We start from the raw sequence: 47,837 nt of genomic DNA on the forward strand, positions 1-47,837 counted from the left end.
TCTTGATTGGCATCTGATGGCAGCGCATGACTGTAAAGTGGCAGTGCCAGCAGCATAACCGTTGGCAGCACATGTAATTGACGCAAGCGGCACGCTGTTAGATTGAAGCGTGCTAATGATGAGCGCAAAGTAGGCAAAAATTTAGATGTCATAAAAATCACTCGTTTTATAATGGGTAGTAGGATTTGCAAACTTTATGCTAGCTGCTATTTTTATTACATAGTCAATAAGAGTTACTGCGATCAAAACAATGCTTTATCTTGGCGTTCAGCTGGAGTAAAAGCGACGGCAACTTGACCAAACTCATATTCACCGGTCTCAAGGTTGGCGGTCATGCTAGAAGCTTCAAACCGATTCATGCCTTGTTCAATCTTAACAGGCGCGTCACTATATACTTGCCCTGATTTGGTATTGCCTTTAAGGATACTACCTGTCACCTTTATCGGTTCAATATCTGGTGCGTCTTTATTGCCTTCACTGACCAGTGAAAACCCCCCTGACAAGCTGAGTTCACCCGTCTGCTGACTGATAGCAGCACTGCCCGCTTCAATACGATAGCGCTGCTCTGCCGATGGCTCCCAATTCATAGTGATGCCTGACATCTCATCTAAATTGGTCTCTGGATTGTGCGTCAATGTTTTGGCAGTCAGCTCATACTCGGTTTCGCCTTTCTCATTAGTCTGTACCGCTTTGATGTCTGTTGCTTCATAATCAACATCAGTCGCTTCCATACTAACTGGTGGCGCTATCTCTCCTTGTTGTTGAAAAAACCAGCCTGCAATACCGGCGATAATCAAGGCAAGGACTATTAAAACACGAGTATTCACGACAAATTATCCTGATTTTTGACTTCATCAAGCGTATAGTGCGCGATGAAGTCTTGATAGTGTCCATGACCTTTCAAAATGAGGTCACATATTTCACGTACTGCGCCAGTGCCACCTGCTCGGGTAGTGACCATATCACTGCGATTGATGACTTCGGCGTGTGCATTGGGTACTGTTGCAGCAAATCCAACGGTTTGCATCGCTTTAATATCTGGCAAATCATCACCCATATAAGCGCAGTCGGCAGCCGTGATATTGAGCGCTGGATCAAGTATGCTTAGCAGCTCATTTAAAGCAACTAGCTTATCATCACGACCTTGCACCACATGATTAACACCCATTTCCGCGGCGCGCTTATCCACCATGGCACTGCTACGACCTGTGATAATAGCCGTCAAAATACCATAACGTGCTAACGACTTAACCCCTACGCCATCATGGACAGAAAAAGCCTTGGTCTCGATACCATTGGCATCATAGATAATTTGACCATTCGATAAAATACCATCGACGTCCATTATCAACAGTTTTACTTGTCCAGCTTTTTTGATTAAGTCTTGCATCATGTCCCTCTTTCTTAACGCTGTTTTTTAAATTTTATTGTTATAAATCAATATTTTTATTAATTCTCGTTATTTTACACCGGCTTGTAGTAAATCATGTACCGTAATAATCGCTTCTAAACGGTCTTCGTCGTCAATGATTAGCAACTGACTGATGCCATTTTCATTCATTACACTGAGCGCATCTGATGCGCGCATGGTCTTGCTAATGCACCGTGGATTGCTGACCATTACTTCACGCATCGGTGTTTGCAAATCGATGCCTTTTTCTAGACCACGGCGTAGGTCACCATCTGTAAATACCCCAACCACCTTATCATTATCATCGGTCACCACCGTCATACCTAACCGCCCAGCAGACATAGTGAAAAGCGCTTCTTGCAGGGGTGCTTGCTGATGAATGAGCGGTAAATCTTCTGATCTAGTATGCATTAAATCTTCAACTCGCGTTAGCAGCTGACGACCTAATGCGCCTGCTGGATGCGATAATGCGAAATCTTCTGAGGTAAAGTTGCGCGCATGTACTAAGGCAACGGCTAATGCATCGCCAAGTGCCAATGTCGCCGTGGTACTAGAGGTAGGAGCAAGATTAAGTGGACAAGCCTCTTGCGATTTACCTAGCGTCAATACAATGTTAGCAGCACGAGGCAACATACCGCGCTTATCACGGCTAATACTAATCAGTGGAATATTTAGATGTTTGACCACTGGCAGCAGCATCTTAATCTCATCGGACTCACCAGAGTTAGAGATGGCAAGCAGTACATCACCTTTTACCAACATGCCTAAGTCGCCATGCCCTGCTTCACCAGGATGCATAAAAAAGGCTGGCGTACCAGTAGAGGCAAACGTCGCCGCTATTTTACGCCCAATCAATCCTGACTTACCCATACCAGTGACCACGACTCGACCTCTACAAGCCAAAATAATATCGCAAGCTTGCGCAAATCTATCGTCTATCTGCTCTGTTAGTAAAGCCAACGCCGATATCTCAGTATTAATCGCTTCGATAGCCTTACTGATAAATTGCTCATGGGTTAGATTGATTGGGGTATTACTCATGGATTCGCTCTATTTTATAATGAATCAATCACGTATTTTACTATACTATGCCCAATATTAATAATAATCTGCGAAACCAATCGCTAACAGCTCTGCACGTAATCTCAGACCATTATTATACGTTTATTTATACAAAAAAAACCCACTATAAAAAGCAGGTTTTGATCGGACAAATCATATATTAGTAATACACCTTCGATAATGAATCTTGCTTTCTAACCATTGTTATCATTAGATTCATCGTTTGACTTATCCTCAAAACCCGTATTATCTGCTGGATTTTCGAAGCCACGGTCTTGACCAAAACCGCCGCGCTCAAAGCCGCGATCCTGACTCTGACCAAAGCTACCACGCTCAAAGCCACGATCTTGACCTTGGCTAAAGCCGCCACGATTAAAACCACTACGACTAGACGCAAAACCGCGCTCTTCAAAGCCACCTGTACTAGCAGGATTACTACCACGCTCAAATCCGCCGCCTTGATAACCTGCTGGAGCAGTGCTTTGCGGTTGAGTACTTGTACCTGTCGTTGTCGTACTGCTACGTGGATTACGTGCTGGCACGACGGTTGAGATAGCGTGTTTGTATACCATTTGACTGACAGTGTTTTTGAGCAATACCACGTACTGATCAAATGATTCAATCTGACCTTGCAGCTTGATACCATTGACCAAGAAAATAGAGACAGGAATACGATCTTTGCGCAGCGAGTTCAAAAACGGATCTTGTAAAGTTTGTCCTTTTGACATGAGAGCTCTCCTAAATATTATTAATTATGTTTTAGTGCCAATTATTTTAAGTGTTCATTTAATTATAATGGCTAACGGCAGATACAATAATAAATTTTCTTTATAAAACGTATCTAAATAAACGCTACTTGTTCTTAAGTGATTCCACTTTATCGCGAATACATTATTATTGTAAATAATTAAGTAACTAGTTGTTTCAGTAGTTATTTTTATCAACAAACGTCAATTAATATTGATTGAAAACACAGTTAGGCTAATATTACACCTACTATTTTGATGAATTTAAATTATAACAGCTATCTACGATATATTTTGATACTAATTGTCATTACTTTCTAATAGTTGCATAGAGCTTTTTGCAATACTATATTTTTAGTACACCATATTGTATTTATAAGGTATTAACTCATACCATATTTTGAGGCGATAGTGATTTTGCTATAACTGATAGCTTTAGTATCATTGATAGATTTAATATAAATAGTCTCTTGCCTGCGCCATGGTAGTGAATGCTTTTACCACCATATTGCGGTCTATAGAATAGCCTTCCTCACTAGAGGTATCGGCTGCTATCGCCCCATCCATGGACTTACTAGGCAATTGCATGACTTTGCGTAACCATGTGTACTGACGTTTTGCCAATTGTCTTGTCGCATATAATGCCTTATTTTGCATTTGCTGACAAGCAAGTGCCTGGGTCGCATCATCAGATAAGCTTGATTGAGCTGAAGACTGCAGCACTTCAAAAGCACTGTAAAATTGCGCTTTGTCTAGATGAGGCTGTTCAAATACTGGGTGATCGATATGTACTAGGTATTCTAGTACTTGGCGATAACCAACGCAGCGCATGGATGGTAGATTTGGCGTTAAAGGATAGCGCTCCAGCAGACCAATGACCTCAGTCACCAACCCGTCATTCCACATGATATCTAAACGTTGCTCGATACGTGTATGCAACCATGGACGATCAGGCATGACTGTCAATGCATGCCATTGCTGATTGGGATTATTTGCCAATGCCTGCTTGGGCTTGCGCTGCCAGTCACTTATAGGAATGTCAGTTTGCAGATAAACTTCAACTGCTCGGGTGATGCGCTGAGTATCAGTCGCATTAAGGCGCTCATGGCTGATCGGATCTATCTCACCCAAATAGTCGTAAAGCGCACTAATGCCTTTATCTTGCCGCCACTGCTCCACACGTGCGCGAACACTATCATCACTGTCAGGTACTGGAGATAGCCCGTCTAGCAGTGCCATGTAATACATCATAGTACCGCCAACCAGCAACGGTATTTTGCCATTCTCGTGACAGCTATCAATCAAACGGGCAACGTCATTCACAAATTCGGCGACGCTATAGCTCTGCATAGGATCGATAATATCAACCAAATGATGTGGATAACGCGCCAACTCAATAGCGGTTGGTTTTGCCGTACCGATATTCATATCACGATAAATCAGCGCTGAATCTACTGAAATTAGCTCATAACGCCCTGTATCATATAACTCATAAGCCAGTGCAGTCTTGCCACTTGCTGTCGGCGCCATCAAACACACCACGCTATTATCTGCTAAATTGGCGTTTAGGCGATAAGATGAGCTGTCAGATGAAAGTTGCATAGGCTTGCCTTTATTAATGATATTAGTAGCAATAAATAACTTTGAGCAGTGTCATTGCTAAAATTTGCTTATTATATTTTTTGTCGTTATAGCTATCTTGACTCAGGCGCAGATAATAGCATCAATGTTGCTAATTGATTACCATCTATCGCTTTAATCGCATGCTGAGTCAGTAACGCGTCGATATCCGCCAAGAACACCATCAAGTCTTGCTTTGACATTTGCATGCTCACGGCAGCAAGTTGCTGATTAATGTCATTTGCACTGTGCAGCCATTGATCTTTTTTATATGCCCTATTGCTAAGTAAACTTGACTCAAATAACGAACGCATTTTTGATTGCCAATTCTCTGCACCGAGCAATACACATTGGCTTTGATGATAAAACAATAGCCAAGGCAGTGCTTTATTCTCACTATATGTCGTGCCAACAGATTCGGTTAATGCCTCATTTAAATGAGTAACAACGTCTAGGCAATAAGGCAAAGATGTCGAATGTATTGCGACATCGTTAGCGATACCTCTGGTGTTTTGACTTGTTTTCTCAGAAACACTTGGTACGTTTAAGGTTTGAGGCGAATACCTATTTTCTGACAACTGATAGGGTTGTTTGGGCGCTTTTACCTGCTGGCTTTTGCTTGAATAAATGGTCGTTGATGTGTTTGGCATTGCAGTAGCGAATGCGTTATCGATAGACAAATTACTATCTACTATCTGACTATTACCTAGTATTTGAATAGCATTAGCAGAACTGATCGTCTCTGTAGTCACTACTGTCTTAAGTTTTGTCCGAATCGCATGGCTTACATGCGCCATAATATTATTGAGCGGACTTATTTTAATACGCTGTTTAGATGGATGCACATTGATATTGAGCCACTGAGTGGGCAAATCAAAATAAAGCGCATAGCCAGTTCCTACCAACTGAGCAGTTTGGGCAAGTTGGCGTAGCTGATTGCTTATCAATGCTTCTTTTACCAGTCTGCCATTCACATAGATTAATTTTGGTAAGGTATCCTGCGAATCAGTGATAGGCCATAACCAACCATTAACGCTTGCTTGATCGCCAAAGCCATTATTAACATATTCTCTGGATGGCTGCATTAAACTGGTGAGGTCTATCGCTATCTCTAACGCCTTTTTGGTTAACGACAACCCAGTCGCTTGCTCAAGACGTGCCAATGGCAAAGGATTGACATTATTATTGCCATTAGCATTTGTAGAAACGGTATTTAAAGACTTTGAATTTGAAAGCCTTGTAGTTGAAGACACCGTACTTAAAGACATCGTACTTAAAGACATCGTACTTAAAGACATCGTACTTAAAGACATCGCACTTGAAGAAAGTGACAATCGTTTTTTATTATCATGAAACAGCGTCAGTGCCACATCTGCTCGCGCCAAAGCCACTTCGCGCACAATCGTTTCGATATGACCGAACTCCGTCGCAATAGATTTCAAATTGCCACGGCGTGCTGGTACGTTAAAATATAAATCTTTAACCGTAATGGTGGTACCACGATGATGCACAACTGGCATGAGCTTTGGCGCATCATCTAACACACCTGCGACTTGCAACTGGCGACCGATGCCACTGTCATCATGGCTACTGGTTAAAGTCAGCCGAGATACTGCCGCCGTCGCTGCTAGTGCTTCCCCGCGAAAACCCAACGTCGTAATACCGTGTAAGTTAGCGACATCCGCGACTTTACTGGTTGCATGACGGGTAATTGCCATGACCATATCATCGGGATGAATACCCACGCCATTGTCGACCACTTCAATCATACCCATGCCGCCTTGAGTAATATGTATCTCAATATTGGTCGCACCAGCGTCAATGGCATTTTCTAGCAGCTCTTTGACTACAGCTGCTGGGCGTGTCACTACCTCACCCGCTGCCAATTGATTGATGAGCAGCGGCGATAGTTTTTTGATGCGAGTATAAGAATGATTGTCTGGCATTTTCGGCATTAAGAGGTATCGTTGTTTTACGTGATGATAAGTAGTACTGGCAGATATTGATGACTTATATTAAGGTCTGTTGAACATTCAAATGTATAATTAAATCTTAACAGAGGATAAATCCAAGCCTTGCGCTTGTCCAGCCTTCGATAGCCGCAGCTCGACTTGACGAGACTCATTATCCTTATCAGTGCTAGTAGCTTGCGTCATATCGATAAACAAGGTCGGCGGTGGTAAATAGCTGTCCGCACGGCTTGCCCATTCGATGATAACCAATGCATTTGGCTCATCCAGATATTCATCAAAACCGATAAAAGACAGCTCTTCTGGGTCTTGCAGACGATACAAATCCGCGTGGTAAACTGGCTTGACTGAGCCGTCTGTTTGCTCGATGCTATAAGGCTCGACCAAGGTATAAGTCGGGCTTTTGACGGCACCTGCATGCCCGAGCGCCTGCAACCAATAGCGAGTCAGAGTCGTTTTACCTGCCCCTAAATCACCTGCCAACCAGACACTACCTGTCAAAGGTAAAGCTGCCAATTGTGCAGCCAAACGCTGAGTATCGGCTTCTGTATACAGTGTCAGCGTCTTAGCATTTTTGTCCTCTGTTGTACTATTAGGCATCGGGCTTACCTACCTGCACTTTCGTCTGTACCTGCATAGTCACCGTTGGGTTGATAAAGCTTTCACCGCGGATCAATTTGGCATATAGCTCAGGGTCGTGCCACTCGGCACTGACTTGATCGCTAAACTCAAACGCTTCTAGATGAAGCTTACCCATTTGCTCATTCGCCACATCATCAGCAAAGCACTGCGCGTAACCGGTAGCGGTTTCATGTGCAATCACCGAGTAAACGCTGACATCAGATTCACCGTTTTGCATTTGGGTTTGTTTTAGAATTTCTTGCGCCCAAAAGAATATCACGCGTGAAAACTGCTCTGCCGATGGCGATACTGGCAAGCTTATCCAGCGCGCACTGAATTTTTTACAGGCAGCGACATACTCAGGGTCGTCTTTATTCCAAAAACAAATCGCGTGATCAAAGCTGTCGATAATGTCCTTGATAGACGATTTTAATAAGCCAAAATCATAGACCATTTGCCCATGATCCAAGCGCTTAGCCTCAAGAATCAGTTCAATCTGATAACTATGACCATGTATAGAGTGTTTGCAGCGCTCAGAGCTACAATTACGCACAATATGTGCATTTTCAAATTTAAAAAGTTTACGGATACGCATAACAATCAACCAAAACAGTAAGCATTTTTATGCTAAATATGAATATTATAAAAGTTTGCCGCGACGACTTATCGGCTTGTGGCTTATTATAGCAAATCGTGATGACTCCGTAAGTAAGCACTTATTAATAGCAGTATTGACTAAATAAATTCATGGCATTGAAAATCTACTTATAAAACTCATTTATCAAACAAATTTTTAGAAGGAGCATTATACAAGGGATGGATACAGGATTGACTCAAATCGTAGGTGAATTGTGCTAGCGCTATCTATTGCGACCCCTTAAGCATATACTCATTGCAGTACGCACTATTTGCGTCATCAGCATTAATCTAACCTTAAAGCTATTTACACTGGCTTAAAAGGTATTACGGCTTATCTCAAGAGGAAAAAACCATGAGTAAAGGTCAAGACAGTAAAAAGAACGTAAAAAAGAAACCGCTATTAACGGCAAAAGAGAAAAAAGCTGCCAAACAATCTAAGAAAGACGACAACGGCAGTATCTTAGGTAAACATTAATATTTAGTGCATCATTGTGTCACTTAAATCTATGCCAATCGAACCTCACGGTTTGATTGGCATTTTTTATGCTAGGTGCGGTCTTTATGCTAAGCACCGCGCGGCGCAAACATAATAATTGCCATGCCTAATAACGCAACCGCAGAACCTACTATATCCCACGTGGTCGGCCTGATACCATTCACCGTCCACAACCATAAAATAGCCATCGAAATATACACGCCGCCATAAGCCGCGTAGACTCTACCAGCTGCGGCAGGATGTAAAGACAACAGCCAAACGAAAGCGACCAAACTTAGTACGCCAGGGACAAGCAGCCAAATAGACTTACCTTCTCGCAACCATAGATAAGGCAAATAGCAGCCCGCTATCTCTGCTAATGCGGTCAGCGCAAACAGTCCAACGGTTTTTAATTCAGTCAAAACCATCTACTCCTAAACGGTGATAAATCCTGTCATATACTGTACGGCATTGCCAGAAATCATTACTCTGTCACCTGCGACGACACAGTCTAGAACCCCGCCGCGACGTGATGCTTGATAAGCGACCAAGTGATTTTTACCCAAACGCTCCGCCCATAATGGAGCTAAAGCAGTATGAGCTGAACCCGTCACTGGGTCTTCATCGCCACCATTGGCTGGCCAAAAATAACGTGAAATAAAATCATAGTTTTTGTAGCCAGCAGACTTAGCCTGACAAGTCACCACCACATCTAAAGGCGCAAGCTGTTTTAGCTGCTCGTTATCACGCGCTACTGTTAATACGTCGGACTCAGCATTATAAATCACAAAATAGGCTTGAGTATTTTTATAGACTTCAACGGGTGCAATAGATAGTCCTGCAAGCAAGCTATCAGGGATATTGTCAACTTTCTTAGGATTAGTATTAGGAAAATCCATTTGTATTTTGCCAGTTTCTGTCTGTACGATGGTCAATATACCAACCGCTTTGGCGGAAAATTTAATGGTTTCTATACTAGGATTTTTGTTAAATAACACAAAGGCTGACGCCAAGGTTGCATGACCGCAAAAAGCAATCTCAGTCAATGGTGAAAACCAGCGGATATGATAAATGCCTTTATCATCAAGAACCATAAAAGCTGTCTCGGATAAGTTGTTTTCAAAAGCAATAGACTGCATTAAATTATCAGAAAGCCAATCTTCTGTAATAACGACTGCCGCTGAATTGCCTTTAAAAACGGTATCCGTAAAAGCATCGATGACATTTATTTCTAGTTGCATTTTATGTTCTCGCTTTATTTTTATAGATCTATAGTTTTATAGCTTTATAGCTTTATGAATTTTATGGTGTTACTGGCAATATCAATCAACAATAAATAGCTTAGCGCCTATCTTCGTTGACGAACGATGTGCAATCGTATTGTCCGCCACTTGATAAGTCATGCCCGCTGTTAAGGTAAAAGTACGACCATCTTTTAGTTCGGTGTTCAGCTCGCCCTCAACACAGAATAAAATATGTCCTTTATCGCACCAGTGATCGGCAAGGTAGCCTGCGGAGTACTCAACCATATGCACATTGATATTGTTAAATTCGCAAGTCTTCCAATACCCCGTGCCCGTTTCACCTCTGTTTTCTACCGCTTCTACTGTCGTCCAATCGGTAATAGCAAAAGGTATATTTTTCATTTCCATAACGTCATCTCCCTGATTTTATTGTTCATTTATTTATCATCAAATCTTTACTTATTACACCTTAAATCCAGCGCCGCACTTTATTTAGATAATCCTGATAAGTTTTGCCAAATTTCTGTGCCATCATCCGCTCTTCTGGCTGGATTTGAAAGTGCGTCATATAAAGTATAAAAATAGGCAATAATACAAACGCCAGAAGGTGAGACAAATAGAACGCCCAGCCTAATAATATAAGCACCAAGCCCACATACATCGGATTGCGGCTATACTGATATATACCACTGGTCACTAAACTAGAGACCTGCTCTAACGCTTGCGGATTGGGTGTGGTCTGAGCTATTCTAAATTGAGTCACACCCATGATACCTAAGCTCAGACCCACCACACCCAAAGCCACTGCCAGTACAGTTGAGCCGTTGAGTGAGAACGTCAAAGCAGGAACCATTTTAGAGACGCCATACATAGCAGCGGCGGTAATAATCACTTGGGCGACTGGAGGGACTTTAAGTGCTAGAGCGTTCATGATTAGACCTCATAGAGCGTTAAATGAAAAACCTTAACAGTGAGTGCTCATTATACCTGCTCACTATTTTCGTTTTAATTTTTACTTTTAGCCCTTAACTATTTAAACCGTCAAAAAATAATTGTTTTCACCTTTTAGATGTCGCTATCCTTTATTTTTATTCTTTGCTCGCTAACCATATCACTGTATTTATACGGTTAACTGGGATTGTTATTTATCAAAATAACGCCATTTATGTAAAGTAAAAACATATATAAAAATATAATACCTCATAGAGTATTATGTCTTAAAGTTGTATTTAAATTTAAATGAGGAAACTGGCATCATGATGCGTATCGGATTGTTCTTATTAACCAACTTAGCGGTGATTGTGGTATTTAGCATCGTGTTTGGTATTTTATCCAGATTTTTTGGAATTGGTGGCGTACATGGTGCGGGCGGGTTAAATTACACCAGTCTTGCCATTATGTGCGGCGTATACGGCATGGTTGGTTCGATGGTATCACTATTTATCTCGAAGTGGATGGCCAAAAGATCAACGGGAACGGTGGTTATTGAAACGCCAAGCAATGCCACTGAAAAATGGCTTGTAGATACGGTCGCCAGACAAGCGCGAGCGGTAAATATTGGCATGCCAGAAGTGGGGATTTTTAATAATTCTCAGCCAAACGCGTTTGCCACAGGCTGGAATAAAAACAAAGCATTAGTCGCTGTTTCATCTGGCTTATTGCAAAGCATGACACCCGATGAAGTAGAAGCGGTATTGGCGCATGAAATTGGTCACGTAGCAAACGGTGATATGGTCACCCTTGCGCTCATCCAAGGAGTGGTAAACGCCTTTGTGATGTTCTTTGCGCGTATTATTGGTAGCTTCGTCGATCGGACGGTGTTTAAAAATACCAGTGATAGTCCAGGTATTGGTTACTTTATCACGAGTATTGTGATGGATATTTTGCTTGGATTTTTGGCGTCTGCTATCGTTATGTGGTTCTCGCGTCTACGCGAATTCCGTGCGGATCAGATGGGTGCAAAACTTGCCAGCAAAGACAAAATGATTAGTGCGCTTGATGCCTTGCGTCCTTCTGAGCAGCGTCCAGATCAAATGCCTGAGAGCATGAAAGCATTTGCTATTTCATCAGGACAATCTACGGGCTTTAGTATCGCAAACCTTTTCCGCTCACATCCAACGCTTGATGACCGTATTGCGGCGTTGAGAAATTATAACCCTAGTGAGGGGTAATGACAGGATCAGCTCCCCTACCTGCTCGTAAAATTAACGTAAAAACCCAGACATAAAAAAAGCCTATCTATAAAAGATAGGCTTTTCTAAATCAAACTCGTTATTTAAATATCAAACGCTAATGCTCTGTCGCCTTCGCTATCTTTGATACGCGTTGGCAAACCAATCTTATTCAATAGATTGATAAATGGCTTGGCATCCAGCTCTTCGACGTTAACCATCTTGCCAGCATCCCACTCACCAGTTGCGACCAGAATCGCCGCAGCGACGGGTGGTACGCCTGCGGTATAAGAAATACCTTGGCTACCAACCTCATTATAAGCGTCTTTATGATCTGAGATATTATAAATAAATACCTCGCTATCAACGCCGTTGATTTTGCCTTTGACCTTGTCACCGATGCAGGTCTTGCCTGTATAATTCGGCGCAAGAGAGCTTGGGTCTGGTAGAACCGCTTTCACTACTTTTAATGGGATAACTTCTTGCCCTTCAGCAGTCATCACTGGCTGCTCAGAGAGTAGACCCAAACTTTGTAGCACAGTGAATACATTAATATAATGCTCACCAAAGCCCATCCAAAAACGGATATTTGGTACGTCTAAATTGGCGGATAACGAATGCACTTCATCATGGCCACTTAAGTAACTGTTTTGCACGCCAACCACTGGTAAATCGTCAGTACGCTTCACTTCGAACATTTTATTAGACTGCCACTTGCTGTCCTGCCAAGAGTAAACCGTACCAGTAAATTCACGGAAGTTAATCTCAGGATCGAAGTTAGTAGCGAAGTATTTACCGTGGCTGCCAGCATTGATATCAATGATATCGATATCCGTCACCGAACCTGCATCCATCATGTCATAGCCAAGACGCGCATAGGCGTTGACCATACCGGGGTCAAATCCTGCCCCTAAAATCGCCGTGACATTATTGTCCGCACAGCGCTGTTTGCGCTGCCATTCGTAATTGTCATACCATGGCGGCGTCTCGCAAATCTTGCGTGGATCTTCGTGAATGGCGGTATCGATATAAGCAACACCTGTCTCGATACAAGCTTCCAATACCGTCATATTGATAAATGCCGAACCGACATTGATGACGATTTGGATACCCGACTCTTGAATCAGCTGTATCAGCGCCTGAGTATCCATAGCATCCACTTGGTGCGTATGCAATACCGCAGGCTGCTTGAAGCTATTCTTATCTTTCACGCTTTGGGCGATGGCATCACATTTATCTTGCGTGCGCGAGGCAATATGAATCTCGCCAAGGATATCGTTATGCATCGCACATTTATGCGCGACCACTTGAGCGACACCGCCGGCTCCGATGATGAGTACGTCTTTTTTGCTAGATTTGGCTTGTTGGTTTGTGTTCAATGAACAATCCTCCTTTGTGTCTCTGTCGATACCATCGATAGTGGCGAGTCAAAACAGAAACGAGTGAATGATATGCGTGAATTAAAAAGGAAGACCGAGGAAAACCCACGCACCCGTCGGGCAAAGCACCATTTGATTGTTGGCTTTTGCCCGTGGCGATTATAACAATTTTCATGAAGACATCGGTAAAAATAATGTATAAAAAACAGACGAGTTAAAGTCATCTAAAAACGAACTTAAGTCTTTGTTTTCTAAAATTTAAATCAATTAATCGACACAACTAAATTAAGACAAGCTGGCTTTGTAATCTTGATAATCAAATTCGCGCTGCACATCTATACTGCCATCTAGACGACGAATCACAATCGCCGGCATATTAACACCATTGAACCAGTTCTTTTTCACCATGGTATAACCTGCGGCATTACCAAAGGTTACGGTATCACCTATTGTTAGGTTATTTGGCAAGGCATACTCACCAAAGATATCGCCTGCCAAACAAGAACGACCATAAATAATCGTATTATCAGCTGACTTAGCGCTCTCGCTGATGGGTGCGATATTGGTAGGGTCGATATCAAGAGAGGCAATATTCATTAAATCACTATTCACAGCCGCTATCGGCGCTGACTCACGGTAAATTAACAAATCAAGCATGTGCGCTTCAATGGATGAATCTACTACAGCGAGATTTTTTTCATTATGCATAGTATCTAAGACGGTCGTGACCAATGACCCAGCACCATGAATACTGGCCTCACCCGGCTCCAAATAAACTTGTACATCATATTTTTCACTAAAGCCTTTTAACCTGTCAGCCAGTTTTTCTAGTGGATAATCAGGCGCGATAAAATGAATACCGCCGCCCAAACTCACCCACTCAAGCTGCGCTAAAACATCGCCAAATCTGTCTTCGATATCGGCCAAGCTGGCACTAAAGGCTTCAAAGCTGTCATTTTCACAGTTGTTATGAATCATTACCCCACTAATATCATCAAGTACTGCTGCAATCTTGTTTTTATCATGTTCGCCCAAACGACTAAAAGGACGCGCAGGATCAGCGATGATAAACGATGAATTACTGGTCTTTGGGTTTAAGCGCAGTCCCACTGGTATATTTTTTGCCGCCGCTTGACCTTTAAAAGCATTTAACTGTGAGATAGAGTTAAAGATAATTTTATCAGCATAGCTCAATACTTCATCGATCTCATCAGCACTATAGGCGACGCTGTAAGCATGAGTTTCTTTTTTATTATCACTGTCTTTACCTTTACCAAAGGTCTCGTAGCCAAGTCTAACTTCATTGAGTGACGATGAGGTTGTGCCGTGCAAATAAGGCTGCATCACATCAAACACGCCCCAAGTGGCAAAGCATTTGAGCGCCAATAATGCTTTAGCGCCTGATAGCTCGCACAGCCGTGAGATAATCTGCATATTGGCAACGATTGCCGCTTCATCGAGCAAATAATAAGGCGTGGGCAGTAGAGATGATTGGGTGGTGTTTAGCGAAGTTTTTGCATTCATAAGAGGTTACCTAATAGCTGCTGTTGGCATCATGACAGACATAAATATTTGCGCTATAGTAGACTAAATTCATCATAATTAGAATATCTTATGTCACTATCAACCGATTATTCCACTGCTACTAGCCAAGCTTATTCATCGCAGCTCGACCCAAAAAATATTCATTTAGAACATCTTGATGCTAATGCGCGTGCTGTACTGGAGTTTTGGTTCGACAAAGACAATGAGCCATATTGGTTTGCGCAAAATGATGACTTTGATACGCAGATAAAAGATAAATTCGGTGATATCTGGCAAGCTGCCAAGCAAGGTGAATGCGTGACATGGCGTAGCGCAAACGCGCCAACCGATAGCAATAGCTCCATCACGGCGTTGGCAGGCAGACTAGCAGAAATTATTGTCTTAGATCAGTTTTCGCGTAATTTATGTCGCGGGCAAGCAGGCGCTTTTGCACAAGATGGTATGGCTATCGCATTGGCACAAGAGGCTATTGGACAACCACACTTTGATACATTACCGACTGAATGGCGCAAGTTTATCATCATGCCATTTATGCATTCAGAGTCATTGGTGATCCATAAGCGCTACTTACCATTGTTTGAAAAATTACATGATGACAATACGCTGGATTTCGAAAATCGTCATAAAAATACCATCGAGCAATTCGGTCGCTATCCGCATCGCAATGACATTTTAGATCGTGAGTCAACGGATGAAGAAGAAGCCTTCTTGCAACAACCGAACTCATCGTTTTAGCGCTTATATATTTATATGATTGATTGCAATATGGTTTATTGCAATATAGTTACTTCAACTCAAAAGAAGTGTGAAGTACAAGGCAACCAAGTATAGGCATATATATATATTTCAAGCGAGATGAACGCCGAACTTTTTATAGTGCAATGGATTGACTATGATAATAAAGCAAGGGCTGAATCAGATAACTGGTTCAGCCCTTGCTTTATTTTACTTAATTTTTAGGTGCTTTCGTTCAGATTGGTGCTTTTATTCAGCTTGAGGACACGCCCTAGTTCACTTAATTATTAGTTCACTATCCCTGTCGTAAAGGTAAAGCTCTCACGCTCGATAGTTTTATTATCCACTAAAATATCAAAGCTGACACGGTAGTCACTGTTGCCATGTAAACCACAGTTTTTGCCTTTTTTACTGGCAATCTGGCAGCTTTTTAAATTATCAGTGATTGGTAATATAAAAGCTTCGTTTGCTGGTAGTGCATTTGCCGTATTTTTATAGGGATCTTGGCGATAGTCTAGCAGCTCAATCGGTACATCGATATTTCGCTGGATATCATGGAATATCACATTGCTGATATCAATCGTTTGAGCGGATGGCATATTGATATAAATGGGTTGCCCGATAGGATCCACTCGCAAGTCACGACCTGTATGCTTGACAGGATCTGGCGTCTCATTATATAGCGCGGTTACTGTATCCGTCACGCCTTCACATGGATAAGTGAATACGCCTTTAACCGTATTATCTTTAGTCGCTTGGGTCGCTGCTGCATGGTTGACCAATACATAACCTTGGTTATTCGCCGCCTCTTTATTGTATGGCTTATAGATAACCACGCCAGTACCCGTCACGCTTGCACTAGGCATCATTAATGAACGCAAATGGTAAGGCGCTGCCAGCAAGGACTTTGCCATCGAGCCTGCCACAACATCCGAGCGAATAAGATTGCCTACTGAACTATAGTGAATAGATTGGGCGATATTCTCAGTCACACCATATCGTACATTTGGGTAATTTGCGTTTGATAAACGATCGGTAAAACTTAAGCCACCAAAAAATGGATTATTGCTACTGGTAACGCCCGAAATATCTGCAATCTTATTTTCGTAATGCGCACTGAATGCGGTCGGTGAGCTATTGGCAAAGACGTATTTAATATAATTTGCATGTTTAATGGCAACATCATCAAGCGCGGTATCAACAGATAAGCCGCTCAGACCACAGCTGGTACGTGCCAAACTGAACTTATTGTTGGCAATTAATGCAGCCTTTACCTCATTAGTAGCAGTACTGCTATCAGGTTGGTCGCCAACATTATCGCTTGAATTGTCACTTGTATTACCACTGGGCTGCTCGTTTGGCTCGATAGCAGGTGGGTTCGGGCTTGGCGCATTGGTATTAGAGCTGCTATCAGAGCCACCACCGCCCCCACCACAAGCTGTTAGAAACACTGTCAAAAAAAGCACTGCAGCAAGATTTTTCTGTGGCGTACTTATTAATAGCGTACTGAGCGTCATTTTTTATCCTATAGAATAATAGCGCGTATATAAGTCAATAAATGCCAGCGTTAAATATGCGGACATAAGCTAAGTAGACTTAAGCTGCTAATATCACAGTATTGAATTTATTTGTAATGGCATTGTAATACAGTCCAAAAATTTTTACTTGGTGTTTCTTGAAGACTGATACGTTCATTATAGACTGTCTTATTTTTAGTCATGACTATTTCCACTTAGGCTATTTTAAAGAAGCACGCTCAGCTTAACGTTTATTTTTAAGTGCTTTCTTCTTAAGTGATTTGTTCTTAAATGGCTTTCTCTAATGACTTTCTGACTGGTGCAAAACTACGTCTATGCGCAGATAATACGCCGTATTTTTCGATTGCCTCTACGTGTGCGCGTGTTGGATAGCCTTTATGTTTGGCGATACCGTATTCTGGATGCTCGGCATCAAGCGCATACATGGCTTTGTCACGGCTGACTTTAGCTAATATACTGGCGGCAGCAATGCTGGTATGACGCGCATCGCCCTTTACCCATGCTTGGCAATCGATAATCGATTTTTCTATACCCAGTTCAGCGAGCATTGCCTCATTTAATTCAGGGCAGCGATTACCATCGAACAAAACTTCGACCTGCCTCATAGAGTTGACAAGAGGATGAGCAATGGCTTTTAACAATACTTCGGTACATAAGCGCATACCGAGCATCGTCGCTTGCAAGATATTGACTTGATCGATGACCGCTGCTGGGATCTCGGCGACAACATAACCAATAGCATGCTGCTGAACCAACGGATAAAGACGGTCACGCTTCTTTTCACTCAGCTGCTTGGAGTCGGTCAAGATAGATAATGGCGTGTCCTTTAATGGCTGCATCTCAATCAATCCTGACCAAGTTTTAGGCAATATCGCAGCAGCCACATTGACGCTACCGAGCAACGGCCCACGTCCTGCTTCATCAACGCCCATTTGTAGCGTTGACTGCTGCAAGCCTTGCTCCACCTCGATCCGATACTGAGCAAGTAGCGCATCAATATCTACCTGACCCGATAAACGAATAGGCTCAACCAGCTGCAGATATTGACCTTTGATATCAATTTGCTCAATACTTATTTCAATCGGGGTGACAAAATTGTCGGTTTGGTACTGGTTACTCATAGGGGCGTGGTATCTTTGTTATTAGGTATCATTGTGATTAATAGAAGAAGAAATGATCGCAATCAATAATGGCTTAAATCCAATGTTTCGCTTGGATAAACCATTGCTCAATCACACTATTAGCGGGATCATGATTACTCTGCTGTTGTAATAAGTGCTTGGTGGCGACGAGATCTTTTAATTGCTCAGCATAGGCACGCGGTTGCAGTAGCCGCATGACCGTACGACAGATATTATCACCACTCGCCTGCTCTTGAATCAGCTCAGGAACGATTGCAGTATCAGCCAAAATGTTGGGCAGCGCCACATAAGGCACTTTGACCAAGCGTTTGGCAATCTGATAGGTGAGCTTATTTAATTGATAAACCACCACCATCGGTCGCTCTAATAGCATCGCCTCTAGGGTTGCAGTGCCAGATGCCAGCATCACAATATCTGAGGCTGCCATCGCGTGCTGACTAAAGGCTGGCTGGCTATCATCATAGACCACCACGATGGCAGCACGTAGTTGCTCTGAGCGCTGATCAATAACATCTTGGACGATGTATTGGTGATTCTGGTCGACGGTCGGAATGATAAAGCACAGCTTGGGGTCAAGCAATATCAACTTTTGAATACCATCTAACATCAATGGCAAAATAGCCGTGATTTCACCGCGCCGAGAGCCTGGCATCACACAAATAAGCTGGCTGACATCGTCAAATCGTTCAATAAAAAACTGCTGCAAGCCATCGTTGTGCCAAACCAGCTCACTACGGCGCTGATTGATCGGTGTCTCTAATAATGTTTGATCGATCGTACGCAACAGCGGATGACCAACACATATTGCTGGATGATTATGACGTTCATAAACGGACAGCTCAAAGGGGAACAAACACAACACAAGGTCGGTCGCTGCTTTAATATTATGAATACGTGACTCACGCCATGCCCAAATAGAAGGGCTCACATACTGCACGCAGAATACGCCTTGCGGTTTTAACTTTTTAGCCACTCTAAGATTAAAATCAGGCGCATCAATGCCAATAAACCAATTAATATCAGCGGCTTTAAATGCGCTCAATAATTCACGGCGAGCTTTAAGTAGGTCAGGTAATTGCGCCATGACTTCTACCAAACCCATTACTGCCAAACGCTCCAACGGAAAAATGCTTTGCAGCCCTTGCGCTTGCATCTTTGTACCACCGACGCCGACCCATACAATATCACCACGTAGATTATTCATCTGCTGCATGAAGTCTGCGCCCAAGCTATCCCCTGACACCTCACCTGCGACGATACCGATGACCAATGGCACAGTCTGTAATTCAGCACTTCGAATTTCAGTCTCTGTTTGGTCTATAAAGTTATGATATTGATCAGGCGTAGCAGAATCTGTCATGACAAGCTCTCGATATTAAAAAATACAATAAATGCATATAAAATAAATGAATGATTATTATAAAATACGACGCATAAAATCTGCGCGAAAGCTCTGTGATACCTAAGCATTCGCCATACTCACTATTTTATCGTCATACCTTTTATATTGTCATCATACGTGACGATGATACAAATAGCTAAATTAGCTGATAAAAGCCAGAAATAACTACTTAACGGGTTAATTCGTTTTTCTATACGGACAGATAAATTGAGTAACAATCTTGCTTGTTGAAGCGCTCATATACGATTAACGCTGAACAAGTATAACTAAGTTTTGGTTTCCTCATTCCAGTTATCAGTCAATTAACTGCGCGACTGCCCTTGTCAACCAACACTTTTGTCCGCATAATGAAACTCCCTATAAATCAGCTAGACGATATATAACCATGACAACATCAGTTACCCATAATGCAGATATTGACGACGTGAATATTGAAAAGTTCATTCCTTTGATCACTCCCGCTGAGCTAAAAACTGAGCTACCTTTATCAGATGCAGCCTATAAAACCGTATTAAACGGTCGTAATACCATCCAAAACATCTTGGATGGTAAAGACAAGCGCCTCTTTGTGGTTATCGGCCCCTGCTCTATTCATGATATCAAAGCCGCTCACGAATATGCCGATCGTTTGGCCATATTAGCAAAAGAAATCGAAGATAGCGTGTTCGTTGTGATGCGCGTATATTTTGAAAAGCCGCGCACAACCGTTGGCTGGAAAGGCATGATTAATGACCCTGATATGAATGACAGCTTCGACATTGAAAAAGGTCTGCGTACTGCCCGTAAGCTACTGCTCGATTTGAATGAAAAAGGTCTGCCTTGCGCTACCGAAGCACTAGACCCGAATACCCCGCAGTACATGCAGGATTTGATCAGCTGGTCAGCGATTGGCGCACGTACCACTGAGAGCCAAACGCATCGTGAAATGAGTTCAGGCTTATCATGCCCAGTAGGCTTCAAGAATGGAACAGATGGCGGCATGACAGTCGCTGTTAACGCAATGCAAGCCGTAAAAGAAGGTCATAGCTTCTTGGGTTTATCAGCAGATGGCAAAGTCTCAATCATCAAGTCTAAAGGCAACCCTTACGCGCACGTGGTACTCCGCGGTGGTAACGGCAAGCCCAACTATGACGAAACTGCGGTTGCGCAAGTGGAAAACGAGCTAGCAAAAGGCAAAACCAATAGTAAGATTATGATTGACTCAAGCCATGCCAACTCAGGTAAAGACCCGTATCTACAACCAATGGTCATTCAAAACGTTGCTGAACAAATTCAAAACGGCAATAAATCTATCATCGGTATGATGATTGAGAGCCATCTAAAGGGCGGCAATCAGAAACTGACCGCTGACTTAAGTCAGCTCGAATATGGCAAGTCTATCACTGACGGTTGCTTAGATTGGGACAGTACGGTCACTGCCCTGTATAATCTACGTGATATGGTCAAAGACGTTTTGCCTAACCGTTAATATTGACAGTCCCTCATCACGATAAAGATCACTCTATCTTGATAAGTTGCTCAGCAAAAAGCCCGTCCGATATTATTATCGGACGGGCTTTTTCTTATAAAATAATTTAGTTTATTGTTATAGAGTCATTTAATTTACCCTACTCGCTCGCTGATCCTAAAACACTGTTTAGACTTTCAAGTACATGCTTAGAAGAAGCCTGCTTTTGCAACTCAATCAACCGCTCATGCGCCATTTGACGACGTGGCTCCGCCAAGGTATTCCAACGCGCTAGCACTTGCAATAAGCGCGACGCCAAAACAGGATTGGCATCATCCAACTTTTTAATCACACCAATATAAAGCTCCAACCCTTCTGCTGTCCATAAAGCCGTTGGCTGCGAGGTAAAGGCACTGACCACTGAGCGTACACGATTGGGCGTATTCCAATCAAAATCTGCGTGAGCAATCAAGGATTGGATAGTATCAGCGGTCACAGTATCAGCAGACGCTTGCACACTAAACCATAAATCGATGACCAAATCATTATTTTGGAAGCGATTATAAAAGTCTGCTAAATACTTATCAGCATTTAGCAGTTGATGATTGACCATCGCTTTCAACGCACCGAAACGCTCCGTCATACAGCTTGCATCATCATACTGCTGCTGCGCCCATTCATCTGCGCCATCGACATTTGCGGTCAGCGCCATATCGAGCACCACATTACGCAAGGCACGGGTGCCACGAGCCTCGGCACTATCTTCATAAGACTGCATAGGTAGCTGCTCATAAAGCTCAGCCCATTGATCTTTTAGCGCCTCTGCAAGCTGCTGATACAAGTCGTCGCGCTGCGCTTTCACCAATGCTGGATCGTAACCTTTATGAATAGCAGACGCCAGCTCTTGCGCTGATGGAATATCAAGCAAGCGGGCAGCCAACATCGCATCTTCAGCCGCGAGCACAGGCAATGTCTGCGCTAGTGCTTGCAGATAGATATCAGGACTGCTCTTCTCGCCTTGACCTTGCAGCAAGATACGATTGACCAGCATCTGCGTCACTTGCCAGCGGTTAAAACCATTGGTTTCATGTTTGAGCAAAAATGCCAAATCTGCATCTTGATAATCATAATTGAGCTGTACTGGCGCACTAAAATCACGTAGCAAGGATACTACAGGCTCACGCGCTATATGTTCGAAGGTAAAGGTTTGCGTGGCTTGATCGAGTAGCAGCATACGCTCAGCCACAATGTCACCAGTGTCTTTATCAAATAGCACAGTCGCGACCGGAATAGGCAATGGTTTTGGCGCAGCAAAGCCACTGACATGACGGGTTTGCTGACTTAACGTAATCGTCAGTGTCTGCGCTGCATGGTTATAATGTTGATGACCAGACACCATTGGTGTGCCCGGCTGACGATACCAGTCGATAAAGCTTTCAATCTTGCTATCAGTGATGCTAAGCGCAGATAAAAAGTCCTCAACCGTCACCGCTTGCCCATCATAACGACGGAAATACTCATCCGTGCCTTTACGAAAGTTCTCGGCTCCCAAAGTATTGGCAATCATGCGTACGATTTCAGCGCCTTTCTCATAAACAGTCGTCGTATAAAAATTATTAATCTCGACGAAACTCTCAGGGCGTACTGGGTGTGCCAGTGGTCCTGCATCCTCCGCAAACTGATGAGCACGCAAGGTCGCCACATCGTCGATACGCTGTACGGCACTCGACTGCTGATCCGCTGAGAATGATTGATCGCGGTAAACAGTAAAACCTTCCTTCAAACACAACTGGAACCAATCACGGCAAGTGATGCGATTGCCTGTCCAGTTATGAAAATACTCATGGGCAATGATGGCTTTCACACTAAAGCTACGCGCATCCGTTGTCGTCTCAGGACTGGATAACACACAAGCGGTATTAAAAATATTCAGACCTTTGTTTTCCATTGCGCCCATATTAAATTGACTCACGGCAACAATCATATAGCGATCTAAATCGTAGGCGCGACCATAATTGACCTCATCCCATTTCATCGAATCTTTCAACGCTTGCATACCGACATCACATTTATCAATGTCAGCAGACTTTGCGTATATTTCCAGCAACACCTCACGACCTTCGCTGGTGGTATAAGAATCCGTCAATACGTCTAAATCAGCGACAACGCAGGCAAATAGATAGCTTGGTTTATTGGTTGGATCATGCCATATCGCATAGTGACGGTCTGGGGCATCTGCCACTTCACCCTCTTCAACCAAGTTACCATTGGCCAATAGTGTTGGATAACGCTTATCCGCCTCAAGACGCGTGGTAAATATCGCCAATACATCGGGGCGGTCTGGATAAAAGGTAATTTTACGAAAGCCTTCGGGCTCACACTGAGTGACAAACATCGTCTCATCACCACTGCCCGCCATATAGAACCCTTCAAGTGCGGTATTGGTCTGCGGACAGATGCGTACTTGAATCTCTAAAACAACTGCATCAGGTGCATTATTAATAGTCAACGTACCTGCTTGTTGTTGATAATCCTCAGCCATCAATGGCTTACCATTCATCGTAATGGCGATCAGCTCCAACTCCTCACCGAATAATACGAGATCTCCTGCTGTTTGACGTACCATCTTCAGAGTGCTGTCTACCTGTGCATGATTTTCGAACAGTTTAATATCTAAATCAACCGTTTCCACATCAAAGCTAGGTTTCTGGTAATCTTTTAAATTAATTTTACTTGGGGCATGCGGTGGCACATCTGGCATATCAGGATTAATAATTTGAGCATCAGTTTCAGCAATAGACATGGGTATTCCTATTATTATTTGTGGCAAAAAATATATACGGTAAAAAGCGGGATAATTTAGGTTAAGGCAGGTCATCAATTAGCATAATCTTATGACCATTAACATGATAATGGTATCTTGCTACATTGACCTAAACTGCCAAATTTCAAGAGCAGGTCCCAATTTTATTATGTTCATCGTCCCTGATACTTATCAAAATGCGATAGCAATGAGAGAGTCGATATATCAAAAGAATAAGAGAGTCGACATATTAAAAGAGCAGCATAATCAGCATCAATCACCCATTGGATAATCGCGATTAAAATGATTTAATAGGGTCACTGATGACCAACACTCGATAAACGGCCTATTATATGATAAAGCAAACCGACAGTCGCTCAGACATTACGTTACCATTACTGATAGATTACGTTGAGGCTCTTTTGCCCTCACTAACCATACAAGCGAACGCATCCACAACGATTGAATCTACTAATAATGACACTGAGTTGCTGTGGGTCGTCCCAGATCAAAATGCGCGGTTAGCATTAAAGACACTGCTAAAAAATACCCGCTCACCACAAATATCGACATTATTAGAGCTCAATCAACGACAATTACCTGAACGTTATGAGCTCGCCTGTTTTTGGTTGCCCACACTCTCACCAGAGTTTCTGCAGCAGTATATTCCGCTGCTCATGCGCTATCGAGATCTTTATGCGGCACACCTGCTAATCGCCCTTGATGACACCCTAGATCTAAAAGCTTATGGCTTTACCCCATTTGATATCTTGAATGAACCATCTTTAGAGATGAATACTACTGACAAATCAGAGCAGCCTTCATCTGTAAAGTCATCAGCGTCCGCTAGACTTTGGCAGTTCAATTTATATGACTATAAACAGCTGCCAAATTGGTTAAATGCGGATTATTGGGCCAATCCTGAAAATTGGGGCAAGCACCGCTGGTAGTAGATCTCATATCTATCTGTAAATTCTAGCATTATTTACAGTAATACTACTTACATAAAGTAACATTTAGTATATGATAGATAGCAATTGCCTAAGTTTTATCGTAAGCAGTTCAAAAAAAACAATTTTAATTAATTAAAATTTTAGGAGCTCATTATGTCAACCAGTTTTTCTAAGATCGCAGTCCTCGCTGTATTATCAAGCGCTGTGGCACTAACCACAGGTTGTGCGACCAAACGTGCTACTTCTGAAGTCGTGGTTGCCCCACTAGGTATCCCAGGTGGTCAAGTTGGATACACTGGCGCAGTCATCGTAGATAACTCAAGCGCGGTTATTATGGGCGCAGAAAACCTACAGGCAGTTGTTTACTTTGCTTTTGATAGCAGCGAAATTACTTCACAAGCAGCGAGCATTCTTAATCAACATGCCAGCTTGCTCAACTCAAATCCAGCAGCCAGCGTTGTTATCGCAGGTAATACTGATGAACGCGGTAGCCGTGAATACAACATGGCACTAGGTGAGCGCCGTGCTGCTGCAGCACGTGATTACCTTGCTACTCAAGGCGTCGCAGTAAACAATATCCGCATCATCAGTTATGGTGAAGAGCGCCCTGCTGCCGCTGGTAATACTGAAGAAGCTTACGCACTAAATCGCCGTGCTGAATTGTCTTACTAACACCAGTAAAACCAATCACAGTCGATAAAGCTCAATATATTTTATAATTGAAAGCCCAGCAATAATATATCGCTGGGCTTTTTGCATGTTACTAAGTGAACGAATCCAATAGATGTAATCAATGATGCCAAGCTCTATCTTAAATCTGACCCATGTCCAATATACCCAGCTCGATCCTGCAACGTGGTGCGCCACTGCACAAGTGAGCGAGCGTTCATCCCTCAACTTCAAAAGAATGTGGGATGAATTACTGTGGTCATCCGCGAACAATATATCACAGGTAGGTTTTCAGAAACTTTACGAGCTTAATTGGTATTACTGCCTGTCATCAGTAAGTTTATCAACGCGTGAAATGGCGCAGCATCAACGTCACTTACAACGTAAAGGCGTTCGATTATTGCTACAAAAATTACTGATTGAGCTAAAGTTGCGCGATACTTTGGATGAGTCAAATTTCCCGTATCGGCTTAGCAGCAGTGAATATTACGTATGCTTTAGTCATACAGGCAGCAAGAATCATGATATTAATCAAAATACTGTTCAGACAATCAATAAATCATTGAACAGTAAAGTAACAGTGGTCATTAGTCGTCACCGTCCCATTGGTATTGATATTGAAACCAATCATGTAGCATGGCACGTAGCACATCGGTTTTACTCTAAGCATGAAATAGCTGCTTTACAAGCACTATCACCACTTCAGCGTGAGACTATCGCTAAATTACTATGGCAAATAAAAGAAAGTTTTATCAAAATTTATCAATACAAACTGGCACAAGGGTTAGGAGTAGATTACTCCTACCTGATTGCTGATTTGATTCATGCTATTAGAGAACCATCACCTTTAATGGTCATAGCAGACATTAAGTCCGATTACCGTATCGCGGTATTGTCAGCGCAACAAACCATCGTTATTTTCTAGATTATTTATACATATGATTCATTCTAACAACTACCCTTTCACAAACAAAAAAAACGACCCTAAAAAGGATCGTTTTTTCTTACTATTCTTCTAATAACAGTACTTAAACTGTGATTAGATTAGAAACGGTAAGTTGCACCAAGCTTAACAATTGGCATCCACTCAAGATAGTCTTTATCTTCAAGCTCACGCTCAGCAAGTTTAGCAACTTGACCAGCATTTAAGCCTGAATCTACACCACCTGGAGTAACACCATTATCAATATTCACATTTCTTTCTGGGTCAACTGCATTTACAGTCGCGTTAGTTTTACCCATATAGGCTGCACCGATTTCGCCGAATACACCCCAGTTGTTACCGATGTTAGGACGGAAACCGATAGTACCATAAGGTGCTAGTTTGTTACGATGTTCCATAGTACCTTGTAAAGAACCTACACCATTTTCGCCATCAGCAACAAACGTTCTATCGTTAATTTTGTATACGCCGCCATCTGGATTAGCAGTTACGTCGATGTCGTTGTCAGGTACAATGATACCAGCACCCATTGTAAACCAGTTACCAGTAGGACGTAATTGCACACCTAGGTACGGGTTGCTGAAGTCAGAATCAACGTCATAGTTTACGTCGTTTGCGTCAAAGTCACCGCCGAATAGGTCAGCAACATCGCCACCAGCCCAACCAGCTTGTAATTCAGTTTTCTCATTTAGTGACCAACCGATGTTAGCACCATAACCTAGTGTACCAACTTCAGCGCTAACAGAAGCTGGGTTGATAGCAGTTTGGAAGAAAGTCTTAGTACCACCAACAACAGCACCAGTAGTATTGCGAACGATACCAGCGTCAGCATTGTATGCATAAGCAACAGGCTCAGCTTCATATGCAACAGCAACAGGCTCAGCTTCATATACAACTGCATCGTTACCATCAACAACGATAACAGGTTCAGCAGCTAGTGCAGCAGTTGACGCTAAAACGGCAGCAGAAATTGCTGTTAATTTAATAAGTCTCATAAATACTCTCCTAAAGTGTGGAATAAGTCGCCCATAAAAAATGACAATTTAGCTTTTTTTAAATCGATCATTTTGTTGAGCAGATTAAAACAATTTTGGCCGGAAAAGTCACCCCTCTAGGAGCGCTTTTTATTTGCCGTTATGTAAAGATTGCATAGATATTGTAATAATTACTACACCAATCCGCAAAACTTCGACTTTCTGTTACACAATGCTCTTAAAGTAACTCAGCAGCGCAAACATGAATATTGGTTAGCTTAATCTTCATGTAAGGATATTACAAAATATGTCATTATAATGACCTACCTCTTTATTTAACTCAATAACAGTTATATAGCTTATTACTACAGTTTGTTGTATTTTGTGAGATGGTGTAGTAATTATTGCTTTTAGAAAACTTTTCAGAAAAAAGTATTGGTATCAGTTTTCAATATTGTATGACTGTGTGACGTTAGTATTGATACATTTAGTATTGGCATATAGAGTAACTAGATCTTGTCTAGGCTTGATATTATGCTAAATTAGAGGTTAGGGAAAATGTGTCGCAAGGCTGCGTATTTACTTTTATCTGTTAATGCCTTGTTGTATTTCCTACTGTATTCTTTTTATTCTTATTGAGCCACTCATATGCCTAAAGTATCGTCGATTACCCGTGTGTTAGAGATTATCGAGGCGGTGTCCTATGCCTCAAAACCGCTCTCGCCACTTGAGCTATCGCAAGAGCTTGATATTCCCAAGCCGACCATTCATCGATTGATTCAAAATCTGCTCGATGAAGGGTTTGTCACTGTGGATATTGGCGGCGGCATTATACCGGGCAAGCGAGTACGAAACTTGGGTGTTGAGCTTTGGCAGCAGCGATTGTTCTTTAATGAGCGACAAATGATTTTGCAAAAGCTGGTTGATGAGCTAAAAGAGACCTGCGGGATCGGTGTGCCTTATCAGATGAATATGATCTATACCAACCGTGCAAATACGACCTTGCCGATACAGATTTATTTGCCAGTGGGCGCAAAATCACCAATGTGGTGTACAGCGACTGGTAAGCTGTATTTAAGTCAGTTGCCGCGCACAAGCCGCGACAAAATACTGCAAAACCTTTCATTGGATAAGTTTACCAAAAATACGATCACCGATATCGATGCGCTAAACGCTGAGCTTGATCGCATCGCTGAAACAGGTATCGGTATCGATAATGAGGAGTTTATCTCTGAGATGGTCGCAATCGCCGTACCGATACGGGATAGAAAGTCGCGCTACCTTGCTTCGCTATATCTTCATGCACCGACCATACGAGTGTCTTTAGATGATCTCTTAACCCATGTCCCACGACTGCAAAAAGCAGCGCAAGATATTCAGTCTCTAGTCTATGACCTACCCAGCTAGATGATGCAATATAAGCAAAAAAAAAGGTCTGCATTAAGATAATAATGCAGACCTTTTTTAGTTATGCTTTTTTTTAAAATCTTAAGTCAATACTGAGCTGTCGTGACGCGCCATAATGCTCGAGAAATCTCTATCGCCGTTCTCGATTGCATGCGCTTCATATAGCTCTGTCGCTTTGGCTCCCATCGGCGTCTCTACATGAGTATCTTCAGCGGTCTGCATAGCAAGGTTAAGATCCTTTTGCATGAGCTTACTCATAAATCCCCCTTGATAGCCATTGCTAGATGGGACATTCTCCATCACTTGCGGATAAGGATTGTATACCTCTAGTGTCCAGTTACGACCTGAGCTTTGTAGCATGATATCCGATAGCACTTTTGGATCGAGACCGTTTTTGACGCCCAGATTAATCGCTTCTGCCGTTCCTGCCATCAAAATTCCAAGCAGCATATTATTACAGATTTTTGCCACTTGTCCTGCGCCATGCTCGCCTGCATGAAAGATATTTTTACCCATCACTGCCAGTATTGGCTCAGCTTTGGCAAAGGCTGTATCCTCTCCGCCAACGATAAAGGTTAACGTACCAGCGATAGCACCGCCCGTACCACCGGAGACTGGGGCATCTAAGAAGTCTATGCCAAGCTTGCTTGCCGCCTCCGCCACTGTTCTTGCATCAGCTGCCGCGATGGTACTACTGTCAATCACTAAAGTACCTTTTGCTAGCTCTGCAAGTAGACCGTCAGAGCCACCCTCTCCTAAATAGACAGAATGGACATGCTTGCCAGCGGGCAACATACTGATAACGATTTGCGCATGACGTGCAGCATCTTTAGGACTATCTGCTACACTGGCACCTGCTTGCTGCAAGCGCTCAGTTGCTTCTGCGGATAAATCATAAACCGAGAGCGGGTAACCTGCTTTTAACAAGTTCTCTGCCATTGGTGCGCCCATATTACCAAGCCCAATAAAGGCGATATGTGGCTTATCCGTCTTGGTAGTATTCATATCCTTTGTATTCATCTCATCATTCCTTGATGGTTAGTATTAATCATGCGCGCAGGCGTTGCTACACATATAGTTGTAAACTATTTAATTGAGTGTAATTTTAATTTGATGTCTATATTAAATTGATAAATTCAATTTTTAACGCACAGACTGACTGCCTAAAGCCTCATCACCCAACCAATCGCCTAACGGATGCTCACCTTTAGCATAAGGATCCACAAAGTGCTGCTGTATGTACGCCTGCCCTTCGCTACTTAGGCAGTCTGCTAGTGAACGCGACCATTGTGGATTACGATCTTTATCAATGAGCAGCGCACGTACCCCTTCTTTAAAGTCAGGATTGGCGGCACAATGTACGGCTACATTGGCTTCTAAATACAGAACTTGCTCTAGTGATAAGTCAGTGACTTTATAATAAAGCGCATAAGTTAAAGCAGCGGTAACTGGACAGCCATGGCGATAAGTGTCTACTGCTCGCTGCGTCCAGCTATCATTGGCAAACTCTGTATCTATTTTTTCGAGTACTGCATCACTTTGTAATAAAGCATCGATATCACCCAGTCCGCCGCTGTTCATCAACTGCTCAATAGGTTGCCAATGGATTGCCAATTTACTAGCAGGCAGTTCAGCTACTGGTTGCGCAGCCAGTGCACGGCTAACAATACTATGAGCGCTATCGTTGTGGCATTTATCGTTATTACCAGCTGCTGATTGCCAATTACTCTGTTTTAAACTTTGTATGACGGCATCATAGTCACTACTGGCGACGGCATACTCTGCAAGATTGGCTAATAAAGCGTCACTGCCATTACACATCGCGCCCGTTAACCCTAAGAACAAACCTGTTTTAGCAGGCATGCGCTGCAAGAACCAACTGCCAGAAGCATCAGGGAACAGCCCAATAGTTACTTCTGGCATGGCAAATCGCGTGCGCTCTGTGACCAAGCGGTGACTACAACCTGCCATCAAGCCCATGCCACCACCCATGATAATGCCGTCACCCCAGAGTATTAGTGGTTTGGAATAAAAGTGCATCTGCCGATAAAGACGATATTCATGACCAAAAAATTCTGTCGCGTAAGGATTCGGTAGCGGTGCATCACTAGACATACTGTCATAAAGCTTACGAATATCACCGCCAGCACAAAACGCCTTATCGCCTGCGCCTTTTAATAGCAATGCCACCACTTGCTCATCACCTTGCCACTGCTCTAGTTGCTGCGATAACAATTGACACATCTCAACGCTAAGGGCATTAAGAGACTTTGGCATATTTAACGTCATTATCCCAATCAGGTGACCACAATCTGTCGGTTCGGTGCTGAATAGTACCGGCGCTTCTGGTTTGCCTTCTATAGCTGTTGTCATAAAAGTGACCTACAAATATTAAAAGAAAAATAGTATCATTAAGTTTGACTTTATGGCGTTTATTTATTTTGCCAAGTGGGTTTACGTTTTTCTAAAAATGCTTGTACACCTTCGCGCTGATCTTCAGTATCGAACAATTTAACAAAGGCTTCACGCTCATGGATAAGGTTTTGTGCAGGCGGAGTATGTCTTGCCGCTTGGATAAGTGTTTTGGAATAACTGACCGCAACTGGTGATTGTTTAGCGACTTTTTGTGCCAAGGCTTGTGCTGTTTGTAATCCCTCACCTTTTATAGCAACTTCTTCGACTAAGCCAATGCGTAGTGCAGTCTCGGCATCGACGCGCTCGCCGCACAATATCATGCGCTTTGCCCAGCCTTCACCTACTAAAGCTGTTAGATTTTGGGTACCGCCAGCACAAGGTAACAAACCAACGCCAGTCTCAGGCAATGCCATTTGTGCATGGTCTTCTGCAATACGGATATCACAAGCCAGCGCACATTCAAGACCACCGCCCATCGCATAGCCATTGATGACAGCGATGCTCACGCCGCGATAGGCTGACAACGCTTCAAATGCTTCACCAAAGGCTATCGCCATACTAATCGCACGACCTTTATCGCCATCTGCAAAATTATTTAAATCGGCACCTGCTGAAAAGAACTTCTCGCCATCACCATGGACGATTAACGCATACACCTCATCATTGGTATTGAGATCAGAGACCAATTGCTTAAGCGCATTGAGACTGTCCATCGTCCACGTATGAGCAGGTGGGTTGTTCAATGTGAGCGTCGCAATATGACCATTAATTGATAGTTTTAAGTTGGTATAATCCGTCATGAAATATCCTTGTTATAATTTTTTATAAAATTGCTTTATCCATACATTCGAATAGGCAAATTATCTATTCATATAAAATGATTAGCGTAACTGGCTTAACGCATCGTCTTGTAGCAGCTGACGTGAGACAATCACGCGCATAATCTCATTGGTGCCTTCTAAGATTTGATGCACACGCAAATCTCGCACATGGCGCTCAAGCGGATACTCATTGAGATAACCATAACCGCCATGCAGCTGTAAGGCTTCATTGGCGACATCAAAACACAAGTCAGTAGACAAACGCTTTGCCATTGCGCAATAAGTAGAGGCCTGTGCATCATTATTGTCGACTTTATTCGCCGCTAAATAGAGCATTTGCCGTGCGGTAATGGTTTGGGTCAACATATCTGCAAGCTTAAACTGTACCGACTGTAAACTAGCAATCGGACTACCAAATTGGCTACGCTCTTGCACGTAATTGGTCGCTGTCTCAAGCGCCGCTTGCGCAGTACCGACTGCACAGATACCAATATTAATCCGACCGCCATCTAAACCCTTCATCGCAATACGAAAGCCTTGACCTTCTTCGCCGATGAGGTTTTCTACTGGCACTTTGACATCTTTAAAGCTAATCGTCCGTGTTGGTTGTGCTTTCCAACCCATTTTATGCTCGTTTTTGCCGTATTCGATACCAGCACTGTCTGCATCAACGACGAATGCTGAAATCCCCTTTGGACCTGCAGCGCCCGTACGTGCCATAACCACTAACACATCAGTGGAACCTGCCCCTGAGATAAAGGTTTTTTCGCCGTTAAGAATATAATGCTCGCCTTGCTTATCGGCTTTGGTACGTAGTGATGCCGCATCAGAACCGGCATTAGGCTCGGTCAAACAATAACTGCCCAGCCATTCACCACTAACCATATTTGGCAAATATTTTTTGCACAATGCATCACTGCCAAACTCACCAATCATCCAGCCAGCCATGTTATGAATGCTCATATAAGCAGCAACAGCCGTATCACCCCATGCTAACTCCTCAAACACCATCGCAGAATCTAAACGCGGCAGACCCAAGCCATCATAGTCAGGGTTGGTATATAACCCTAAAAAGCCGAGCTCGCCTGATTTTTTAATCACATCAATTGGGAAATGCGAGGTGCGATCCCATTCAGCGGCATTGGGCTTTAGCTCTTTTTGTGCAAACTGTCTAGCAGTTTGGCGAAAGGCAATTTGGTCATCGGTCAATGAAAAATCCATGGGGTCATCCTTGTGCTGAATAGAGTGTATTAAAGCGTCAATGCAAATATAGGTGATTCAGCGTTAAATTGAAATAGTGGTATTAACCCCGCGGCTCGCCTCATCATCAAACCAGCGCGCCGTGACGGTCTTAGTTTGAGTATAGAACTGTACCGCTTGCTTACCATAAGGACCGAGATCACCAAGTTTACTGGCACGCGAGCCTGAGAATGAGAACATTGGTAATGGTACAGGAATCGGCAAGTTAATACCGATTTGGCCCACTTGGATATCTTGTTGGAACTTATGCGCAGCTGCACCTGACTGAGTAAAGATAGCCGTACCATTACCATGTGGATTGGCGTTGAGTAATTCAATCGCTTCATCTAAGCTGGCAGCACGCATGATGCACAGTACAGGTCCAAAGATTTCTTCTTTGTAAATTTGCATATCCGCAGTGACGTTATCAAAGATAGTAGGTCCTACAAAGTTGCCTTTCTCATACCCTTCAACCGTAATACCGCGACCATCAAGAATCAAGCTTGCCCCTTCTTCTACTCCAGTACCAATCAAATGCTCAACACGCGCTTTTGCCGCGGGAGAAATTAGCGGACCTAAGTCTTTATCATGCTTACCAGCTGAGACGATTAAACCTTCTGCTTTGGCCTTGATATCATCAATCCATTCACCCGCAGCGCCCACTAGCACCACAACTGACAATGCCATACAACGTTGACCAGCAGCACCAAATGCAGCACCAGCTAGCTGATTTAGCGTTTGCTCTTTATTGGCATCTGGCAATATAACACCATGGTTTTTCGCGCCCATCATACACTGTGCACGTTTTCCTGATTGACTGGCACGCTCATAAACGTGTTTGCCGACGTTGGTCGAACCGACAAATGAAACTGCTTTGATATCAGGATGATCACAAATCGCATCAACGGTCGCCTTGCCACCATGTACGACGTTTAGCACACCTTCAGGTACGCCCGCTTCAACCGCTAGCTCAACCAAACGCATGGTCACCATCGGATCTTGTTCAGAAGGTTTTAGGATAAAAGTATTGCCCGTGGCAATCGCCATTGGGAACATCCACAGAGGAATCATCGCTGGGAAGTTGAACGGCGTGATACCAGCACAAACACCAAGCGGCTGCCAAATACTATAGGTATCAACGCCTGAGGCAACGTTTTCAACGAAATCGCCAATCTGTAGATTTGCAATCCCAGCAGCATGCTCAACCACTTCTAAACCACGGAATACATCACCGCGTGCATCAGCAATAGTCTTGCCCTGCTCTGCGGTCAAGATTTCTGCTAGCTCATCCATATGGTCACGAATCAATGCCTGATATTTTAGAAAGATACGCGCACGTGTGGTAATCGGTGTTTTGCGCCACGTTTGAAAAGCGGCTTTGGCTGCTGCAACCGCCTGATTGATTTCATCGTCTGTGGTTTGCGGAACTTTGGCTATGACTTCTTGCGTGGCAGGATCGGTGATATCAATCCATTCACTGGTATTAGAATCAACAAATTGACCATTGATGAGCTGCTTGACGTGGTGCATAAGATATCCTTATCTTGTTTGCGAGACTACCCTTTAGCGGTGTCTTAATATTCAAAAAGAGAGAAAAAATGATGAGCTTTTATCGATCAAACGTAATTTATAAAATGATTTATTTCGTATCGTTATTGACTATACCAATAAACCATTTTTAGGGTCAAGCGCTTTGTCAAAATTTTATCTGAGTTTATGTTAACGAAAAAAACTTTATGTAAGGTATATTTTCAGTTTGAGCGAAAGCGACTAAGTAGTGATAAAAATGAAGAGACGCCTTAAATTGAAAACAAAAAAGCCCATGATTGTGCATGAGCTTTTTTTCAATATTAACGTTAGATGGCTTTTTTCAATTAATACGCCATCGTATTAGTAGTCTTTCATAGACTGCTTAATCGCCTCAATCGCTGTTGGATTATCAAGCGTTGACATATCTCCTGTTTCGTTGCCTTCTGCTAGAGCACGAATGGCTCGACGTAAGATTTTGCCAGAGCGCGTTTTTGGTAGTGCTTGCGGGAAATAAATTGCCGCTGGCCTTGCGATACCACCAAGGGATTTGACCACAGCACCGATGACCTGCTGCTCAATACGGAAACGATTTTCGGTGGTCGTGACTTGTTCATGATCTCTCAGCACACAAAAGGCTATCGGCAATTCTCCTTTCAATTCATCATGAATACCCACAACCGCACATTCTGCCATCTCTGGATGCGTACTAATCGCTTCTTCAATTTCTTGCGTGCCAATACGATGACCGGCGACGTTAATCACATCGTCAGTTCGTCCTAAAATATAAAAATAACCCTCCTCATCAGTCACGGCATAGTCTGAGGTTGAATATTGCTTGCCATCAAACAGACCAAAATAGCTACTGACAAAGCGTTCGTCATTTCGCCATACCGTGGTCAGACAACCGGGCGGCAATGGTGCACGAATCGCGAGCAGTCCTTTTTCGCCAGCTTTACAAGGTTCGCCTGTTTCTTCATTAATGACATGCGCATCGTAACCATACATGGGATAACCAGGTGAGCCTTGCTTGTGCGGCTTATGATTGAATTTGGGCGTGTTACTCAGGATGGGCCAGCCAGACTCTGTTTGCCAATAATGGTCTAAAATTGGCACACCTAAATGCTTAGTCAGCCAGTTGGCTGTCGATTCATCCAGTGGTTCACCTGCCAAAAAGAACGATTTGACACTTGAGACATCGTAGCGTGTCATCCATGTCTCATCTTGCTTTTTGAGCATACGTACGCCGGTCGGCGCGGTGAACAAAATATTGACCTTGTTGGCTTCCACAATTCGCCACCAGATACCAGGGTTTGGTCGATGTGGTAAGCCTTCATACATCACACTCGTCATGCCAGCCAGCAATGGTGCATAAATGGTGTAAGAATGCCCGACCGCCCAGCCGATATCTGATATCGCCCAAAATGTCTCGCCCGCCTTGCCATCGTAGATATAGTCCATCGACGTCGTTAGCGCAACCGCGTGACCACCTGTATCACGTTGCACGCCTTTTGGCGTACCCGTAGTGCCTGAGGTATAAAGTAAATATGATGGCGTATTTGACTCAAGCCAAACTGGCTCGACAATCGCATTGGCTTCACAGCTGATACGGCGCTGAGTTGCATAATCAACATCAATATTTTTTGGCTCAAATGGTAAAATGCCACGATTGATGACCAATACATGCTTGGGCTTGACCGTTGCTTGCTCTACCCCTTGATTGACAAGGTTTTTATAATTAATAACTTTACCGCCACGCAAACCTGCATCCACCGTGATGACCATTTTTGCTTCGGCATCATCCATACGAATGGCTAAGTTATGGGCAGCAAAACCACCAAATACCACGGAATGTACCGCACCGATACGAGCGCAAGCCAACATGGCATAAGCGGCTTCTAGAATCATCGGCATGTAAATGACAACGCGATCGCCCTTGCCAATACCATGACGCTGTAGCACATCAGCAAAATAATTGACTTCTTTATATAGGTCATTATAGGTCAGACGACGTTTGGTATAGTCCGTGTAAAGCTCAACGTTATTACCCAAATCTTTAAACGCATCGACGACTGCAGGAAAGGTTTCGATTAACTCTTGGTTAATCTCAGAGGATAACCAGATAAAAGCATCTTGCTCTGCGCGTTCTGCAAGATGGCGATCCACACAGTTATAGCAAAGATTGGTCTCGCCGCCGACATACCACTGCGCAAAAGGCAGATTGCTGTCATCAAGGATTTGTTCAGGTTCTTTATGCCAATAGATACGCTTTGCTTGCTCTGCCCAAAACTGCTCTTTATTTTCAATAGAAGAGTGATAAATTTCAGCAAAAGTTTGAGTGGTATTAGATAACGCTTGAGAAGTCTGAGCTTGCTCTGACGATTGGTTGGTCACTGAAGTGGCGGTTTGCTCGCTCATAATAGCTGTCCTTAGCATAAATGATGGGTAATACGATGTAATATTGTCATAGTAAAGATTGGCTATCCCTGCCAGCTATCTCTAATAGAACAAAAAACCGATACACTACGTATCGATTTAGTAGGTATCGGTTTAAAATGTAGCAGAGCTAACAATAAAGGTCAACTATTAAGCCAGTTATCTGCTCAATAGTTAAGCCACTTTAAGCCTATACCTCAGTTTGATCAGCATACATCTCACGCATCACTTTTTTGTCATGTTTACCAACAGAAGTCTTTGGTAGCTCATTGACGAACTTAAACTGACTTGGCACACCATATTTCGGGATAATACCCCGCTCTACAGCTTTCTCAGCAATGGCTTTGATATCATCAACGCTCGTGTCTTGAGCATTAGGTTTTAACACAATCAAGGCCAATGGACGCTCGCCCCACTGTTTGTCACGTACCCCAATCACAGATACGTCAGCGACCGCTGGATGTAACGACAAAATCGTCTCAATCTCTAATGACGATATCCACTCGCCGCCTGACTTAATGACATCTTTTAAGCGATCAGTAATTCTAATATAACCATCAGGACGTATATAAGCAATGTCTTGGGTGTGCATATAGCCGTTTTCCCACAGCTCTTTGCCCGCATCGTCATTTTTTAGATAGCTTTGCGTTAGCCAAGGTGCGCGCAATACCAGCTCGCCAGTATTGTCTTGACCGGTACCAACCGACTCATTATTGCTACTCCATATTTGAGCATCCACCATCAGTACGGGCTTACCAGTCATACAACGGCGAGCGATATCTTCATCTTCACTCATTTCAGGCTCGTCGAGACTAAATTCTGTCAAGCTAATAAGGGGCGCTGTCTCTGACATACCATAACCAGTATATACTTCGATACCTTGTGCCATGGCGGTTTTTGCCAAGCCTTCAGTCAACCTTGAACCACCGATGATCATTTTTAAACCATTAAAGCTAGCACCGCGATCTTGCGCTTCTTTGAGCACCATTTGCAAAATCGTTGGGACACAATGGGTAATACTAACTTTTTCATTAATAATCAAATCCATTAACACATCTGGTGCATAGCGTCCCGGATACACTTGCTTCAGACCAGCCATGGTCGCAGTAAATGGAAAGCCCCACGCATGTACGTGGAACATTGGCGTCATCGGCATATAGACATCACCGTAGCTGACGCCTTGCTTGTCGGGCAGCATACCTAATGTCGCCGCTTCGGTAAGAGTATGCAATACTAGCTGGCGGTGGCTAAAGAATACGCCTTTTGGATCGCCCGTCGTGCCTGAGGTATAAAACGTCGTGGCAATGGTGTTTTCATCAAAATCTGGGAAGTCAAACTCACTATCGGCAGCTTGTAATAACGCTTCATACTCACCTACTACGCGGTTTTGATTACCACCGAAGACTCCTTCAGATGTCACGCCATCATCATCTAGCCAAATAATGTGCTCAATACTAGAGTTTTCAAACTGATAGCTTTTGACCAATGGCGCAAACTCAGAGTTGAGCAGCAGCACTTTTGGCTTAGCGTGATTGATGGTATAAAGAATTTTTTCTGGCGATAGGCGGATATTAACGGTTTGTAAAATATACTCTGACATCGGTACCGCGAAATACGACTCAAGATAACGATGGCTGTCCCAATCCATCACCGCCACTATATCACCTGCATCTAGATTTAAACCTACTAAGACATTGGCCAAGCGATTGATACGATTGAATAAATCTTTATAGGTAAGGCGTTTTTTGTCAGCATAAACGATTTCTTGCTCTAGCGACACCGTTTTGGCACGGTTCAATAGTTGCTTAACTAATAAGGGATAATCGTAAGCAGAAGGGGCGCTGTGGTAAATATTTGACATAGATGTGACGTCCTTGTTGGTCATGCGGATAAGTTATTATGCGGGTGAATCATGGATAATTGATGGCACGCAGTTCTAGTTATTTTAGCTTTTACTTATAAAAAATTGGCTGTTTAAAAAGTGATAGTGGCTAACATTATTAATAGAATTATTAAGGTGTATTGAACAGGCTATATCGATAGTAAGAAAAAATCGACGCTATGTAAAGCAACCTTACGTAAACATCCTAAGCTGCAATAGCTTGATGAAAATTGCTCAAAAACAGCCATCAAGCCGCGCGTGATTTTGTTTTAATCATGCCAAAACTGGCAACCAGTAATGCCAAAATCTGTACAAATAAGAGCAGCCATACTGTGAGCGACCACTGCCCGCGCGCATAAGCCATACCGCATAACCACGCACCCATCGTACCGCCAGCATAATACCCCATGTAATATAAACCAGACGCCAATGAGCGCCCTTTTTTAACATTGACGGCGATATAACTGATGGTAGCAGCTTGGGTGATAAAGACACCTGAGGACATAATAGCAAGACCAATAATAATGCCCCATAACGGCGTTACTAGCGTTAACAGCACCCCAATCATAGAAACGAAAACAGCCACGCGCACTGTGCGCGCTGAACCAAAGCGACGTAGCAAGGTCGTCGACAATGGCGTGATGACAACGCCTATCAAATAAACGGCAAAAATATTGGCAAGCGCACCCGTATTCAACTCATATGGCGTCTTAGCAAGATGTAGATTGATAAAGGTAAAACAACCCACGAGTGAGAATAAAACACACGCTCCTAGCAGACAAGCCGTCACCACATAACGATTGGTTAGATGCTCACCGAGCGTCTGCATCGCGGAACGAAAATTCGGATTGGCCACAAACTGCTGTGACGATGGCAGCATTTTGCCGACCCACAGCGCACCGATAAGGGTCATCGCTGCCATCACATAATAGCCTGCACGCCAGCCGATAAGCTCGTGCAAATGCCCAAGCAAAAATCGCCCCATGAAGCCGCCAAGTACCGAGCCTGAGACATAGAACGACATCAGTTCTGTGACAGCGCGTCCCTCAAACTCTTCACCGATATAAGCAATCGTCACCACGGTAATGCCCGGTACAGACAACCCTTGCATAAACCGCCACATACCCATCCAACCAATACTCGGACTTTGGGCAATTAAAGCAGTTGGTATCGCTAAAAATAATAATGCGCCAACGATAAAGGATTTACGCCCCACAGCGTCAGACAGCATGCCCAAGAATGGCGACATAATAGCAATCGCCATCACCGTTGCACCGACGATCATGCCAGCTTGCACCTCAGTTGCAGACAGGTCTACCATTAATACGGGCAAAATGGCCTGAATAGAATACACTTGCAAAAAAGCAAACATCCCAATCAAGCCAATGGTGAGTTTTAAGACCCACGATGTTGCATTATTGATTGGTGTAGATAGAGGTTCTGGCATATTATTTTGGGATTTACTGATGGTATTTTTCACAGGGATACAGGCTATGTTGGACGCGGATGATCTGGCGTGAGTAATAGAAATAGGACGATAATAGCTGAAATAATGACGAAAACAATGATGACAATAATGGCTGATGCTAGGGATAGCCGTCAGGTATGATTTTAGCACACCAAATACCAGACTCTGGTTTCGGTGTGTTATCGGTATTGCTTTATTGATGCTTAGGGTCTGTTGAACACTAAAAATTGCTGCTTTGTATACTGCGTAGGTGACGTATATTTTTGACAGCAAGCAGATTACTGTCTACTATTATTTTGATCTATTATATATAAATGCGATCTACAAAAACTTATACCCACAAAATATAACCTGCGGCAAAATCCAACTCACCTATAGCAGACTCTCTATCATGCCCAAATACCCTTTTTATTCGCAATGGATTGTCGCTATAGGTGCATTGGTTTTTTCTATAAGTGCGTCGGCAGTTACGTTAGACGAAGTAGCCGCAACTAACAAGCTCACAATTAAAGAGCAATCGACCAAAATAGTATCAACCCCGATAGCGTCAGCGGTTGTAATAACATCGTCTGTATCAGCACCAGCCGTGCCGTCAAACTGTATCGCCGACAGTATTATTACAGCGGCTAATCTTTCAGATACGCGTGATAAAGGGCCTTTTTCGGTGGCCAAAAAACCCGTTCCTCGTCAGTTAGCCAACGGCTTTGGTGGCGGAACTATTTATTATCCAACCAATGCAGGCGGCTGTGGTCTGTTAGGCGGAATCGCAGTAGTACCGGGTTATGTGTCCTACGAATCTTCTATTAAATGGTGGGGGCCGCGTTTGGCATCTTGGGGATTTGTGGTTATTACCATCGATACCAACTCCATTTATGATGACCCAGAGAGCCGTGCGGCGCAGTTAAGTGCCGCGCTTGATCATATGCTTCGTGACAATACGGTAGGCGCTCAGATAGATAGTACACGCTTGGGTGCTATTGGCTGGTCAATGGGCGGCGGCGGCGCGCTCCAGCTAGCGACAAAACGTCAGACGGTTCGAGCGATTATTCCGCAAACGCCCTATCACGATAAAGACTATGGCGAAATGAACACGCCTGCTTTATTCATTACTTGCCAAAATGACCGTATTGCCTCAAATAAAAAATACAGCAGTCGTTTTTATGATAAGGCTACAGGCGCAAAAATGAAGATTGAGATAAAGAACGGTAGCCATTTTTGTCCAAGTTATCGTTTTAATGAGATATTACTGAGCAAGCCCGGTATTGCTTGGATGCATCGCTATATTAATGGCGATACCCGCTTTGATCAGTTTTTATGTAGTAACGACAACTATGGCAACAATCCTCGTATATCCGCTTACGACTATAAAAACTGCTCATAAACGAGGCACTCATGAGAAAAGCACTGATAAACTAGACACTTATAAACGATCCGCTGGTCAACGTCTGACTTAGGAGCGCTTAGCATAGAAAAAGGCTACCGAAATGGCAGCCTTTTTTATAAAATCATTAACGCAATTATTCACAGCTCGCTTTGCCAGTGCGATGATTAACGGCACCATTGGCGGCTAATAGCTTTTGCATATCAACCAAATCTCGCGAACACGCATATGAATAGGCACCTTGATTATATGAGCCCATTTTTTTGTCTTTGGTCGTTGCCACTAGATTTGGATTAGCACCTTGCGCCAATAAATAGTTGACAGTTTCAAGGCGATTATTACTAGCTGCAACCATAATCAAGGTTTCACCATCACTTTCTACCGTCTGATCATTTAAGTCCACAGGCGCTTTTTCATTCAATAACGTATGTACTTTTTTGACAATATTGGTATTTTTTCCCAGTACAGCAGATTTCATGACGTTATAAACATCACCGTCATCTTTAGCATAGATATCAGCACCTTTGCTGACTAAGTAATCGACCACATCTTCATAGCCGATAAAAGCAGCCCAGCCTAACGCCGTTTGGTTAAGGCTACCTGTATCTTTAACTTCTAAGTCTTGACCATTGTTAACCATGTATTTGACCGTGGCTAGATCACCATGTTTTACGGCGTCAAACCAAGTAGCATCTGCACCTGTGGAGGGTTTGTCATAAAACACACGCCAAGAAAGTTTGTTTTGATTGGCAAGATCAAAATTCTCAGTAGTGCTGAAACGAAAACCCACTTGTGGGACTGGTGCGGTTTGAGCAGCTTGGATAGTGTCAATTTTAGTGACGCTGTTATCATTGTTTAGGCTTGAGCAACCTGCTAATAACATCGTTGCCATAACCGCTGATGCGCTCATTTTTCCAAAAAATCTCATGACTCAACCTTCAAATACAAATTAAATAGTGAGAGATATTATACAGATTCATTAAATAATAATCTATAAATTATAAGCTATGAATGACAATGACCCTCGAGTAATATAGGCTTATATCCGACTTTAACGTTATACACTGAACCTAACAATCAACATCTTTTTTATAACAGACTTTAGGTACATGACTCACCATAATAAGATATCAATTATAATAAGTTGTCATCTACTGATAAGAAATATTCATTATTAAAATTGCTGAGACATTAAAAAACTCGAATAAAAACACTAAGGAATAATTTCAATGACCGATAAAATTCATGATTTAGGGGCAGGATTTTGGAATATACGCGGATCTTTTCGCATTGGCGGTGTTCTAAACATTGGCACTCAGTGCTCACTTATACAGTTAAACTCAGGAAAGTTTATATTTTTGGATAGTTATTCATTGACTGGTGACGTACGCGATGAGGTGATGGCATTAACCAATAATGGTCAAGATGTCGAAGCAGTACTGAACGTCCACCCATTCCATACGGTGCACTGTGCACAAATGGCAAAAGACTTCCCGCAGGCGACCTTTTATGGCAGTCGCCGCCACCATAAAAAAGTACCTGAAGTACAATGGGCAGATGACTTGGTTGAAAGCGATGCGGTCGCCAAGCGTTACCCTGAGCTTAAGTTCTCAATGTCACAAGGCATCCACTATATCTCACCCAATGAGATGATTCATGCAGGCTCACTATTAGCCTATCATCCTGCCAGTCAAAGCTTGCACGTCGATGATACCTTTATGAGTCCACCGATGAAGTTATTAGAGGCGATATTACCTGAACTGATACTGCACCCAACGACCAAAAAAGCGCTAAAAAATGAGCCCGATGCAGGCAAGCAATACTGCGATTGGGCAAGCAATTTGGCACATGAATGGCGCGATGCGCGTAATTTCTGCGCCGCACATTCCTATTTAGTGACATTCAATGACGGTGAATTTGAAGTGGCGCTATTAAAAGCCATTGATAAAGCCCGTCCAAAATTAGAAAAAGCTTAATTGACCGTATAATCTCACATTAGAAGCATAACAAAGGGAGTGACCAAGATGGTCGCTCCCTTTTTTGCAATGACGCCATCAACATCAAAAGTTATTAACGAAACAATAAAGACGCTAGCTCATCTTCGTTATTGATGATATCTGCCAAGGTATAGCGCTCAAGGACGTTAATAAATGCCGTTAATGCTTCAAAGAATACACTTTTTAGTTGGCATGCTGGGCTAATGACACAGCCTCTAGCGTTATTTGTCGTTTCATCAATAAGCGTAATAGGCAAACCAGTCTGTCGACCATCACTACTCTTATCATTCGCGGGTGTCGCAAAACACTCGACCAAATCAAAGTCCGGCTCTATTTTTTTAATTAATACACCCAAATTGATGTCTTTTGGCGCACGAGCCAAACGTATACCACCATTTTTACCACGCACACTTTCTATATAACCAAGCTGACCCAACTGATGAATAATCTTGGTCAAATGACTTTTAGAAATGCCATAACTGTCGGCAATATCACTGATATTTGCAAGTAATGGCGGCTCTGGTCTCACTGCCAAGTAAATCAATGAGCGCAGCGCATAATCGCTATAATTGGTCAATCGCATTTATTTGCGCTCCTATTTTATATAAATCTTTCAAATATGTATCAGCTTAAATTTTAGCAATGTAACTCTATAAGTTTGAAAATGAGGGTCTTGAAAAGTCAGTGTCTCAAACAAACGGTATTTCAAACAAACAGTGTCTGGAAAACAAAGGTCTTAAAACCTTATAACATTTGCAAAATAATCTACTTAAAAATATCAACAATCAGTCGATAGACTTGGATAAATACCCTATTATTTTGGCGATAGCATTATAACGGCTCTACAGGCTCTAACCAAACAAACCATCAGGTCTAGGACGTGCCAGCATCGGCAAATAACTGATGCAAAATAGCACGAAGCAAGCAATCCACGCCCCTTGGGCAATCATGATCCATAATAGATAGTGACTCATATCGGCAAGCGGCAACAGCACGCGACTGACAAATGCCAATACCATCAGACCATACATAATATTCACCGTCTTGGGCGGCTGATGAATGCTGCGTCCCGTATGACCAAGCGATACCCGCGTCATCATCGCTACGGTCATCATACCAACGCCTGCAATGGCAAGCCCATGCATCGCAATACTATGAGTATAGCCCAACCATGGTTGCAGCGCATACAGCAGAAAACTCAAACACATGCCCAAAAATGCAACATATAATGACCAAAGCAATGGCTTTTGCCAGATACCGCGATGATACCAGCCTACCAAACGGACGATATTAACCACTGCTACGCCAAGCGCCGTAATAGTCAGCAGATACTGATTAGGATAAAACAAGTCACTGATAAAAAACGCTAAGAAAAACAATAAACTCGCAATATCCTGTACTTTACTATTGCGCAACTTGATGACTTCCGTCGTTCCAAGACTCAGACCACGTTCAATAAAGAATGGCACCACGCGGCGACCAATGGTCAGCACCAAACCGATAATTAAATAAAACCCTAGATAAATACCTATTTTAGTCATACTCATATCGGCATTGATAATACCCCAGTAGCAGATTCCATTGCCAACGGTCAATAATGCCAGTTTCGCTAAGATACCCATTTGCTTATACTGCTTGACCTGTAATACCGCTCGACATATCACAAATGCCATCGAAGCGATAAACAATAAGTCAAATACTGCGGCGATATATAACAACGATATACTGCTACCCGCAACCGTCATACCAAGCCCAAAACCTGCCCAGCTCAAACGTGCCAGCAGCCAACAGCCAAATATAGCCAGCAGCTTATAACCATGCGGCATCATTACCCCTGTCCACGTCTTCACTGCCGTGAGGAGAAATCCTGCAATGACCGCCAAGGCATAACCATAGACCATCTCATGACCGTGCCAATACAATGGGTTCAGTGCTTGTGCGTCAATATCTGTATGACCAGTAAATACAAAAGACCATAGCAGCATCGTTATCACGGCAAATAGCGCGGCAGCACTAAAAAATATTCGAAAGCTCAAATTCAGAATAGGATGCGGAGAGCTGGGCGGCTTGCTGGGTAAGTTGATCGATTGCATGGCAGTCTTCTTAGAAGCATGTGAATAAAGTTTAACCTAAAGATTCATTTTAGATGAATGTTATGAGTTATACAATAGTGATAATTTTATAACTCATTATAACGGTTTGCTATTAGCATAAAAAATAACCGCTAATAAGACTATTAAGCGGTTTAGAACGTGCTATTTAGTATTGGTGCTCTAAAATCCATAAACTGCTTTAACTTACATGACCGCCTTGCCATTTATCAATGAACTCACCATTGGGATCGTATTGCTGGGTTTGCTTGCAAAGATTAAATTGCCGACATCCTCTTGGATCAGCGCCTACGCCCGCTAGATATTGCCAATTCCCCCAATTACTCGCGACATCATAATCGATAAGATGCTGCTCAAAATAGGTTGCACCGTAACGCCAGTCTAAACCCAGCTCATGAATAAAGCAGCTAGCAACGATTTGTCTGCCACGATTGGACATATACCCTGTTTGCTTTAGCTGATTCATGCAGGCATTGACGATAGGATATGGCGTGCTGCCATTCTGCCATTGCTGCAAACGCTGATCGTCAAAATGAGTAGCTGGTAATTCATGACCAATGCCCTTAAACAAAAATAGATTGCTACCATGTTCAATCGCATACCAATAAAAATACTCGCGCCACAGCAGCTCAAACCATATCCAATACGTTGACTCATTGGCGATAATCTCACGCTCATAATGACGTAAGCGATTCAATAGTATTTTCACAGACAAGCAACCATTTGCCAGCCAAGGCGAGAATTTAGTGGAATGCGTCCAGTCATCCAGTGCATTACGTGTGGTTTTATAAGTGCGCGGCGCAGCAGAATCGAAATAGTGAGTTAAATGAATCATTGCATTTGTTTCACCACCTTTAAAACTAAGCGCTTGCTCATCAGATGGTTGTGTTTTAAAAAGGTATTTACTATGCGCTATCAACGCATCAGGCATTGGCGGTAGCGACTTTGGCGTAGGAAAAACAGCCACCTCTTCGTCAGCATTCAATAAATCATGGCTTGCTTCAACCTTTTTGCGAAACTGGGTAAAGCTTTTGGGCAGGTCTTGTGTCGGTAAATCAGCAAATAGCGTATGGGTTGATTGCCTGTGCCATATTATCTGTGGATATTTGCTCTGCAAGGCAGCATAGCCTTTATTTTGATTATAATCTGCCGTGTGGCTGACACAGATATCGGTGACTTGTTGCTGCTCAATGAGCTGGCATAACTGAGTAAAGGCGTTTAAGGCAGACTCCACCTTATCTTGTGACAACTGACTCTTTGATGAATAGCTTGGCGACAGATACAGCAATCGATTACCAAGGCGCTGAAGCGATCGATCCAAATCAGCCAAGCTCTCAGACAAGAACTGCTGACGAGCAGCGCCCATCTCATTAAAGTGGTAAGCTTGACGGCTCTCTTTCGGTTCAATGCAATCAGCCAAAAAACCAGCATAGATAAGCATCAGGTTGCCTTGATTACTTTTAGTCAATGTCGCCGCTTTGACTAACGTTTCATTGTCCTCTATGCGCAAATCGTTATGAAATAAGACCAATACCGCTTTTTTGACTGACTTATTTGATGCATTGTCTAATTGGTGATTTGACATGCTCTCGATTCCCAAGTAGTTAAACGCGCTCACTTGAAGCTGAGTCTAAACTTTGACTTCCTCCCCGCCCTCAAAGGAG

The 47,837-nt window shown here is 43.0% G+C and carries 42 protein-coding genes (1 of these 42 only partly in view); 10 read left to right on the top strand and 32 right to left on the bottom strand.

From position 1 onward, the window contains the following. The 9 genes from lptA to ACT3S4_RS09335 form a co-directional block, all read right to left on the bottom strand. On the bottom strand, positions 1 to 56 hold the 5' end (the start) of the coding sequence (gene lptA / locus ACT3S4_RS09295; protein ID WP_087816076.1) for a lipopolysaccharide transport periplasmic protein LptA. 427 nt of this gene lie to the left of the window's left edge; 56 of the gene's 483 nt are visible here — the first part of the coding sequence; its start codon is at positions 54 to 56; its stop codon lies off the left edge, out of view. A 186-nt stretch (positions 57 to 242) separates the two neighbouring features. After that, positions 243 to 827: an LPS export ABC transporter periplasmic protein LptC gene (lptC, locus tag ACT3S4_RS09300; protein WP_045446404.1), complete on the bottom strand. Its 585-nt coding sequence runs from the start codon at positions 825 to 827 to the stop codon at positions 243 to 245. Continuing rightward, positions 824 to 1,390 (bottom strand): KdsC family phosphatase, encoded by a 567-nt coding sequence (locus ACT3S4_RS09305; RefSeq protein ID WP_443214612.1) that lies wholly within the window; start codon positions 1,388 to 1,390, stop codon positions 824 to 826. Before ACT3S4_RS09305 ends, lptC begins: the two co-directional genes overlap by 4 nt. Before the next feature lie 69 nt (positions 1,391 to 1,459). Then, the gene (locus ACT3S4_RS09310) at positions 1,460 to 2,452 is read right to left on the bottom strand and encodes a KpsF/GutQ family sugar-phosphate isomerase (protein ID WP_444760939.1); all 993 of its coding nucleotides are present in this window, start codon (positions 2,450 to 2,452) and stop codon (positions 1,460 to 1,462) included. 215 nt (positions 2,453 to 2,667) lie between these two features. Further along, positions 2,668 to 3,201, bottom strand: coding sequence for an RNA chaperone Hfq (hfq, locus tag ACT3S4_RS09315; protein ID WP_193013118.1), 534 nt, complete (start codon positions 3,199 to 3,201; stop codon positions 2,668 to 2,670). Positions 3,202 to 3,672: 471 nt separating this feature from the next. Then, positions 3,673 to 4,821, bottom strand: coding sequence for a tRNA (adenosine(37)-N6)-dimethylallyltransferase MiaA (gene miaA, locus ACT3S4_RS09320; RefSeq protein ID WP_087815931.1), 1,149 nt, complete (start codon positions 4,819 to 4,821; stop codon positions 3,673 to 3,675). A gap of 92 nt (positions 4,822 to 4,913) precedes the next feature. After that, complete coding sequence (gene mutL / locus ACT3S4_RS09325; protein ID WP_227676060.1) at positions 4,914 to 6,794, bottom strand: DNA mismatch repair endonuclease MutL; 1,881 nt, start codon at positions 6,792 to 6,794, stop codon at positions 4,914 to 4,916. A 90-nt stretch (positions 6,795 to 6,884) separates the two neighbouring features. Then, a complete protein-coding gene (tsaE, locus tag ACT3S4_RS09330; RefSeq protein WP_201581423.1) occupies positions 6,885 to 7,409 on the bottom strand; it encodes a tRNA (adenosine(37)-N6)-threonylcarbamoyltransferase complex ATPase subunit type 1 TsaE in 525 nt (174 codons plus the stop codon). After that, on the bottom strand, positions 7,402 to 8,025 hold the full coding sequence (locus ACT3S4_RS09335; RefSeq protein WP_238048506.1) for a 6-pyruvoyl trahydropterin synthase family protein: 624 nt from the start codon (positions 8,023 to 8,025) through the stop codon (positions 7,402 to 7,404). Before ACT3S4_RS09335 ends, tsaE begins: the two co-directional genes overlap by 8 nt. 396 nt (positions 8,026 to 8,421) lie before the next feature. Here ACT3S4_RS09335 and ACT3S4_RS09340 point away from each other — a divergent pair, with 396 nt between their 5' ends. Further along, a complete protein-coding gene (locus tag ACT3S4_RS09340) occupies positions 8,422 to 8,544 on the top strand; it encodes a hypothetical protein (protein ID WP_020443648.1) in 123 nt (40 codons plus the stop codon). 89 nt (positions 8,545 to 8,633) lie between these two features. On the opposite strand, the gene ACT3S4_RS09345 is transcribed toward ACT3S4_RS09340, so the two are convergent. The 4 genes from ACT3S4_RS09345 to ACT3S4_RS09360 form a co-directional block, all read right to left on the bottom strand. Then, positions 8,634 to 8,966, bottom strand: coding sequence for a YnfA family protein (locus tag ACT3S4_RS09345; protein WP_055125033.1), 333 nt, complete (start codon positions 8,964 to 8,966; stop codon positions 8,634 to 8,636). Between the two features lie 12 nt (positions 8,967 to 8,978). After that, a complete protein-coding gene (locus tag ACT3S4_RS09350) occupies positions 8,979 to 9,785 on the bottom strand; it encodes a PhzF family phenazine biosynthesis protein (RefSeq protein ID WP_201539693.1) in 807 nt (268 codons plus the stop codon). An 81-nt stretch (positions 9,786 to 9,866) separates the two neighbouring features. Then, positions 9,867 to 10,196, bottom strand: a complete 330-nt coding sequence (locus tag ACT3S4_RS09355; protein ID WP_045446391.1) for a DHCW motif cupin fold protein — start codon at positions 10,194 to 10,196, stop codon at positions 9,867 to 9,869. 61 nt (positions 10,197 to 10,257) lie between these two features. Next, positions 10,258 to 10,719, bottom strand: coding sequence for a methyltransferase family protein (locus tag ACT3S4_RS09360; RefSeq protein ID WP_087815920.1), 462 nt, complete (start codon positions 10,717 to 10,719; stop codon positions 10,258 to 10,260). Between the two features lie 325 nt (positions 10,720 to 11,044). Here ACT3S4_RS09360 and htpX point away from each other — a divergent pair, with 325 nt between their 5' ends. Further along, the gene (gene htpX / locus ACT3S4_RS09365; protein WP_055124936.1) at positions 11,045 to 11,959 is read left to right on the top strand and encodes a protease HtpX; all 915 of its coding nucleotides are present in this window, start codon (positions 11,045 to 11,047) and stop codon (positions 11,957 to 11,959) included. A gap of 104 nt (positions 11,960 to 12,063) precedes the next feature. Here the strand turns inward: htpX and ACT3S4_RS09370 are convergent, their stop codons facing one another. Then, positions 12,064 to 13,338 carry a saccharopine dehydrogenase family protein gene (locus ACT3S4_RS09370; RefSeq protein WP_055124939.1) on the bottom strand — a complete coding sequence of 425 codons (1,275 nt, stop codon included), beginning with the start codon at positions 13,336 to 13,338 and terminating at the stop codon, positions 12,064 to 12,066. A 285-nt stretch (positions 13,339 to 13,623) separates the two neighbouring features. Further along, a complete protein-coding gene (locus tag ACT3S4_RS09375; protein ID WP_201560930.1) occupies positions 13,624 to 14,862 on the bottom strand; it encodes a carboxynorspermidine decarboxylase in 1,239 nt (412 codons plus the stop codon). Positions 14,863 to 14,952: 90 nt separating this feature from the next. Here ACT3S4_RS09375 and ACT3S4_RS09380 point away from each other — a divergent pair, with 90 nt between their 5' ends. Continuing rightward, positions 14,953 to 15,618, top strand: coding sequence for a DUF924 family protein (locus ACT3S4_RS09380; protein ID WP_444760940.1), 666 nt, complete (start codon positions 14,953 to 14,955; stop codon positions 15,616 to 15,618). A gap of 287 nt (positions 15,619 to 15,905) precedes the next feature. Here the strand turns inward: ACT3S4_RS09380 and ACT3S4_RS09385 are convergent, their stop codons facing one another. From ACT3S4_RS09385 to lpxB, 3 genes are all read right to left on the bottom strand, one after another. Then, entirely contained in the window at positions 15,906 to 17,135 is a 1,230-nt protein-coding gene (locus ACT3S4_RS09385) for a CAP domain-containing protein (protein ID WP_087815914.1), read from the bottom strand. Positions 17,136 to 17,422: 287 nt separating this feature from the next. After that, on the bottom strand, positions 17,423 to 18,277 hold the full coding sequence (locus ACT3S4_RS09390; RefSeq protein ID WP_087815912.1) for a ribonuclease HII: 855 nt from the start codon (positions 18,275 to 18,277) through the stop codon (positions 17,423 to 17,425). A 73-nt stretch (positions 18,278 to 18,350) separates the two neighbouring features. Continuing rightward, positions 18,351 to 19,658 (bottom strand): lipid-A-disaccharide synthase, encoded by a 1,308-nt coding sequence (gene lpxB, locus ACT3S4_RS09395; RefSeq protein ID WP_109590030.1) that lies wholly within the window; start codon positions 19,656 to 19,658, stop codon positions 18,351 to 18,353. 427 nt (positions 19,659 to 20,085) lie between these two features. On the opposite strand from lpxB, the gene ACT3S4_RS09400 reads away from it, so the two are divergent. Further along, on the top strand, positions 20,086 to 21,168 hold the full coding sequence (locus ACT3S4_RS09400; RefSeq protein ID WP_045446373.1) for a 3-deoxy-7-phosphoheptulonate synthase: 1,083 nt from the start codon (positions 20,086 to 20,088) through the stop codon (positions 21,166 to 21,168). Between the two features lie 139 nt (positions 21,169 to 21,307). Here ACT3S4_RS09400 and pepN read toward each other — a convergent pair whose 3' ends face one another. Then, on the bottom strand, positions 21,308 to 23,908 hold the full coding sequence (gene pepN, locus ACT3S4_RS09405; protein WP_238048524.1) for an aminopeptidase N: 2,601 nt from the start codon (positions 23,906 to 23,908) through the stop codon (positions 21,308 to 21,310). A gap of 395 nt (positions 23,909 to 24,303) precedes the next feature. On the opposite strand from pepN, the gene ACT3S4_RS09410 reads away from it, so the two are divergent. The 3 genes from ACT3S4_RS09410 (at position 24,304) to ACT3S4_RS09420 (ending at position 26,497) form a co-directional block, all read left to right on the top strand. Next, positions 24,304 to 24,900 (top strand): DUF6231 family protein, encoded by a 597-nt coding sequence (locus tag ACT3S4_RS09410; protein WP_055124945.1) that lies wholly within the window; start codon positions 24,304 to 24,306, stop codon positions 24,898 to 24,900. Positions 24,901 to 25,056: 156 nt separating this feature from the next. After that, positions 25,057 to 25,575, top strand: a complete 519-nt coding sequence (gene pal / locus ACT3S4_RS09415; protein WP_109590035.1) for a peptidoglycan-associated lipoprotein Pal — start codon at positions 25,057 to 25,059, stop codon at positions 25,573 to 25,575. Positions 25,576 to 25,696: 121 nt separating this feature from the next. After that, complete coding sequence (locus ACT3S4_RS09420; RefSeq protein ID WP_444760941.1) at positions 25,697 to 26,497, top strand: 4'-phosphopantetheinyl transferase family protein; 801 nt, start codon at positions 25,697 to 25,699, stop codon at positions 26,495 to 26,497. 119 nt (positions 26,498 to 26,616) lie between these two features. Here ACT3S4_RS09420 and ACT3S4_RS09425 read toward each other — a convergent pair whose 3' ends face one another. Next, a complete protein-coding gene (locus ACT3S4_RS09425) occupies positions 26,617 to 27,510 on the bottom strand; it encodes a hypothetical protein (RefSeq protein ID WP_045452795.1) in 894 nt (297 codons plus the stop codon). Positions 27,511 to 28,137: 627 nt separating this feature from the next. Between ACT3S4_RS09425 and ACT3S4_RS09430 the strand changes: the two genes are divergently transcribed. Next, a complete protein-coding gene (locus ACT3S4_RS09430) occupies positions 28,138 to 28,896 on the top strand; it encodes an IclR family transcriptional regulator (RefSeq protein WP_055124949.1) in 759 nt (252 codons plus the stop codon). Between the two features lie 81 nt (positions 28,897 to 28,977). On the opposite strand, the gene mmsB is transcribed toward ACT3S4_RS09430, so the two are convergent. The 8 genes from mmsB to ACT3S4_RS09470 all read right to left on the bottom strand — a co-directional run bounded on the left by mmsB (position 28,978) and on the right by ACT3S4_RS09470 (position 40,663). Then, positions 28,978 to 29,916 carry a 3-hydroxyisobutyrate dehydrogenase gene (gene mmsB / locus ACT3S4_RS09435; protein ID WP_444760942.1) on the bottom strand — a complete coding sequence of 313 codons (939 nt, stop codon included), beginning with the start codon at positions 29,914 to 29,916 and terminating at the stop codon, positions 28,978 to 28,980. 123 nt (positions 29,917 to 30,039) lie between these two features. After that, positions 30,040 to 31,269, bottom strand: a complete 1,230-nt coding sequence (locus tag ACT3S4_RS09440; protein WP_201560934.1) for an enoyl-CoA hydratase/isomerase family protein — start codon at positions 31,267 to 31,269, stop codon at positions 30,040 to 30,042. 59 nt (positions 31,270 to 31,328) lie between these two features. Further along, entirely contained in the window at positions 31,329 to 32,111 is a 783-nt protein-coding gene (locus ACT3S4_RS09445; protein ID WP_087815893.1) for an enoyl-CoA hydratase, read from the bottom strand. Positions 32,112 to 32,192: 81 nt separating this feature from the next. Then, positions 32,193 to 33,353, bottom strand: coding sequence for an acyl-CoA dehydrogenase family protein (locus ACT3S4_RS09450; protein WP_087815891.1), 1,161 nt, complete (start codon positions 33,351 to 33,353; stop codon positions 32,193 to 32,195). 63 nt (positions 33,354 to 33,416) lie between these two features. Next, complete coding sequence (locus ACT3S4_RS09455; RefSeq protein ID WP_109590045.1) at positions 33,417 to 34,901, bottom strand: CoA-acylating methylmalonate-semialdehyde dehydrogenase; 1,485 nt, start codon at positions 34,899 to 34,901, stop codon at positions 33,417 to 33,419. A 360-nt stretch (positions 34,902 to 35,261) separates the two neighbouring features. Then, positions 35,262 to 37,316, bottom strand: coding sequence for a propionate--CoA ligase (locus ACT3S4_RS09460; RefSeq protein WP_109590047.1), 2,055 nt, complete (start codon positions 37,314 to 37,316; stop codon positions 35,262 to 35,264). A 208-nt stretch (positions 37,317 to 37,524) separates the two neighbouring features. After that, positions 37,525 to 39,195 (bottom strand): fatty acid--CoA ligase, encoded by a 1,671-nt coding sequence (locus ACT3S4_RS09465; protein ID WP_109590049.1) that lies wholly within the window; start codon positions 39,193 to 39,195, stop codon positions 37,525 to 37,527. A gap of 268 nt (positions 39,196 to 39,463) precedes the next feature. Further along, a complete protein-coding gene (locus ACT3S4_RS09470; protein ID WP_170108259.1) occupies positions 39,464 to 40,663 on the bottom strand; it encodes an MFS transporter in 1,200 nt (399 codons plus the stop codon). A gap of 412 nt (positions 40,664 to 41,075) precedes the next feature. Between ACT3S4_RS09470 and ACT3S4_RS09475 the strand changes: the two genes are divergently transcribed. Beyond that, positions 41,076 to 42,065, top strand: coding sequence for a dienelactone hydrolase family protein (locus ACT3S4_RS09475; RefSeq protein ID WP_109590052.1), 990 nt, complete (start codon positions 41,076 to 41,078; stop codon positions 42,063 to 42,065). A gap of 136 nt (positions 42,066 to 42,201) precedes the next feature. Here ACT3S4_RS09475 and ACT3S4_RS09480 read toward each other — a convergent pair whose 3' ends face one another. Then, positions 42,202 to 42,993 (bottom strand): ankyrin repeat domain-containing protein, encoded by a 792-nt coding sequence (locus ACT3S4_RS09480; RefSeq protein WP_227676062.1) that lies wholly within the window; start codon positions 42,991 to 42,993, stop codon positions 42,202 to 42,204. Between the two features lie 301 nt (positions 42,994 to 43,294). Between ACT3S4_RS09480 and ACT3S4_RS09485 the strand changes: the two genes are divergently transcribed. Then, entirely contained in the window at positions 43,295 to 44,041 is a 747-nt protein-coding gene (locus ACT3S4_RS09485; RefSeq protein ID WP_109590054.1) for a hypothetical protein, read from the top strand. A gap of 94 nt (positions 44,042 to 44,135) precedes the next feature. Here the strand turns inward: ACT3S4_RS09485 and ACT3S4_RS09490 are convergent, their stop codons facing one another. The 3 genes from ACT3S4_RS09490 to ACT3S4_RS09500 all read right to left on the bottom strand — a co-directional run bounded on the left by ACT3S4_RS09490 (position 44,136) and on the right by ACT3S4_RS09500 (position 47,758). Next, complete coding sequence (locus ACT3S4_RS09490) at positions 44,136 to 44,645, bottom strand: Rrf2 family transcriptional regulator (protein ID WP_087815879.1); 510 nt, start codon at positions 44,643 to 44,645, stop codon at positions 44,136 to 44,138. A gap of 268 nt (positions 44,646 to 44,913) precedes the next feature. Continuing rightward, positions 44,914 to 46,155 (bottom strand): NnrS family protein, encoded by a 1,242-nt coding sequence (locus ACT3S4_RS09495; protein WP_087815877.1) that lies wholly within the window; start codon positions 46,153 to 46,155, stop codon positions 44,914 to 44,916. A 199-nt stretch (positions 46,156 to 46,354) separates the two neighbouring features. Next, a complete protein-coding gene (locus ACT3S4_RS09500; RefSeq protein WP_109590056.1) occupies positions 46,355 to 47,758 on the bottom strand; it encodes a DASH family cryptochrome in 1,404 nt (467 codons plus the stop codon). Positions 47,759 to 47,837: the final 79 nt, after the last annotated feature.

Source organism: Psychrobacter sp. AOP30-A2-5 (assembly GCF_052378115.1).
Lineage (GTDB): Bacteria > Pseudomonadota > Gammaproteobacteria > Pseudomonadales > Moraxellaceae > Psychrobacter.

Bases quoted from the DNA above. Each gene is read 5' to 3' on its own strand.
- ACT3S4_RS09480 (WP_227676062.1), bottom strand. From the start codon at position 42,993: ATGAGATTTTTTGGAAAAATGAGCGCATCAGCGGTTATGGCAACGATG.
- lpxB (WP_109590030.1), bottom strand. From the start codon at position 19,658: ATGACAGATTCTGCTACGCCTGATCAATATCATAACTTTATAGACCAA.
- ACT3S4_RS09465 (WP_109590049.1), bottom strand. From the start codon at position 39,195: ATGTCAAATATTTACCACAGCGCCCCTTCTGCTTACGATTATCCCTTA.
- ACT3S4_RS09380 (WP_444760940.1), top strand. From the start codon at position 14,953: ATGTCACTATCAACCGATTATTCCACTGCTACTAGCCAAGCTTATTCA.
- ACT3S4_RS09425 (WP_045452795.1), bottom strand. From the start codon at position 27,510: ATGAGACTTATTAAATTAACAGCAATTTCTGCTGCCGTTTTAGCGTCA.
- pepN (WP_238048524.1), bottom strand. From the start codon at position 23,908: ATGCCAGATGTGCCACCGCATGCCCCAAGTAAAATTAATTTAAAAGAT.
- htpX (WP_055124936.1), top strand. From the start codon at position 11,045: ATGATGCGTATCGGATTGTTCTTATTAACCAACTTAGCGGTGATTGTG.
- ACT3S4_RS09495 (WP_087815877.1), bottom strand. From the start codon at position 46,155: ATGCAATCGATCAACTTACCCAGCAAGCCGCCCAGCTCTCCGCATCCT.
- ACT3S4_RS09310 (WP_444760939.1), bottom strand. From the start codon at position 2,452: ATGAGTAATACCCCAATCAATCTAACCCATGAGCAATTTATCAGTAAG.
- ACT3S4_RS09475 (WP_109590052.1), top strand. From the start codon at position 41,076: ATGCCCAAATACCCTTTTTATTCGCAATGGATTGTCGCTATAGGTGCA.
- ACT3S4_RS09460 (WP_109590047.1), bottom strand. From the start codon at position 37,316: ATGAGCGAGCAAACCGCCACTTCAGTGACCAACCAATCGTCAGAGCAA.
- ACT3S4_RS09400 (WP_045446373.1), top strand. From the start codon at position 20,086: ATGACAACATCAGTTACCCATAATGCAGATATTGACGACGTGAATATT.
- mmsB (WP_444760942.1), bottom strand. From the start codon at position 29,916: ATGAATACAAAGGATATGAATACTACCAAGACGGATAAGCCACATATC.
- ACT3S4_RS09385 (WP_087815914.1), bottom strand. From the start codon at position 17,135: ATGACGCTCAGTACGCTATTAATAAGTACGCCACAGAAAAATCTTGCT.
- ACT3S4_RS09340 (WP_020443648.1), top strand. From the start codon at position 8,422: ATGAGTAAAGGTCAAGACAGTAAAAAGAACGTAAAAAAGAAACCGCTA.
- hfq (WP_193013118.1), bottom strand. From the start codon at position 3,201: ATGTCAAAAGGACAAACTTTACAAGATCCGTTTTTGAACTCGCTGCGC.
- mutL (WP_227676060.1), bottom strand. From the start codon at position 6,794: ATGCCGAAAATGCCAGACAATCATTCTTATACTCGCATCAAAAAACTA.
- ACT3S4_RS09410 (WP_055124945.1), top strand. From the start codon at position 24,304: ATGATAAAGCAAACCGACAGTCGCTCAGACATTACGTTACCATTACTG.
- ACT3S4_RS09360 (WP_087815920.1), bottom strand. From the start codon at position 10,719: ATGAACGCTCTAGCACTTAAAGTCCCTCCAGTCGCCCAAGTGATTATT.
- ACT3S4_RS09305 (WP_443214612.1), bottom strand. From the start codon at position 1,390: ATGCAAGACTTAATCAAAAAAGCTGGACAAGTAAAACTGTTGATAATG.
- tsaE (WP_201581423.1), bottom strand. From the start codon at position 7,409: ATGCCTAATAGTACAACAGAGGACAAAAATGCTAAGACGCTGACACTG.
- ACT3S4_RS09470 (WP_170108259.1), bottom strand. From the start codon at position 40,663: ATGCCAGAACCTCTATCTACACCAATCAATAATGCAACATCGTGGGTC.
- ACT3S4_RS09485 (WP_109590054.1), top strand. From the start codon at position 43,295: ATGACCGATAAAATTCATGATTTAGGGGCAGGATTTTGGAATATACGC.
- ACT3S4_RS09420 (WP_444760941.1), top strand. From the start codon at position 25,697: ATGATGCCAAGCTCTATCTTAAATCTGACCCATGTCCAATATACCCAG.
- ACT3S4_RS09335 (WP_238048506.1), bottom strand. From the start codon at position 8,025: ATGCGTATCCGTAAACTTTTTAAATTTGAAAATGCACATATTGTGCGT.
- miaA (WP_087815931.1), bottom strand. From the start codon at position 4,821: ATGCAACTTTCATCTGACAGCTCATCTTATCGCCTAAACGCCAATTTA.
- ACT3S4_RS09355 (WP_045446391.1), bottom strand. From the start codon at position 10,196: ATGGAAATGAAAAATATACCTTTTGCTATTACCGATTGGACGACAGTA.
- ACT3S4_RS09445 (WP_087815893.1), bottom strand. From the start codon at position 32,111: ATGACGGATTATACCAACTTAAAACTATCAATTAATGGTCATATTGCG.
- ACT3S4_RS09455 (WP_109590045.1), bottom strand. From the start codon at position 34,901: ATGCACCACGTCAAGCAGCTCATCAATGGTCAATTTGTTGATTCTAAT.
- ACT3S4_RS09375 (WP_201560930.1), bottom strand. From the start codon at position 14,862: ATGAATGCAAAAACTTCGCTAAACACCACCCAATCATCTCTACTGCCC.
- ACT3S4_RS09390 (WP_087815912.1), bottom strand. From the start codon at position 18,277: ATGAGTAACCAGTACCAAACCGACAATTTTGTCACCCCGATTGAAATA.
- ACT3S4_RS09430 (WP_055124949.1), top strand. From the start codon at position 28,138: ATGCCTAAAGTATCGTCGATTACCCGTGTGTTAGAGATTATCGAGGCG.
- ACT3S4_RS09500 (WP_109590056.1), bottom strand. From the start codon at position 47,758: ATGTCAAATCACCAATTAGACAATGCATCAAATAAGTCAGTCAAAAAA.
- ACT3S4_RS09440 (WP_201560934.1), bottom strand. From the start codon at position 31,269: ATGACAACAGCTATAGAAGGCAAACCAGAAGCGCCGGTACTATTCAGC.
- pal (WP_109590035.1), top strand. From the start codon at position 25,057: ATGTCAACCAGTTTTTCTAAGATCGCAGTCCTCGCTGTATTATCAAGC.
- ACT3S4_RS09350 (WP_201539693.1), bottom strand. From the start codon at position 9,785: ATGCAACTAGAAATAAATGTCATCGATGCTTTTACGGATACCGTTTTT.
- ACT3S4_RS09490 (WP_087815879.1), bottom strand. From the start codon at position 44,645: ATGCGATTGACCAATTATAGCGATTATGCGCTGCGCTCATTGATTTAC.
- ACT3S4_RS09450 (WP_087815891.1), bottom strand. From the start codon at position 33,353: ATGGATTTTTCATTGACCGATGACCAAATTGCCTTTCGCCAAACTGCT.